55 protein-coding genes and 1 pseudogene (2 of these 56 running past the window's edge) are annotated in these 57,671 nt (G+C 38.6%); 54 read left to right on the forward strand and 2 right to left on the reverse strand.

All coding sequences use genetic code 11. The annotated features are described in order from the left end of the window. From NQ508_RS04690 to NQ508_RS04830, 29 genes and pseudogenes are all read left to right on the forward strand, one after another. Positions 1–285, forward strand: the end of a protein-coding gene (locus NQ508_RS04690; RefSeq protein WP_006428601.1) for a LicD family protein. It extends 597 nt beyond the left edge of the window; the window shows 285 of its 882 coding nt (coding positions 598–882); the start codon falls outside the window, past its left edge; it ends in the stop codon at positions 283–285. Beyond that, positions 278–1,351: a pyridoxal-phosphate-dependent aminotransferase family protein gene (locus tag NQ508_RS04695; RefSeq protein WP_006428600.1), complete on the forward strand. Its 1,074-nt coding sequence runs from the start codon at positions 278–280 to the stop codon at positions 1,349–1,351. Before NQ508_RS04690 ends, NQ508_RS04695 begins: the two co-directional genes overlap by 8 nt. A 23-nt stretch (positions 1,352–1,374) precedes the next feature. Next, complete coding sequence (locus tag NQ508_RS04700) at positions 1,375–2,715, forward strand: adenylyltransferase/cytidyltransferase family protein (protein WP_006428599.1); 1,341 nt, start codon at positions 1,375–1,377, stop codon at positions 2,713–2,715. Between the two features lie 20 nt (positions 2,716–2,735). Then, positions 2,736–3,752, forward strand: coding sequence for an acyltransferase family protein (locus NQ508_RS04705; protein ID WP_006428598.1), 1,017 nt, complete (start codon positions 2,736–2,738; stop codon positions 3,750–3,752). A 28-nt stretch (positions 3,753–3,780) separates the two neighbouring features. Beyond that, positions 3,781–4,584: a glycosyltransferase family 2 protein gene (locus NQ508_RS04710; RefSeq protein ID WP_006428597.1), complete on the forward strand. Its 804-nt coding sequence runs from the start codon at positions 3,781–3,783 to the stop codon at positions 4,582–4,584. Between the two features lie 5 nt (positions 4,585–4,589). Further along, positions 4,590–5,282, forward strand: a complete 693-nt coding sequence (locus NQ508_RS04715) for a glycosyltransferase family 2 protein (protein WP_006428596.1) — start codon at positions 4,590–4,592, stop codon at positions 5,280–5,282. 2 nt (positions 5,283–5,284) lie between these two features. After that, complete coding sequence (locus NQ508_RS04720; RefSeq protein ID WP_006428595.1) at positions 5,285–5,653, forward strand: DUF2304 domain-containing protein; 369 nt, start codon at positions 5,285–5,287, stop codon at positions 5,651–5,653. Positions 5,654–5,655: 2 nt separating this feature from the next. Next, the gene (locus NQ508_RS04725; protein WP_044920508.1) at positions 5,656–7,641 is read left to right on the forward strand and encodes a DUF2142 domain-containing protein; all 1,986 of its coding nucleotides are present in this window, start codon (positions 5,656–5,658) and stop codon (positions 7,639–7,641) included. An 81-nt stretch (positions 7,642–7,722) separates the two neighbouring features. After that, positions 7,723–8,499: an ABC transporter permease gene (locus NQ508_RS04730; RefSeq protein WP_006428593.1), complete on the forward strand. Its 777-nt coding sequence runs from the start codon at positions 7,723–7,725 to the stop codon at positions 8,497–8,499. An 18-nt stretch (positions 8,500–8,517) separates the two neighbouring features. Beyond that, positions 8,518–9,276 (forward strand): ABC transporter ATP-binding protein, encoded by a 759-nt coding sequence (locus NQ508_RS04735; RefSeq protein ID WP_006428592.1) that lies wholly within the window; start codon positions 8,518–8,520, stop codon positions 9,274–9,276. Between the two features lie 17 nt (positions 9,277–9,293). Beyond that, the gene (locus tag NQ508_RS04740; RefSeq protein ID WP_006428591.1) at positions 9,294–9,929 is read left to right on the forward strand and encodes a hypothetical protein; all 636 of its coding nucleotides are present in this window, start codon (positions 9,294–9,296) and stop codon (positions 9,927–9,929) included. A gap of 18 nt (positions 9,930–9,947) precedes the next feature. Next, a complete protein-coding gene (locus NQ508_RS04745) occupies positions 9,948–10,925 on the forward strand; it encodes a glycosyltransferase family 2 protein (RefSeq protein ID WP_044920505.1) in 978 nt (325 codons plus the stop codon). A gap of 2 nt (positions 10,926–10,927) precedes the next feature. After that, complete coding sequence (locus NQ508_RS04750; RefSeq protein WP_006428589.1) at positions 10,928–12,157, forward strand: rhamnosyltransferase WsaF family glycosyltransferase; 1,230 nt, start codon at positions 10,928–10,930, stop codon at positions 12,155–12,157. Continuing rightward, positions 12,147–13,076 (forward strand): NAD-dependent epimerase/dehydratase family protein, encoded by a 930-nt coding sequence (locus tag NQ508_RS04755; RefSeq protein ID WP_006428588.1) that lies wholly within the window; start codon positions 12,147–12,149, stop codon positions 13,074–13,076. The genes NQ508_RS04750 and NQ508_RS04755 overlap by 11 nt, the downstream gene beginning before the upstream one ends. Before the next feature lie 59 nt (positions 13,077–13,135). Continuing rightward, complete coding sequence (locus NQ508_RS04760) at positions 13,136–14,368, forward strand: glycosyltransferase family 2 protein (RefSeq protein ID WP_006428587.1); 1,233 nt, start codon at positions 13,136–13,138, stop codon at positions 14,366–14,368. 52 nt (positions 14,369–14,420) lie between these two features. Beyond that, complete coding sequence (locus tag NQ508_RS04765; protein ID WP_044920502.1) at positions 14,421–15,605, forward strand: MerR family transcriptional regulator; 1,185 nt, start codon at positions 14,421–14,423, stop codon at positions 15,603–15,605. A gap of 287 nt (positions 15,606–15,892) precedes the next feature. After that, complete coding sequence (locus tag NQ508_RS04770) at positions 15,893–16,693, forward strand: acyltransferase family protein (RefSeq protein WP_330371075.1); 801 nt, start codon at positions 15,893–15,895, stop codon at positions 16,691–16,693. A 15-nt stretch (positions 16,694–16,708) separates the two neighbouring features. Continuing rightward, positions 16,709–17,442: pseudogene (locus NQ508_RS04775) on the forward strand (MerR family transcriptional regulator). 234 nt (positions 17,443–17,676) lie between these two features. Continuing rightward, positions 17,677–18,573: a glucose-1-phosphate thymidylyltransferase RfbA gene (gene rfbA / locus NQ508_RS04780; RefSeq protein ID WP_006428579.1), complete on the forward strand. Its 897-nt coding sequence runs from the start codon at positions 17,677–17,679 to the stop codon at positions 18,571–18,573. An 89-nt stretch (positions 18,574–18,662) separates the two neighbouring features. Next, the gene (rfbB, locus tag NQ508_RS04785; protein ID WP_006428578.1) at positions 18,663–19,691 is read left to right on the forward strand and encodes a dTDP-glucose 4,6-dehydratase; all 1,029 of its coding nucleotides are present in this window, start codon (positions 18,663–18,665) and stop codon (positions 19,689–19,691) included. Positions 19,692–19,693: 2 nt separating this feature from the next. Then, positions 19,694–20,635 (forward strand): dTDP-4-dehydrorhamnose reductase, encoded by a 942-nt coding sequence (rfbD, locus tag NQ508_RS04790; protein ID WP_006428577.1) that lies wholly within the window; start codon positions 19,694–19,696, stop codon positions 20,633–20,635. A gap of 12 nt (positions 20,636–20,647) precedes the next feature. Continuing rightward, positions 20,648–21,256, forward strand: a complete 609-nt coding sequence (gene rfbC / locus NQ508_RS04795) for a dTDP-4-dehydrorhamnose 3,5-epimerase (RefSeq protein ID WP_006428576.1) — start codon at positions 20,648–20,650, stop codon at positions 21,254–21,256. Between the two features lie 214 nt (positions 21,257–21,470). Then, positions 21,471–23,288, forward strand: a complete 1,818-nt coding sequence (locus NQ508_RS04800) for a glycosyltransferase family 2 protein (protein WP_006428575.1) — start codon at positions 21,471–21,473, stop codon at positions 23,286–23,288. 10 nt (positions 23,289–23,298) lie between these two features. After that, positions 23,299–24,252 carry a glycosyltransferase family 2 protein gene (locus NQ508_RS04805; RefSeq protein ID WP_006428574.1) on the forward strand — a complete coding sequence of 318 codons (954 nt, stop codon included), beginning with the start codon at positions 23,299–23,301 and terminating at the stop codon, positions 24,250–24,252. A gap of 35 nt (positions 24,253–24,287) precedes the next feature. After that, entirely contained in the window at positions 24,288–25,691 is a 1,404-nt protein-coding gene (locus tag NQ508_RS04810) for an undecaprenyl-phosphate glucose phosphotransferase (RefSeq protein WP_022415799.1), read from the forward strand. 15 nt (positions 25,692–25,706) lie between these two features. Then, complete coding sequence (locus NQ508_RS04815; protein ID WP_006428572.1) at positions 25,707–26,816, forward strand: LCP family protein; 1,110 nt, start codon at positions 25,707–25,709, stop codon at positions 26,814–26,816. Further along, entirely contained in the window at positions 26,809–27,726 is a 918-nt protein-coding gene (locus NQ508_RS04820; protein ID WP_049940541.1) for a glycosyltransferase family 2 protein, read from the forward strand. Before NQ508_RS04815 ends, NQ508_RS04820 begins: the two co-directional genes overlap by 8 nt. A gap of 101 nt (positions 27,727–27,827) precedes the next feature. Beyond that, positions 27,828–29,240, forward strand: coding sequence for an LCP family protein (locus NQ508_RS04825; RefSeq protein ID WP_006428570.1), 1,413 nt, complete (start codon positions 27,828–27,830; stop codon positions 29,238–29,240). A 30-nt stretch (positions 29,241–29,270) separates the two neighbouring features. Continuing rightward, positions 29,271–30,971, forward strand: a complete 1,701-nt coding sequence (locus tag NQ508_RS04830) for a cohesin domain-containing protein (protein ID WP_006428569.1) — start codon at positions 29,271–29,273, stop codon at positions 30,969–30,971. Between the two features lie 106 nt (positions 30,972–31,077). Here NQ508_RS04830 and NQ508_RS04835 read toward each other — a convergent pair whose 3' ends face one another. Beyond that, positions 31,078–31,974, reverse strand: coding sequence for a polysaccharide deacetylase family protein (locus tag NQ508_RS04835; RefSeq protein ID WP_006428568.1), 897 nt, complete (start codon positions 31,972–31,974; stop codon positions 31,078–31,080). A gap of 143 nt (positions 31,975–32,117) precedes the next feature. On the opposite strand from NQ508_RS04835, the gene NQ508_RS04840 reads away from it, so the two are divergent. The 7 genes from NQ508_RS04840 to thiI all read left to right on the forward strand — a co-directional run bounded on the left by NQ508_RS04840 (position 32,118) and on the right by thiI (position 40,513). Then, entirely contained in the window at positions 32,118–33,047 is a 930-nt protein-coding gene (locus tag NQ508_RS04840; protein WP_006428567.1) for a leucine-rich repeat protein, read from the forward strand. 32 nt (positions 33,048–33,079) lie between these two features. Continuing rightward, entirely contained in the window at positions 33,080–34,402 is a 1,323-nt protein-coding gene (locus NQ508_RS04845; RefSeq protein WP_006428566.1) for a vWA domain-containing protein, read from the forward strand. Positions 34,403–34,439: 37 nt separating this feature from the next. Next, on the forward strand, positions 34,440–35,942 hold the full coding sequence (locus NQ508_RS04850; protein WP_006428565.1) for an ATP-binding protein: 1,503 nt from the start codon (positions 34,440–34,442) through the stop codon (positions 35,940–35,942). A 430-nt stretch (positions 35,943–36,372) separates the two neighbouring features. Then, positions 36,373–37,326, forward strand: coding sequence for a 50S ribosomal protein L11 methyltransferase (gene prmA, locus NQ508_RS04855; protein ID WP_006428563.1), 954 nt, complete (start codon positions 36,373–36,375; stop codon positions 37,324–37,326). Positions 37,327–37,336: 10 nt separating this feature from the next. Continuing rightward, the gene (locus NQ508_RS04860) at positions 37,337–38,074 is read left to right on the forward strand and encodes a 16S rRNA (uracil(1498)-N(3))-methyltransferase (protein WP_006428562.1); all 738 of its coding nucleotides are present in this window, start codon (positions 37,337–37,339) and stop codon (positions 38,072–38,074) included. A 45-nt stretch (positions 38,075–38,119) separates the two neighbouring features. After that, a complete protein-coding gene (locus NQ508_RS04865; RefSeq protein ID WP_044920534.1) occupies positions 38,120–39,280 on the forward strand; it encodes a cysteine desulfurase family protein in 1,161 nt (386 codons plus the stop codon). A 45-nt stretch (positions 39,281–39,325) separates the two neighbouring features. After that, a complete protein-coding gene (thiI, locus tag NQ508_RS04870) occupies positions 39,326–40,513 on the forward strand; it encodes a tRNA uracil 4-sulfurtransferase ThiI (protein ID WP_006428560.1) in 1,188 nt (395 codons plus the stop codon). Positions 40,514–40,589: 76 nt separating this feature from the next. Here the strand turns inward: thiI and NQ508_RS04875 are convergent, their stop codons facing one another. Next, positions 40,590–40,823, reverse strand: coding sequence for an HPr family phosphocarrier protein (locus tag NQ508_RS04875; protein ID WP_006428559.1), 234 nt, complete (start codon positions 40,821–40,823; stop codon positions 40,590–40,592). Between the two features lie 156 nt (positions 40,824–40,979). Here NQ508_RS04875 and mtaB point away from each other — a divergent pair, with 156 nt between their 5' ends. The 18 genes from mtaB to NQ508_RS04965 all read left to right on the forward strand — a co-directional run. Further along, complete coding sequence (gene mtaB / locus NQ508_RS04880) at positions 40,980–42,308, forward strand: tRNA (N(6)-L-threonylcarbamoyladenosine(37)-C(2))-methylthiotransferase MtaB (protein ID WP_006428558.1); 1,329 nt, start codon at positions 40,980–40,982, stop codon at positions 42,306–42,308. 57 nt (positions 42,309–42,365) lie between these two features. Further along, positions 42,366–42,629, forward strand: coding sequence for an IreB family regulatory phosphoprotein (locus NQ508_RS04885; protein ID WP_006428557.1), 264 nt, complete (start codon positions 42,366–42,368; stop codon positions 42,627–42,629). 5 nt (positions 42,630–42,634) lie between these two features. Beyond that, on the forward strand, positions 42,635–43,069 hold the full coding sequence (gene ruvX, locus NQ508_RS04890) for a Holliday junction resolvase RuvX (protein ID WP_028086993.1): 435 nt from the start codon (positions 42,635–42,637) through the stop codon (positions 43,067–43,069). 14 nt (positions 43,070–43,083) lie between these two features. Then, positions 43,084–43,344 carry a DUF1292 domain-containing protein gene (locus tag NQ508_RS04895; protein WP_006428555.1) on the forward strand — a complete coding sequence of 87 codons (261 nt, stop codon included), beginning with the start codon at positions 43,084–43,086 and terminating at the stop codon, positions 43,342–43,344. Between the two features lie 6 nt (positions 43,345–43,350). Then, complete coding sequence (locus tag NQ508_RS04900) at positions 43,351–43,818, forward strand: Fur family transcriptional regulator (protein ID WP_006428554.1); 468 nt, start codon at positions 43,351–43,353, stop codon at positions 43,816–43,818. 18 nt (positions 43,819–43,836) lie between these two features. Then, positions 43,837–45,504: a ribonuclease J gene (locus NQ508_RS04905; protein ID WP_022415138.1), complete on the forward strand. Its 1,668-nt coding sequence runs from the start codon at positions 43,837–43,839 to the stop codon at positions 45,502–45,504. Between the two features lie 177 nt (positions 45,505–45,681). Further along, positions 45,682–46,347: an O-methyltransferase gene (locus tag NQ508_RS04910; RefSeq protein WP_006428552.1), complete on the forward strand. Its 666-nt coding sequence runs from the start codon at positions 45,682–45,684 to the stop codon at positions 46,345–46,347. Position 46,348: 1 nt separating this feature from the next. Beyond that, a complete protein-coding gene (locus NQ508_RS04915; protein WP_006428551.1) occupies positions 46,349–47,587 on the forward strand; it encodes a peptidase U32 family protein in 1,239 nt (412 codons plus the stop codon). A 104-nt stretch (positions 47,588–47,691) separates the two neighbouring features. Next, complete coding sequence (sigK, locus tag NQ508_RS04920) at positions 47,692–48,315, forward strand: RNA polymerase sporulation sigma factor SigK (protein WP_055194621.1); 624 nt, start codon at positions 47,692–47,694, stop codon at positions 48,313–48,315. Positions 48,316–48,430: 115 nt separating this feature from the next. After that, entirely contained in the window at positions 48,431–49,522 is a 1,092-nt protein-coding gene (locus NQ508_RS04925) for an MGDG synthase family glycosyltransferase (protein ID WP_006428549.1), read from the forward strand. Continuing rightward, on the forward strand, positions 49,522–50,244 hold the full coding sequence (locus NQ508_RS04930; RefSeq protein ID WP_006428548.1) for a polysaccharide deacetylase family protein: 723 nt from the start codon (positions 49,522–49,524) through the stop codon (positions 50,242–50,244). Before NQ508_RS04925 ends, NQ508_RS04930 begins: the two co-directional genes overlap by 1 nt. After that, positions 50,213–51,307 carry a lysylphosphatidylglycerol synthase transmembrane domain-containing protein gene (locus tag NQ508_RS04935; RefSeq protein WP_006428547.1) on the forward strand — a complete coding sequence of 365 codons (1,095 nt, stop codon included), beginning with the start codon at positions 50,213–50,215 and terminating at the stop codon, positions 51,305–51,307. Before NQ508_RS04930 ends, NQ508_RS04935 begins: the two co-directional genes overlap by 32 nt. A gap of 231 nt (positions 51,308–51,538) precedes the next feature. After that, a complete protein-coding gene (locus NQ508_RS04940) occupies positions 51,539–53,092 on the forward strand; it encodes a YifB family Mg chelatase-like AAA ATPase (protein WP_173733086.1) in 1,554 nt (517 codons plus the stop codon). Between the two features lie 16 nt (positions 53,093–53,108). Continuing rightward, complete coding sequence (dprA, locus tag NQ508_RS04945) at positions 53,109–54,203, forward strand: DNA-processing protein DprA (protein ID WP_173733085.1); 1,095 nt, start codon at positions 53,109–53,111, stop codon at positions 54,201–54,203. A gap of 28 nt (positions 54,204–54,231) precedes the next feature. Beyond that, complete coding sequence (gene topA / locus NQ508_RS04950) at positions 54,232–56,316, forward strand: type I DNA topoisomerase (RefSeq protein ID WP_055213645.1); 2,085 nt, start codon at positions 54,232–54,234, stop codon at positions 56,314–56,316. A gap of 64 nt (positions 56,317–56,380) precedes the next feature. Beyond that, positions 56,381–57,163 carry a GTP-sensing pleiotropic transcriptional regulator CodY gene (gene codY / locus NQ508_RS04955; protein WP_006428541.1) on the forward strand — a complete coding sequence of 261 codons (783 nt, stop codon included), beginning with the start codon at positions 56,381–56,383 and terminating at the stop codon, positions 57,161–57,163. A gap of 65 nt (positions 57,164–57,228) precedes the next feature. Then, the gene (locus NQ508_RS04960; protein ID WP_022415148.1) at positions 57,229–57,537 is read left to right on the forward strand and encodes a hypothetical protein; all 309 of its coding nucleotides are present in this window, start codon (positions 57,229–57,231) and stop codon (positions 57,535–57,537) included. A 114-nt stretch (positions 57,538–57,651) separates the two neighbouring features. Continuing rightward, positions 57,652–57,671: the 5' portion of a co-chaperone GroES gene (locus tag NQ508_RS04965; RefSeq protein ID WP_006428539.1), read on the forward strand. 265 nt of this gene lie beyond the right edge of the window; only the first 20 of its 285 coding nucleotides appear in the window; its start codon is at positions 57,652–57,654; its stop codon lies off the right edge, out of view.

Below are 57,671 nucleotides of genomic sequence, written 5' to 3' on the forward strand. Positions count from 1 at the left end.
AAAAAGGCGTATGAAGCGGAAACAAGAAGCAATCATTATACAAAAACAAAAAATCTGGATTTCTTTTGTGACACGACTCCATACATGAATTTGTATGCGGTGAAGGATATTTATCCATTAAGAAAATTACCGTTTGAAGATGTTGAATTAAACTTTCCATATAATCTTCATAACAATTTAACAGGAATGTATGGAGATTATATGCAACTACCGCCAGAAGAAAAACGGAAAAATCATTATCCATATGAATTAGAGTTTTTTAAGGAGATGAAAGAGAATGATTAATTTTACAGTTGGCCCGGTTCAATCGAGTGAAGAAGTAAGAAAAATCGGATATGAGCAAGTACCATATTTTAGAACATCAGAGTTTTCAGATATTATGTTTGAAAATGAACGATTGATGTTAAAATTTGCTAAAGCGGATGACGATGCACGAACAGTGTTTATTACAGGATCGGGAACTGCATCAATGGAAGCAGTGATCATGAATACATTGACGGTTGAAGATAAAGTGCTAATTGTTAATGGTGGAAGTTTCGGGCAGAGATTTGTTGATTTATGTGAAATGTATGAAATTCCATATTCGCAGATTAAATTAGAAACAGGAAAAGCGTTACAAAAAGATACTCTGGAATTGTATAATGGAAAAGGATATTCTGCATTTGTTGTGAATGTTCATGAAACATCTACAGGTGTTCATTATGATATGAAAATGATTAGTGATTTTTGCAGGAAAAACAAAATGTTTTTGATCGTTGATGCAATCAGTTCATTTTTAGCAGATGAGTTTAATATGCAATCGTGGAATGTGGATGTGATGATTACAGGTTCACAAAAGGCTTTAGCATGCCCGCCGGGGGTTTCGATTATTGTATTGTCTAAAAATGCTATTTCAAGAGTGGAGAAGAATCATCCGAAATGTATGTATTTGAATTTGAAATCAGCATTGAAAAATGGAGAAAGAGGACAGACTCCTTTTACACCGGCAGTTGGAATCTTAAGACAAATTAATGCTCGATTAAAGAAAATAGAATCAAATGGAGGGGTAGAAAAAGAAACAGAAAAGATAGCGGCATTGGCGGAAGATTTTAGAAAGAAAATAAAAGATTTGCCGTTTGAAATTGTTTCGGATAGTATGTCTAATGCGGTCACGCCTTTACACCCTTTGACGGCGTCGGCTAATGATATCTTTCTAACTCTTAAAGATGAATATGGCATATGGGTATGTCCAAATGGAGGAGAGTTAAAAGATAAAATTTTCAGAGTCGGACATATTGGAGAGTTATCAATTGAAGATAATGATAAACTTATAGCTGCGTTAAAAGATATGCAAGAGAGAAAAATGATATAAAATCATTTGTGGAGGGGTTTTGAATGAAAAAAGTAATTACATATGGAACATATGATTTGTTACATTATGGACATATTAGATTGCTGGAACGTGCAAAGGCGTTGGGGGATTACTTGATAGTTGGAGTAACAGCAGATGATTTTGATAAAAATCGCGGTAAAATAAATGTACAGCAGTCATTAATGGAGCGAGTAGAGGCTGTACGAAATACAGGATTAGCTGATGAAATTATTATTGAAGAGTATGAAGGACAGAAAATTGATGATATTCAAAAATATAATGTTGACATATTTACCGTTGGAGATGATTGGGTAGGTAAATTTGACTATTTGGGAGAATATTGTAAAGTTGTATATCTGGAACGTACTAAAGGTGTATCAAGCAGCGAATTACGTCAGGAAAAAAGAAGCTTAAGATTAGGATTGGTTGGTGAATCGACGATTCTAAAAAAAATAGCAAAAGAAAGTACATTTGTAAATGGACTTGTGATTTCAGGGGCCTTTTCGGAAGAAAAAGATGCATTAAAAAATATTCTGGAAGGAATACCTGTCTTTGAAAAATATGAAGACTTATTACAAAAATCAGATGCAATATACCTTATTACAAGTCCAGCTCATCATTATGAAGATATAAAGCTGGCTCTGAAGATGAAAAAGCATGTTTTATGTGAATCACCAATCGCATTATCAGAAGTACAGTGTCAGGAATTGTTTGACTTAGCCAAGTCTAATAAATGCATTTTGATGGATGCTATAAAGACGGCATATTCTACGGCTTATCATAGAATGCTTCTGTTAGTAAAAACAGGAGTGATAGGGAAACCGAAGTGTATTGATGCAACATGTACAAGTATAAAAGAGTTTGATCAAAAGGATCCTCGAAAAGCAAAATATGCATGGAATAGTATTTCAGCTTGGGGACCTACAGCAATGTTACCAGTTTTCCAGGTGTTTGGAACAGAATATGAAAGTAAACAAATTTTAACTTGTATAGAGTCAGAGGAATATCATTATGATTCTTTTTCGAAAATAGATTTTAGATATAAAGGAGCAGTTGCATCGATAAAAGTAGGACAAGGTGTGAAATCGGAGGGAGAACTTGTGATTTCTGGAACTAAGGGATATATTTATGTTCCGGCACCTTGGTGGAAAACGGAATATTTTGAAGTCAGATTTGAACAACCAGAAAATAATAGAAGGTATTTCTTCCAACTTGATGGAGAAGGAATCAGATATGAACTGGTTGCTTTTGTGCGTGCTATAGAATTAGGAACTTCATTGACAAATGTTGAAAAAACAATTTCATGTGCAATAGGTAAGATTATGGAGAAATTTATGGATGGAGAAGTATTTAGAATAAAGTAAGAGAAGAAAGCAGGATATATATGGAAGAAAAAAAGGTGACTGTTTCTGTTAGAGACAGTCAGATGGACAATATAAAAGCAATACTTTTGTTTTTAGTAGCGTTAGGGCATACTTTAGATGTATATAAAGATGTATGGAATGTTAATATGTATTTGATGAAATATATTTATTTGTTTCATATGCCTTTATTTGCTTTTATTACAGGCTATTTTACTAAAAATACGGAAAAGGCAAGGAACTTTGCAATTGAAAAATGTTTGATTCCGTATATATTATTGCAATCGTTATATGTAATAATGGGGAAATTGATGATCCATATGGGATTAGCTAACTTTAATAGTGGTGTGTTTAATGGATCGTTACTGGTTCCTTCCTCAGCTTTTTATTATTTGTTAGCTGTTTTTGTGTGGAAATTAACGGCAAAAGAATTTATGAACTTACGTCATCCTTTTATTATATCTGTTGCATTAGGCTTGTTGGTAAGTGTTACTAAGATGCAAGAATTTCACATGGGATATGGTGCAGTTTTTGCATTATTACCATTTTTTGTTGCAGGAGTACTCTGTGATGAAAAATTGTTATTACGTATAAGAAATAGTAAAAAGATATTTTCAATTTTAATATTAGGGTTATGTATTATACCGGCGGTAAAATTGCCGTATAGCATACATAGCGTGAGATCATCATATCAGACAGCAGGTTTCAGTGATATTTTTGGAATTGGTTATAGAATAATATTTTATATAATAGCACTATTAATGGGGTATGCAGTTATATCTATAACAAGTAGAAAAAGGAATGTGTTTACGCATATTGGGGAAGCATCTATTTTAGTGTATGCGGGATCTACTTTTTTAGCGCCACATGGTTACCTGATATTAAATAAGATATTTGGATTTTCAAAAAACAATTGGATAAATTTGATAACAATGATGATTTATTGTATAATACTTATTTGGGTATGTGCAATTCCAACTTTTTTGAAATTGTATAATTGGATATTATCTAAGATAAATTATATTTTGTTCAAAAAATGATATTAGGAAAAACAAAAGGAAAAATATTATGGGAAATAAACACTTTAAAAATCATACGTTTGTAATTTGTGCATATAAAGAAAGTCCGTACTTAGAAGAGTGTATACAGTCATTAATGAATCAGCGAATAAAAAGTAATGTTATAATTACAACTTCGACTCCAAATGTATATATAGAACGGCTAGCGGAAAAATATCAAATACCAGTTAAGATTAATAATGGAGAAAAAGGAATTGTTCAAGATTGGAACTTTGCGTATGAACAAGTAAACACCGATTTTCTTACAATTGCACACCAAGATGATATTTATTTACCGAATTATCTTGAAGACTTTTTGAAGATGGTTAAAAATGTGCAAAAGCCACTTATTTATTTCTGCAATTATGGAGAAATTCGTAATTCTGTAGAAGTAGATGAAAATAAATTATTAAGAGTTAAGAGAATAATGCTAAAGCCTCTGGAATGGAAAAAGTTGTGGAATAATATTTGGATTAGAAGAAGAATATTATCATTTGGGTGTGCTATTTGTTGTCCATCCGTAACTTTTAATAAGAGAAGTATAAAGCATTCACCATTTGAGGTGAAATATCGTTCAGATGAAGATTGGCAGGCTTGGGAGAAGATATCTAAACGAAAAGGTGCATTTGTATACAATCGAAAAATAGGAATGAGACACCGTGTTCATGAAGAATCTGAAACCAGTATTATATTAAATGACGGTGCTAGAAAAAAAGAAGATTATGAAATGTTTTGCAAGTTTTGGCCATCTTCTGTTGCAAAATTACTCGTGAAATTCTATTCTAACAGCGAAAAATCTAATCAGATGGAGTAATACGTATGAAGAAATTAATAATTATACCTGCATATAATGAGGCTGAAAATATAGTGAAAACAGTTACACAAATAGTTGAAAAGGCACCAGATTTTGATTATGTGATTATTAATGATTGTTCTGTTGACAATACGTTGCAGATATGTAAAGAAAATAATTTTAATGTTATAAACTTGCCGATTAATCTAGGAATTGGCGGGGCAGTGCAGACTGGATACTTATATGCCTGTGAAAAAGAATATGACTTGGCGGTACAAGTTGATGGAGATGGACAGCATGATCCAGAGTTTTTAGAAGAAATGTCAAGTTATTTTGAAAATTCAGATGTAGATATGGTTATAGGATCCCGTTTTATAGAGAAAAGTGGATTTCAGTCATCGGCAATAAGGCGTGTTGGAATTAAATTCTTTTCAGCGTTAATTAAATTCTTGACTGGGGAAAAAATAACTGATCCAACTTCTGGATTGAGAATGGTAGGAAGAAAAGGAATACAATTATTTGCCAGAGAATATCCTAAAGATTATCCTGAACCGGAAACTATTGTTGCGATGTTAAAAAGAAAATATAGAATAATAGAAATTCCGGTAATAATGAGAGAGAGAGAAGGGGGTGTCTCTTCAATCTCTATGAAAAAATCGATATATTATATGGTGAAGGTTACAATGGCAATTTTAATAGAAAAGATTAGGAAGTATTAGTGATGAGTGTGAAAATTCAAATAATAATTGCAGTGCTTATTATATGTGCGTTAATTGTAATTATAGATATGATTAGGAAGAAAAGATTAGAATTAAGTTATGCATTATCATGGCTCCTTGTAGGAATAGGTGTGTTGATTTTAGACATTTTTCCTCAACTCATAAAAACTATTTCAGAAAAAATAGGTATAGTAAGTCCTGTTAATATGTTATTCTTTTTTGGCTTTTGTTTTTCTTTGATTATAATATTTGTATTGACAATTGCGGTATCTAAATTATCGATAAAGATAAAACAGTTAGCTCAACAAATAGCAATATATGAAAAAAAAGAAAAGGAAAGAAGACAGCAAAATGAGGTGGAAGGAAAATAAAGGTGAATAATTGGAAAAGAAATAAATATATAATAACTTCAATAGTGATTTTTTTTGCATTTTTAACAGCAATGCTTATTTCGTATAATAAAATATGGAAAGATAAAGTACAATCGCCATGGGCTGTTATGAAGGTAGAGGATTCACCGAATTATTTGGGGAGTAAAGACATTATTGAATTGCAAAATGGAAAAGATGTTTCTCAAAAAATACAAATGGTTAGTGAAAACTTAACTGGTGTAGCAATAAAATTCGCAAATGTGGATAAAAAAGCAACAGGTATTATTGAGATTGAATTATTGGATCCGAATAGTAAATTAGTTGAAAGATGGAAGTTGGATTGTGCGATCCTTCAAACAGACGGATATTGTAATGTACAATTGAAAAAAGATATAAAGGTCAAAGTCGGCGAAAAATATGAGTTAATTATTAGACCTAGATTACAAGATGGAAAAGGATTAGCACTTGAATTATCAAGACCATCAGTGATAACAGGTCATGCCAATGTAAAAGGTGAAAAAAATATATCGTTGTCTTTGGCGTATAAGTTGTACGATGGCGACGGAAGTGCATTAAAATATTTAATTGTCGCAATTATTATTACAGCACTTGTAGCAATGCTTGGAAGCTTTTTGATGATGAAAAAGGGAAAAATCGCAAGTACATTTGTCGTAATGACATTTTTTATTGGATGCATTTATATTTTTGTATTACCACCGTTTGCTGTACCGGATGAAAGTGCCCATTTTGTTACGGTATATTCTAAAAGTAATAAATTGCTAGGAAAAGAAGTTGCTGATAAAGAGGGAAAAGTAATTGCTGATTCTAATATGGGATTATATTTTATTAGAGAAGAGTATCCTACAAAAGAGTCTTATATTAGATTTGTAAAAGGAGCATTAGGAAAAAATTCAGATACTATTACTACTAAAGAAGGATTGGCGAATCCTTTAAATGTAAAAGCGATAGGTTATATTCCTCAGATTATAGGAGTGAGTATTGCAAGAATACTGGGAGGATCTGGAGAACAAATTTTATTGATAGGAAGATTATTTGCTCTTTTGTGGTATTGTTTTGTTATGTATTTTGCAATACGAATATTTCCGTTTAATAAAATGATTATTTTTGCAGTAGGATTATTGCCAATGACAATACAACAAGTGTGTTCGTTTAGTTATGATTCGATTTTATTAGGTTTATGCTTTTTCTTAATATCATACATTTTATGGTTAATTTATACTAAGGAGAGTGTGGAGATAAAGGATGTTCTAATATTAGTTTGTGCTATTAGTGGAATTGTAATGATTAAATATATATATATACCAATAATAGGGCTGCTTTTATTTGTCCCAAAACAAAAGTTTAATTTTAGAGTTAACAGAAAAAAAATAGCATTGTATATGTTTGGAATGCTTTCAATAGTTGAAATAGTTTCAAAAGTGACATTGATTACAGAAGCAGCAGAAAAAAATATGCAAATTAGATCGGATGGATTATACAAATATTCAATAGGATATATAATGAGTAATTTGGGTGATACATTGGTAGTAGTTGTTCGAACAATTTTTGAAAAGCTCTCTTTTTTTGTTGAGTCGATGATTGCCAATCCATTAGGTTGGGTAGATATACAGGTCCCGAACATTATTGTTATGGGGTTCGCTATTGTTTTGATTTTTAGTGCAATTCCAAATCATATATCAAAAAAAACGACTAAAAAGCTAATGATAATGTCAGGGGTTATAGTTATATTAGTTAGTGGATTGGTCTTGGCTGCGATGTTAATTAGTTATACCTATGTTGGATCAGATATTATTCTTGGGGTACAAGGAAGATATTTCCTTCCCGTTTTACCGTTGATATTGTTAATTATTCAAGGAAGTAAGAATATTGTTGTAAAAGATAGTATAGAGACAGAATTGATACTTGCTATTACGGGATTGCAGTTATATACAATTTGGTCAATAGTATCAGTTGTGATTACAAGATAGCAATTAAGATGTAAACTTGCTATAAAAAAGAAAAAATGCTATAATATACAAACATTTTGAAAGGTATCATAAGGAGATACGATGAAACGTTATATAGAAAATTTTAAAAAATTCCAACCACTGTTATATGAATTGGTTGCAAGAGATGTGAAAATAAAATATCGAAAATCCGTTCTGGGAGTTTTGTGGACACTTTTGAATCCATTAATGATGATGATTATTTTATCAATCGTATTTTCAAATTTAATGAAATTTGATGTGCAAAATTATTCGTTATATTTACTTTGTGGACAGATATTATTTAACTTTTATAATGAAGCTACTTCTGGTGCGATGACATCTATATTGGGGAATGCACCGTTAATAAAAAAGGTATATATTCCTAAATATTTATTTGTGGTGTCAAGAATAGCGTCAAGTTCGATTAATATTCTGTCATCATTTTGTGCATTGATTCTTGTAATGTTATTTACAAGACAAGAATTACACTTTACAATGTTTTTAGTGGTAATACCGTTGGTGTATCTGATAGTTTTTTCAATGGGTGTGGGATTGATATTAGCCGCACTTACTGTAAAGTTTAGAGATATCATGCATTTGTATACGGTATTTTTAACTGGACTTATGTATTTAACACCGGTAATTTATCCTATGAGTATGTTACCTGGATGGGTATATAAGATAGTCTCTATAAATCCATTGACTATGATAATGGTAATTTTTAGAAACGTAGTGATTTATAATACAATTCCATCCGTTGGTGAATTTATAGTTCCGCTTATTATAGTGATAGTAACGTTTTTCTTAGGATTATGGGTGTTCTATAAACAGCAGGATAAGTTTATTTTGAATTTGTAAAATAATAGGAGTTTTATTATGGATCAGGATACGATCATAAAAGTAGATCATGTTTCGATGAAGTTTAATTTATCGAGCGAAAAAGTAGATAATTTTAAGGAATATTTGATTAAAAGAATAAAAAACAATTTGAAATACGATGAGTTTTGGGCACTGACAGATGTTAACTTCGAAGTAAAAAGGGGAGAGTCAGTTGCACTGATCGGATTAAATGGTTGTGGGAAAAGTACAATGTTAAAGGTAATTGCCGGTGTATTGAAGCCGACGAAAGGATCTGTCTCAGTTGGCGGGACAATTGCTCCTATGATTGAATTAGGTGCGGGATTCGATATGGATTTAACTGCAAGAGAAAATGTATATTTAAATGGGGCAATTCTGGGATATAACAGAGCTCAGATGAATGAATATTATGATGATCTTGTGGAATTTTCCGAATTGGAAGAGTTTATGGATGTTCCTATTAAGAATTTTTCGTCGGGAATGTTAGCAAGACTTGCTTTTTCGATTGCGACAATAGGAAAACCGGATATTTTAATTGTAGATGAGGTTTTGTCTGTTGGAGATTTCAGATTTCAGGAAAAATGTGAAAAACGAATCCAGGGAATGATGAAAGAAGATACAACAATTTTATTTGTATCACATAGCATTGATCAGGTGAAAAAGATTTGCAAAAGAGCAATTTGGATCGAAAAGGGACATATTCGTGATGATGGCCCTAGTGACATTGTGGGAACAGAGTTTGAACGAGCTTATTATGCAGGAGAACTATCTGAATAAATAGAAGGTTGAATAGAATGAAAACGATTAAAAAAATAGGGATAGCAATTATTATAATTATAATAGGTGGGGCTTATGCGTATGGAACGTGGCCTAGGCCGATATATAATACAGATATAGGAAGTTTATCTTATGAAAAAACGGATTTTCTCACTACAGATTCTACAATGGAACAAAAATTTGTCTGTGGGAATAACGGATTTTCCGGGTTTACAATAAAAATGTTAAAGCAGGACGGACAGAACATCGGTAATTACAGATGGACTGTAGAAGAAGTTAAAACTGGAAAAACAATTGGAAAAGGAACTATTTCCGAGGCGGATACAGAAACAAGATTATTTGAAAGCAGTAATCCGCAGAAACAGGGAATGGTAAATGTAAATTTTCCTAAGCAGCAAAATAGTAAGGGCAAGGAATATAGACTGACTTTACAGGCAGAAGAAATGGAGGATACAGAATCCGTTGCGGTTTATATTACGGAAAAAAATTCGACAGAAAGTGAATTAAAGGTAAATGAAAATGCAATGACTGATAAGGCAAGCGTTGTTAAGCTGAATTATAAGCGCTTTAATGTGGAAACATTTATTGTTTTCTTGGGAATTGCAGTATATTTATGGGCATTTATCAAATTTATGTATAAATTGTTCCGATAAGTGAGAGGAGTATATATCGTGGATGTTACAATTGTAATTCCAACAAAAAATGCGGGCAGATTATTTGAAAAAGTACTGAAAAAGGTATTTGCACAGGAAACTACGTATGAATATGAAGTGATTTGTGTTGATTCCGGTTCCAGTGATAATACAATTGAAATAATCAAGAAGTTCCCGTGCAAATTGTACGAGATTCCGGCTTCGGAATTTGGTCATGGGAAGACCAGAAATTATGGGGCTTCCAAGGGAACAGGAGAATATATTGTTTTTATTACACAGGATGCAATGCCGGCATCATCAAAATGGCTTCAGAATTTTATTGATGCAATGAAATCGGATCCGGAAATTGTCGGTGGCTTCGGAATTCATTATCCATATCCGGATTGCAATGTAATTGATAAAAGGGATTTATATTATCATTTTAAGAATTTCGGCGATGATAATACAATTTTTCAAATAACTGATGAAAACAGGCAACGCTATAAGGAAGAAGAAGGATATAGACATTTACTGTCGTTCTTTTCGGATAATAATTCGTGTATACGAAGAGACATATTTGAAAAGTATCCTTATAAAGATGTTTCTTTTGCCGAAGACCAGATTTGGGCTAAACAAATGATTGAGTTGGGATATAAAAAATTGTATTCTCCATTCGCTCCGGTTTATCATTCACACAATTATAAGCTGTCTACATATTTTATGAGATACTATGATGAATATAAAGGACTTTATTATCTCCAGAATTATCAGATCGCAAAATCATGGACAAGACTTCCATTGATGATTGCGAAGCATACGATATCAGATGCGAGATATATCCGGCATCTGGAAATGAGTAAAAAAGAAAAGATACATTGGATGTTGTATTCAATGTCAAGAAATTTTAGTCGTTATTGTGGCGGCTATTTGGGAGGAAAATACGACAGTTATTCATCAAAGAAAAAGAAGTGGCTCGATCATAAAATTTCTCAACAATATAAACAAAGGAAGGCGTAGTAATGACTGTACAGGAATTTTGTAAAAAAATCATACCTTTTTTAAGGAAAAAAGGTGTAAAAGGAGTATATAGAAAGCTTTTGGAAAAAACAAATGTTGTACCTGCTAAAAATCAATTTTTATATGATTTTGATTTCTTGGTTGATGATGTGAAAATTCCATTTGAGGAAAATGAATATAAAATTCATAAAAATGATGAAGTGAAAATATTGAACTGGGTTATACCTGAAATGGGAAAAGGATCGGGGGGACATTTAAATATTTTCAGATTTGTTTCTTTCTTAGAAAAAATGGGATTTCACAGCAGAATATATTTATTTAAGGCCCCATCTTTACATGATAATAAATCGGTAAGAGATTTTTTGAAAGAAAATTTCCCGATTTTAGATGAAAGAGTAGAAGCTTACTGGGATGTGAAGTATGCAAAATTTGCACATGCAACGATTGCTACTTCATGGGAAACTGCATATTTTGTGAGAAATTTTGATAATACAGTTTCAAAATTTTATTTTGTACAAGATTATGAACCGTTTTTCTTCCCACATGGTTCGTATTATGAATTAGCAAAAAATACGTATAAATTTGGGTTTAGAGGAATTACAGCAGGAGATTGGATAAAAGATAAACTGATTTCTGATTTTGGAATGAAAGCTGATAGTTTCGGCTTTTCGTATGATAAAGATATGTATGTGCCATTGAAGAAAAAAGGAACTACGAAGAGAGTATTCTTTTATGCAAGACCTGTTACACCGAGACGAGACTTCGAAATCGGATTATTTGCGCTTGATTTGTTATGTAAGAAAATGCCAGAAGTCGAAGTTGTTTTTGCAGGATGGGATATAAGTACTTTTGAAATTCCGTTCAAACATAAAGATATGGGAATTATGAGTATAGATAAGTTATCGAAGGTATATTCGCAATGTGATTTATGTTTGATTATTTCGAATACAAACTTATCCTTACTCCCATTGGAAGTTATGGCATCAAATTCTGTGGCAGTTTGCTCAAAGGGAGAAAATAGTACTTGGCTTGTGAATGAAGAAAATTCTGTTTTAGTTGAATATGAACCTAGAAATATTGCGGAAACTATGGAGTATTATTTGAAAAATACCGATAAACTTGCGGAAATTAGAAAAAAAGGTCTGGATTTTGCGCAGTCGACTTCTTGGGAAAAAGAGGCTGAAAAAGTACGTGATGCGTTACTGAAAGGAATAAAGGAAGATGAAAAATAAGAAAATTCTTATTGTGGGTGGAAATGGATTTATAGGCAGAAATCTTGCGAGAATGTTATCGAAAAGAGAAGATTTAGAGGTCTATTCATTTGACTTGGCATTGCCCAAAGAAGAAATGACGGGCGTCCAATATATAGAAGGTGATTTCTTTGATGATCTTGTTCTTGAAAATGCTGTTAAAGGAATGGATTTAATTATTCATTCCCTGAGTACGGTGAATCCTGGAAATTCTAATGAAAAATATATGCAGGGATATGGAAGAGACTTTTTACAGACTATCAAACTGTGCAAGATGTTAATAGATCAGGGGTCAAATATGATTTTCTTGTCTTCAGGAGGAACTGTTTACGGAGTACAGGAAGAACAGCCAATCAAAGAAGATGCATTGCCTGTTCCGATAAATCATTATGGAAGCGTTAAATTATGTATTGAAAATGTTATTCGTACGTTTAACTCTCAGAGACATACAAAAATGCGTATCGCCAGAATTTCAAATCCGTTCGGTCCAGGACAGGATTATCATAAAGGTGTTGGCTTTGTAGATGCTGCAATTAAGAAGTCTATCTGTAAGGAAACTCTGGAAATATGGGGGGATGGCGAAAACATCAGAGACTATATCTATATTGAAGATGTGTGTAAGATGTTAGAGGCTCTTGTTGATTATGAAGGTGAAGAAGAAGTCTTCAATTTGAGTTCTAATGAAGGAATCAGTCAAAATATGGTAATAGATATTTTGAAAAAGATAGATGGTGAATTTGAAGTTGCATATAAACCAGCCAGAAGTGTAGATGTAAGAAAAATCGTATTGGATAATTCGAAAATAAAACAAATCTATAAAGGTGAGATTAGAACATTTGAAACAGGTGTAAAAGAATATTATAGTTATTTGACGAATAAAATAAATAGTGGCAGGAAGTAGTAATTATCCGCAAGTTATAATAACTTGCGGATAATTTGTATAGATATGGAAGGCGTATAATGAATCCCAAAATAAGTATAATTTTACCAAATTACAATAATGAAAAATATTTGAAAGAAGCAATTGAAAGTGTTTTAAACCAAACATATACAAATTTTGAGCTAATTATAGTCGATGATGCATCAACGGATGGATCGTTGAAAATTATAAGGGCATTTGACGATAAAAGAATAAAGGTTATAACATCGGAAGTGAATCGTCACGTGGCATATGCCTCAAACCTTGGAATAAAATATGCAAGTGGAGAGTATATTGCTAAAATTGACAGTGATGATATATGGGAAAATCAAAAATTAGAAAAGCAAATAGAATTTATGGAAAATCATAAAGAATATGGGGGATGTTTTACAAAAGTAAATATTATAGATGAAAAATCGGAAGATGCCAATATAAAATATAAGGTGATTTTTGATTTGTTTGAGAAAGCAAAAAATCAATCTCAAAAAGAGTGGCTAAGATTTTTTCTGTCAGAAGGGAATTGTTTATGTAATTCTTCGTCGTTAATAAGAAAATGTATATTTGAAAAAATAGACGGATTTTTTAATCTTGCATATGTAGGAGCTGAAGATTATGAACTTTGGGTTAGAACGGTAATTCGATATCCGATTTATGTTTTGGATGAGAGATTAGTAAGATACAGATGGGAAGAAGATTCAGAAAACAAAATAAGCGGTTTGACTAAAGAAAAAGTCTATGCTGCAATTAATCTTCAGATGATGTTGAAAAGCTATATTTTTGATTATATGACAGATGAAGAATTTGTGAAATATTTTAAGGAAGATTTCATAAATGAAAATTCAAAGACTACTCAGGAAATAGAGTGCGAAAAAGCGCAGTGTTTATTAAAATGTACCGGAGAAGAAGTGAATTTTTTGGGATTGCAAAGGTTTGATCAGATATTGAGAAATCCTGAAATGTTAGATATATTAGAAAAGAACATGAACTTCGCATTGCCAGACTTTTATAAAAATTTAAGAGTCCGAAATTTTGGAATACCTAAAGAAGTTGAAGAAAAAGAGGCGTATATAAAAAGATTAGAGGAAGAAATTATGAATAGTAGAAATACTATACATAATTTAGAAATGCAAATAGAAATGAAAAATAATGAGATGACAGAGTCTGAAAATAAATGGGAAACGCTGATTGATTCGTACGAATTATCAAATTCTTGGAAGATTACAAAACCATTGAGAGTTGCAGGTTCGTTTATAAAGAAAAAATCAAAGAAATAGTGATTAAATTATATGATAAAACATAGCCGATAAAATTATGAGGGTGAAGAAGATGAAAAAGCCAGGCTACTATTCATCCGGTGAATTTGCCCGCATGGCCCATGTGACCCTACGGACAATTCGCTATTATGACAAACAGAATATATTAAAACCATCCTACGTCACAGAAGCGGGTGCAAGATTCTACACAGACGAAGACTTCGCCAGACTGCAGCAGATATTACTTTTGAAATATCTGGGCTTTTCTCTGGATGATATCCGTGATATGACGATTGACGATGCAGACTACCACTTTATGCTCAATTCTCTTAATATCCAGTTGAAATTAGTCCGTGACCGTATTGAGCAGATGCAGCTGGTGGAACAGGCAATTCAGGACACATCAGATCTGATAAAGAAAGAACATTCCATCGATTGGAGCCAGATGCTGAATCTGATTCATTTGACCGGTATGGAGAAGAGTATGAAGAATCAGTATCAGGATGCGTCGAATATTTCTGCAAGAATCAATCTTCACAGCCTGTATTCACAGAACAAACAGGGGTGGTTTCCGTGGATTTTTGAACAACTGGAATTGACGCCGGGGATGAAGATTTTAGAGTTGGGATGCGGAGACGGTACACTCTGGAATGTGGACAGGAATAAAATCCCGGAACAGACAGAGATTGTAGTATCGGATGTATCGGACGGAATGTTAAGAGATGCAAGGCGTACGATTGGAGCAGATGATGTCAGATTCAAGTTCTGTGTATTTGACGCGGAAAGAATACCATATGATGCAGATTCATTTGATCTTGTGATAGCGAATCATGTACTGTTCTATTGTGAGGATATTCCGAAAGTCTGCCAGGAAGTAAGAAGGGTATTGAAGCCGCATGGCAGGTTTATCTGTAGTACATATGGCAATAATCATATGAGAGAAGTGAGTGAGTTGGTTCAGAAGTTCGATGACCGGATCGTACTGGCGGCAGAGAATCTGTATGAGCGTTTTGGAAAAGAGAATGGAAAAGAGATCCTTCGGGCGGATTTTGATAAGATAGAGTGGAGACAGTATGAAGATTCGCTCATCGTGCCAGAGCCGGAGCCGCTGATTTCTTATATCCTGTCCTGTCATGGCAATCAGGGGCAGTATATTCTGGATCATTACAAGGAGTTCCAGTCTTATGTGCGGAAGAAGACGGAAGGTGGATTTCATATTACGAAAGATGCAGGGATTTTTGTTGGGTATAATGGTTGAGAATAACAGAAATATCGTGCATAATAAAAGAAGGTATAAAAGAACAGAGCGTTAGTGAAGATCGGCAGGTGACAGAGTTGAAAAAGTTTTTTAATGTAAATGGGAGTTGTAATCCGCAAATACACTATATGATAGAAATGTTAGAAAGAATCTAAAAATTTAATAGGGGTTAAGAAAAAGAAAAAAGTTATTTTAGATTAATTTGATTTTATCCGTGCAATAGCATGTTTGGGAATTGTATTGTTTCATTTTGCAGTAGAATATGGCTGGCCGGATATATTTAATAATTGTGTTGGTGGTGTTACCTATGGAGATATTTACGTTACAGTATTTTTCTTCATTTCAGGTGCATTACTATTTTATTTTATAATCATAGTGAAATAGATGATTTAAAATTATTTTATAAAAAAAGAGCATTATCTATCTTCCCGGCATTTTATATTGCATGGGGATTAATGTATATAAGGGATGTGCTGAGATATAAAAGTTTGTTTTACAGAGGAAACCCGGCCAGCATTATTTTGTCTTTGATTGGAATGGATGGATACCTTGCATTTAAGATAAATGATTATTATATTCTAGGAGAATGGTTTATAGGTGCGATTATCCTCCTCTATATTTTATATCCATTACTTACGTGGATGAAGAGAGAATATAAGTGGGTTACATTTGGTTTAGTGATTCTTCTTTACATACTTTCCCTGAAAATTAATTTAACGGGGATGGTATCTTTTCGGATGTTACCATCCTGTCTGATTAGTTTTTATGCAGGTATGCTTTTTGTTGAACACAGAAAAAGTGCTGAAAAATACTGGTGGATCGCAGGAATTTTATTAGTGATTTTGAAATGCATTGAACCGGGCAATATGAATATAAAAGGACATATCGCAGGTTTCCTTATGGCATATATGTTATATGGTATTGGTACTTATTTAATGAAAATAAATATTATAAACAAGGTGATGAAATTTATTGGCGGTGACCGGTATTTCGGCTGTTGTTTTAAAACAGGTATGCAAAACAATCATGTCTTTAGGAAGAGCACGAAAGAAAAATATTGCTTAATAAAAATGTATGACAAAATTTAAAGAAGGTGAAAAGTACTGAAAAAACCAGGCTACTATTCATCCGGTGAATTTGCCCGCATGGCCCACGTGACCCTGCGAACAATTCGCTATTACGACAAACAGAATATATTAAAACCATCTTACGTCACAGAAGCGGGCGCAAGATTCTACACAGATGAAGACTTCGCCAGACTGCAGCAGATATTACTTTTGAAATATCTGGGATTTTCGAACAACTGGAATTAAAGCCGGGAATGAAGGTTCGCAGGTTCAGGTTTCGTGTATTTGATGCGGGAAGAATACCTTATGATGAAGATTCATTTGATCTTGTAATTGCCAATCATGTGTTGTTCTATTGCGAGGATATTCCGAAAGTCTGTAAAGAAGTAAAACGTGTATTGAAGCCGGGAGGAAGATTTGTCTGCAGTACATATGGCAATGATCATATGAGAGAAGTGAGTGAACTGGTCCAGAAGTTCGATGACCGGATTGTACTGGCAGCAAAGAATCTGTACGAGCGTTTTGGAAAAGAGAACGGAGAAGAGATTCTTCAGAAGGATTTTGAAAAGATAGAGTGGAGGCGGTATGAGGATTCGCTTATCGTACCAGAACCGGAGCCAGTGATTTCTTATATCTTGTCGTGCCATGGAAATCAGGGACAGTATATCCTGGATCATTACAAGGAGTTCCAGTCTTATGTGCGTAAGAAGACGGAAGGCGGGTTCCACATTACGAAAGATGCCGGGATTTTTGTTGGGTATATTGGTTGAGAATAATAGAAATGTTATGTATAATGAAATAAATGTCTGAATTAATAATCTTGTTTTTGAAATGCAGTGTAATTCCTAAAACGCCTTAAATATTACAAGAAAGTTACAAAAAAATAAAAAAAGTACTTGAAGGTGACCTAAGGTCACCTTTTATAATACAATTAACACGAAAAACAGAGACTAGAAAACCTTAGAACTTGATAACCTAATATACAAAAAGAGGAGGTTCCTGAAATGAAAGGAATTATTTTAGCAGGTGGTTCAGGCACACGTCTGTATCCATTAACAATGGTAACATCAAAGCAGTTACTGCCAATCTATGACAAACCGATGATCTATTATCCAATGTCAGTGCTGATGAACGCAGGCATTCGTGATATCCTGATCATCTCAACACCACAGGATACACCAAGATTCCAAGAACTGTTAGGAGACGGACATCAGTTTGGTGTGAATCTGTCTTATGCAGTACAGCCAAGCCCGGACGGACTTGCTCAGGCATTTATCATCGGAGAAGAATTCATCGGTGATGATACAGTAGCAATGGTTCTCGGAGATAACATTTTTGCAGGTCATGGACTGAATAAACGTCTGAAAGCTGCTGTTGAGAATGCAGAGACCGGAAAGGGAGCTACTGTATTTGGATATTATGTAGATGATCCGGAACGTTTCGGTATCGTAGAATTTGATCACGAAGGAAAAGCTATTTCCATCGAAGAAAAACCGGCACAGCCAAAGAGTAACTACTGTGTAACAGGACTGTATTTCTATGACAACAACGTTGTAAAATATGCAAAAGAGTTAAAACCAAGTGCACGTGGAGAACTGGAGATTACAGATCTGAACCGTGTATATCTGGAACAGGGAAATCTGAATGTAGAACTTCTCGGACAGGGATTTACATGGCTGGATACAGGTACACACGAAAGTCTCGTTGATGCAACGAACTTCGTTAAGACTGTTGAGACACATCAGCATCGTAAAATCGCATGCCTGGAAGAGATCGCATACCTGAACGGATGGATCAGCAAGGACGAGATCATGGAAGTATATGAAGTCCTGAAAAAGAACCAGTACGGACAGTACCTAAAAGATGTACTGGACGGAAAATACAGAGAAAACCTGTACTAGGATTTTGAAACAACAGATAAACTTAAAAGCAGGATTTTCTCAACGGAAATCCTGCATACAATAAAAATTAGAAAAGAGGAAATCATAAAATGACAATTATCGTAACCGGAGGAGCCGGATTTATCGGAAGTAACTTTGTATTTCACATGTTAAACAAATACCCAGACTATCGTATCGTTTGTCTGGACTGCCTGACATATGCAGGTAACTTATCTACACTGGAGCCTGTAATGGACAATCCGAATTTCCGCTTTGTAAAAGAAAGTATTACAGATCGTGAAGCAGTTTACAAATTATTTGAAGAAGAGAAACCAGATATGGTTGTAAACTTTGCAGCAGAAAGTCATGTAGACCGTTCTATCGAAAATCCGGAAGTATTCCTGGATACAAACATTAAAGGTACTGCAGTTCTGATGGATGCCTGCAGAAAATATGGTATCAAACGTTACCATCAGGTATCTACAGATGAAGTATATGGAGATCTGCCGCTTGACAGACCAGACCTGTTCTTCACAGAGGAGACACCAATCCACACAAGCAGCCCATACAGCTCATCTAAGGCAGCAGCAGACCTGTTAGTTCTTGCTTATCACAGAACATACGGACTGCCTGTAACGATCAGCAGATGCTCTAATAACTATGGACCATATCACTTCCCGGAGAAGCTGATCCCTCTGATGATCGCCAATGCACTGAATGACAAACCACTTCCGGTATATGGAGAAGGATTGAATGTACGTGACTGGTTATATGTAGAAGATCACTGCAAAGCAATCGACCTGATCATCCATAATGGAAGAGTCGGAGAAGTGTACAACGTAGGTGGACACAACGAAAAGACAAACATCGAGATCGTTAAGATCATCTGCAAAGAACTTGGAAAACCGGAAAGTCTGATTACACATGTTGCAGACCGTAAGGGACATGACATGCGTTATGCAATTGATCCGACTAAGATCCACAATGAACTTGGATGGCTTCCAGAGACTAAATTCGAAGATGGTATTAAGAAGACAATCAAATGGTATCTTGAGAACAAGGAATGGTGGGAGACAATCATTTCCGGAGAATACCAGAACTATTATGAGAAAATGTATGCTCACCGAGAGGAGATTTAAGAATGAAAGTATTAGTGACGGGTGTTGGCGGACAGCTTGGTCATGATGTGATGAACGAACTGGCATCCCGCGGATATGAGGGAATCGGTTCGGACATCAAAGAAACATACAGCGGAATTCAGGATGGTACAGCGGTGACAACAATGCCGTATGTACCGATGGATATCACAGATGCAGCTTCGGTAGAAAAAGTCCTGACAGAGGCTGCTCCGGATGTAGTGGTACATTGTGCGGCATGGACAGCCGTTGATCTTGCGGAAGATGAAGATAAGAAAGACATCGTAAAAGCTGTCAATGCAACAGGAACAAAGAATATTGCAGATGTATGCAAGAAACTGGACTGTAAGATGGTTTACATCAGCACAGACTATGTATTCGACGGACAGGGAACGAAAGCATGGGAACCGGATTGCAAAGATTACAAACCTCTGAACGTATACGGAGAAAGTAAACTGGCGGGAGAACTTGCAGTGTCTGAGACTCTGGATAAGTATTTTATCGTACGTATCGCATGGGTATTTGGAAAGAATGGAAAGAACTTTATCAAGACAATGTTAAATGTGGCAAAGACACATGATACATTAAAGGTTGTAAATGACCAGATCGGAACACCGACCTATACATTTGACCTTGCAAGACTTCTTGTTGACATGATAGAGACAGATAAATATGGTTACTACCATGCAACCAACGAAGGCGGATATATCAGCTGGTATGACTTTACGAAAGAAATCTTCCGTCAGGCAACAGCACTTGGACATGAAGAATATAGTGAAGAGAAAGTAACCGTTCTTCCTGTAACAACAGAAGAATATGGAGTGTCAAAAGCTGCGAGACCTTTTAACAGCAGACTGGATAAGAGTAAGCTTGCAGAAAATGGATTTACCCCACTTCCGACATGGCAGGATGCGCTTGGAAGATATCTGAAAGAAATCGAATTCTAAGGAGATAATAAAATGGGACAGATTAAAGTAGAAAAAAATGCAGGCGGTATCCAGGGACTTTGTGTGATCGAACCAACGGTACACGGTGACGCAAGAGGATACTTTATGGAGACATACAACCAGAAAGACATGGAGGAAGCCGGACTTACAATGCAGTTCGTTCAGGACAATCAATCATGCTCAACAAAAGGAGTTTTAAGAGGATTACATTTCCAGAAAGAATTTCCACAGGGCAAACTGGTACGAGTCGTAAAAGGTTCTGTATTTGATGTTGCTGTAGACTTGAGAAGTGACAGTGAGACATACGGAAAATGGTTCGGTGTGGAGCTGACAGAAGAAAATAAGAAACAGTTCTATATTCCGGAAGGATTCGCACATGGATTCCTGGTATTGAGTGATATTGCTGAGTTCTGCTACAAATGTACAGACTTCTATCACCCGGGAGATGAAGGCGGTCTTGCATGGAACGATCCTGAGATCGGTATCGAGTGGCCGACACTGACAGGAGAGTACAAAGGAACAGCTTCCGGTGAAGGATATGCACTGGAAGATGGAACTGCGCTGAACTTAAGCGAAAAAGATCAGCTCTGGGTTGGATTAAAGGATACATTCCATTTTTAAATCGCCATGCGTTCGAAAGAAGCTGCCAGTGGCAGGTTCTGTAGATTTAAGATAATAAAAGCTTCGGATCATACGAATCCGGAGCTTTTTTGTTATCTTAAACTGTTATTCATATAATATTAAGAATATAAATATTGCTCAATTATTAACTATATGTTACAATAAATCGGATAAAAAGGGAAAATATGTAATAATATGTACGAGGAATATCTTAATGAGTGGTAAATTAGATTATATAAATATGATAAAAAAAGTATCTCCCTATAATTTGAAAAAGGGGATACTTTATTTGCGCCATTATGGACCGAAAGGATTCTGGATAAAATTAACAGAACGTTTCCAGAAAAGCGATATTGATTATAAAGAATGGTATGAAAATCACAGACCATCTGAACAGGAATTAGAAAGAGAACGGAAGCAGGTATTTGAATACAGTCCTAAGATCAGCATCCTGGTACCGGTATACAATACACCGGAGGTGTTTTTAAAGCAGATGATCCAGTCAGTGAGAAAGCAGACTTATACGAACTGGGAATTGTGTATTGCCAATGCTAATCCTTCTAATCAGGAAGTAAGTAGTATTCTGAATGTTGCAGGCAAGAAGGACAACAGGATCAAAGTAGTGGATGTTCCGGAAAATGAAGGAATTGCACAGAATACGAACAGAGCATTGGAGATCGCAACGGGAGAATTTGTAGGATTGCTGGATCATGATGATCTTCTGGAAGAAAATGCACTGTATGAAATTGTAAGCTGCCTGAACAAAGATCGCAAGACAGATGTGCTATATACAGACGAAGATAAAGTGACGACAGATTTGGATGAATATTTTTCTCCGAATTTTAAGCCGGACTTTAATCTGGATATGTTGAGAGCAAATAATTACATCTGTCATTTTTTTGTTGCAAAAAAAGCATTAATTGAATCGGTAGGAAAGTTCAGAGCGGAATATAACGGGGCGCAGGATTATGATCTGATCTTACGATGTACGGAACAGGCGGAAAGAATCTCTCATGTTGCAAAGATATTATATCACTGGCGGGTGCATAAGGAATCAACAGCAGATAATCCTTTAAGTAAAATGTATGCATATGAAGCTGGAAAGAAGGCAATCGAAGATCATCTCAGACGATGCCATACAAAAGGAGAAGTCCTTCAGACGGAAAATCTTGGATTTTACAGAGTAAAATATCCTGTGACAGGAAATCCGCTGGTGTCTATTCTGATCCCGAATAAAGATCAGGCAGAGACATTAGATAAATGCCTGAAGTCAATAGAAAAACTGACGGATTATGAGAATTATGAAATTATCATTATTGAGAATAATAGTACGGAAGAGAAGACTTTTGAATACTATGAACAGATTTGCAATGATAAGATCCGTGTCGTATACTGGAAAAAAGAATTTAATTATTCGGCAATTAATAATTTTGGTGCAAAACAGGCAAAGGGAGATTATTTACTGCTGTTAAATAATGACATGGAAGTGATAAGTCGTGACTGGCTTACAGAGTTGCTTTCAACATGTCAGCGAAAAGAAGTCGGTGCAGTAGGTGCTAGACTATATTATCCGGATGATACGGTGCAGCATGCGGGAATTATCATTGGAATCGGAGGAGTTGCCGGCAGTGTCTTTGTCGGTATGAAACGCGGTTATACAGGATATATGCACAGAGCGGCTATCCAGCAGGATTTAAGTGCCGTGACAGCGGCCTGTATGATGATGAAACGTTCGGTATTTGAAGAAGTCGGCGGACTGGAAGAAGAGCTGAAAGTAGCGTTTAATGATGTGGATCTGTGTCTTAGAATACGGGAAAAAGGACATCTGATCGTGTATGATCCATATGTAGAGTTATATCATTATGAATCTAAGACCAGAGGAGCTGAAGATACGAAAGAAAAAGTGCGCAGATTTCAGGGAGAGATAGAATATATGCGCAGCCATTGGATTGACATATTGAAAAATGGAGATCCAGCGTATAATCCGAATCTTTCCTTAAAAAAATGGGACTATTCCCTGAAAGTGAACTAACGGAGAAATTATGTGTGAAGTAACAATCGTAATACCTAATTACAAAGGAAAAGAGTATCTGTTTTCCTGTGTGAAAAGTTTGTATGAAAAGGATCAGACAGAAAAGAAAATCCTGATCATAGATAATGCCTCGAATGATGGAAGTATAGAGGAAGTTGTAAAAGAATATCCGGAAGTTGAATGTGTGATGCTGGATAAGAACTATGGCTTTTGCAGAGCAGTTAATATCGGTATTGAAAAGACAGATACACCATATGTGATCTTGTTAAATAATGATACGGTGATAAAAGATAACTATGTAAAGTATCTGCTGGATTCGATCAAGAAAGATCCGAACATATTTTCTGTGGAGCCTAAGATGATCCAGTATCATGATCCGTCCAAAATTGACAGCGCAGGAACCTATTATAATGCACTTGGATGGGCATACGCATATGGAAAAGACAAAAGTGTGAAGAAATACAATAATATAAGAAAGATTTTTGCAGCATGCGGAGGGGCTTCAATCTATCGGAAAAAAGTATTTGAAGAGATTGGAATGTTTGATGAGAAGCATTTTGCATATCTGGAAGACATAGATGTGGGATATCGTGCCAGGATAGCGGGATACGATAATTTATATGAACCCAAATCAGAAGTGATCCATGTGGGAAGTGCGGCAAGCGGAGCAAGATATAATGAATTTAAAGTCAAGATGTCTTCACGCAATAATGTATATCTGATATATAAAAATATGCCGGTTGTACAGAAGATACTGAACAGTCCGTTCCTTTTTGTGGGATTTTTGGTGAAGTACCTGTTTTTCCTTCGCAAGGGATACGGAAAGCTATATGTCAATGGTATTAAAGAAGGGCTGCATATGGGGGAAAAATCAGATAAAGTAAAATATGAATCCGGCCATCTTAAGAATTATATAAAGATTCAGATAGAACTATGGATAAATATTTTCCGGCGTCTGGCATAGGAAAACGAAATAATAGATAAAGTTGGTGAGTAAAATTGATCAAGGAAAATCAAGGGTTATTAAATAAAATACATGTGGTACTGGATGCGGTAGTGATTGTAATTTCGTATGTGCTTTCATGGTATCTGAGATTCAGGAGCGGCATTTTTGAGATGGATCCGTGGTATCTTTCTCTGCAAGTATATATGAGTGTACTGATATTCATTATACCGGGATATCTGTTGCTATATTATATTTTTCAGTTATATACTCCGAAAAGAGTCAGAGGAAGAAGACTGGAAGCATGGAATATCCTTCAGGCGAACACGATAGGCTTTCTGGTATTTATTTTAGTACTTTATTTCAGACATCAGACAGATTTTTCCAGAACGATGATCTTTGTTTTTTACTGTATTAATATTTTTCTGGAAATAGTAGAGCGTAATGTGATCAGAATGGGACTTCGGAAGATCAGAAGTCAGGGATTTAATCAGAAACATATCTTACTGATCGGATACAGCCGTGCGGCAGAACAGTACATTGACAGAATCCTGGCAAATCCGGACTGGGGATATAATATCCGGGGTATCCTTGCCGATAATGTTCCTAGAGGAACAGAATATAAGAAGGTCAGGGTACTGGGAAGAATTGATAATCTGGAAATTGTGCTGCCGGAAAATAAACTGGATGAAATCGTAATTACACTGGGTCTGGCTGAATATCATAAGCTGGAAAGAATTGTTAAAATGTGTGAAAAATCAGGTGTGCATACGAAATTTATTCCGGATTATAATAACGTTATACCGACCAAGCCGTACACCGAAGATCTGCAGGGACTTCCGGTGATCAATATCCGAAGAGTTCCGTTAAGTGATCCGCTGAATAAATGGATGAAACGCGGAGTGGATATATTTGGAGCAATTGTAGCAATTATTCTCTTTTCTCCGGTTATGATCGTAACGGCAATTATGATCAAGAAGACTTCGCCGGGGCCTTTGATCTTTTCGCAGGAAAGAGTAGGGCTGCAGAATCGTCCGTTTAAAATGTATAAATTCCGTTCAATGATCGTACAGGATGAGAAAAAAGAAAAGAAAGGCTGGACGACCAAAGATGATCCGCGTGTTACGACGGTCGGAAGGTTTATAAGAAAAACAAGTATAGATGAACTGCCTCAGCTTTTTAATGTCCTTCGAGGGGACATGAGTCTTGTAGGGCCGAGACCGGAAAGACCGCAGTTTGTAGAAAAGTTTAAAGAAGAAATACCTCGGTATATGATCAAACATCAGGTAAGACCGGGACTTACGGGATGGGCTCAGGTAAATGGATACAGAGGAGATACGTCTATTAAGAAGAGAATAGAGCATGATCTGTATTATATTGAAAACTGGACACTTGGATTTGACTTTAAGATTATATTTTTAACATTTTTCAAAGGATTTATTAATAAAAATGCCTATTAGCTTTAAGGAGAAGTCATGAGTAAACGTAATAAAAAAAGATTAACCAGAAGACAGCAGGAAATACGAAGAAAAAGACTGAAAAAACGCAGAAGACGCAGAAGACTTGTAATTATTTTGGAATTGATCATTCTGTGTATTCTGGGAACAACAGCGTTTGGCTTATTTAAGCTGGGAAAAATGGAACGCACCAATCTTTCGAATATAAAGAACAACGGACTGAAACAGACCGGATATACCAATGTTGCATTATTTGGTCTGGATTCAAGAGGAAAGGATCTTGGAAAAGGAAACCGGACAGATACGATTATGATCGCAAGCATCAATAATGAAACCAAAAAAGTAAAGCTTGTGTCTGTGTACAGGGATACGATGTTAAAACAGAACGGAGAGCATTATGATAAAGCCAATGCGGCTTATTCAGTAGGCGGACCTGAGACGGCAGTCAATATGCTCAATGAGAATCTGGATCTTGATATTCAGGATTATGTCAGTGTCAATTTCCTTGCATTAGCCGATGTGATAGATATGGTTGATGGTATTACGGTAAAATTAACGGATGAAGAAGTTGTGCATATGAACAACTATTGTGTAGAGACTTCTAAAGTAACAGGTAAGAAATATAAGAAGATCGAACCGGCAGTAGCCGGAACGTATAAATTAAACGGCGTGCAGGCGGTATCTTATGCGAGAATAAGATATACAGCAGGCGGTGATTATAAGAGAACAGAAAGACAAAGACTGGTCCTTAAGAAAACAGCAGATAAATTGAAACAGCAGGATCTGGCAACGCTTAATAAGATTATAGATAAGGTAATGCCGGAGGTATCAACAAGCTTCACTACAAAGGAGATATTAAGTCTTGCCACAGGTGCCTTTGATTATGAGCTGGGCGAAACTACAGGTTTCCCGTTTGATCTGGAAACTCCGGAACAGATACCGGGATACAGTGGTTCATATGTCATCCCGAAAGGACTGGAAGAAAATGTAATAAAGCTGCATCAATTCTTATATCCGAATAAGGATTATACACCGACGGCAACGGTTACAGATATAAGTAATACTTTGAATGATATGACCAATGTATATCCAAATACAACAGAAAGCGGAACATCACAAAATGAATAAGAAGAAAGTAGATGTCGTAATTCCGGTATATCATCCGGGATCAGAATTTGAAAAGCTGATGGAGCGTCTGGAAAGACAGACCTATGAAGTAAACCGTATCTTTTTGATGCATACAACAGACGGACAGAGTCTGGAAAGCATGAAGGAACGTTATAAAAATGTGACAGTTGAAGAGATTACTCCGGATGAATTTGATCATGCCGCAACGAGAGACAAAGGAATCCGGCAATCGGATGCAGATATTGTGATCTGTATGACACAGGATGCCTGCCCGGATAACGAGTATCTGGTAAGTGAACTGGTACAGGCTTTGGAAGAAGCAAATGTTGCAGTTGCGTATGCGAGACAGCTTCCTAGAAAAGAAAGTACATTATTAGAAAGATATACGAGACAATTTAATTATCCGCAGGAAAGCAAAGTGAAATCTTCGAAAGATCTGGAAAAAATGGGAATCAAAACATTCTTCTGTTCGGATGTATGTGCAGCCTATAACCGGGATATGTATTTGAAAAACGGTGGATTCGAGAAAAAAGCAATATTTAATGAAGATATGATATACGCAGCGAAGGTTATAGAGAATGAACAGAAAGTATATTATAATGCAAAAGCAAGGGTAATCCATTCGCATAATTACAATTTTGCACAACAGTTTCACCGAAACTTTGATATGGCCGTTTCCCAGGCACAGCATCCTGAGATATTCCGGAAGGTAAGCTCAGAAAAAGAAGGAATGAAACTGATAAAGAATACAGTCGCTTTTTTGATAAAACAGAGAAGGCCATGGCTTGTTTTTAAACTTTTCACAGATTGTGTAGCGAAATATGCAGGATATCTTCTTGGACGAAAATATCAAAAACTGCCGAAAAAGATTGTATTAAAATGCACAATGAATCCGAGATATTGGACATAAACAGGAAAACAGGACTGAAAATATTGAAATTTAGAAAAAAATAGGGTAATATGTAAAAAGGTTTGTGTTAATTTAGGATAAATGCGGAAAGGATATGAAGTATGGCAAGAAATACAGGGAAAAAGGTCAGACGAAGAGGGCGTCGCAGAAAAAGAGGCTTTGCGACCTGGTCTATAGGGAAGAAAATAGGTGCTGTATTAGGCGGAACTCTTCTGGGCGTAGTAGTTATAGGATCAGTCATTCTGGCAAGTAAGATGAATAAACTGAGTTCGGTGAAACTCGATACAGATAAATTAAACATTTCTGATGAAGTAAAACATGAAAAAGGATACACGAATGTAGCGTTATTTGGTCTGGATTCAAGAGAAAATGATCTGGGCAAAGGAAATCGAAGTGATACGATCATAATAGCAAGTCTGAATAATGATACGAAAGAAGTTAAATTGGTATCTATTTATCGTGATACATTATTAGAATTAGATGACGGAAGTTATAATAAAGCGAATTCTGCATATTCTTTTGGAGGACCGGAAGGCGCAGTATCGCTGATTAACCGTAATCTGGATATGAATATTGAAAAATATGTAACCGTAAACTTTAATGCACTGGTAGATGTTATCGATGCGGTAGGAGGACTGGATCTGGAACTGACGCATGATGAAGTTGTGCATATGAACAACTATTGTGTCGAAACTTCAAAAGTAACAGGAAAAAGTTATGAGAAGATCGAGCCGGAAGTAGAGGGTACATATCATTTGAATGGTGTGCAGGCAGTGTCTTATTCCCGAATCCGTTATACGGAAGGAGGAGACTTTAAGCGTGCAGAACGTCAGCGCCTGGTATTACAGAAAATTGCAGATAAAGCGCAGAACATGAGTGTCGGCACTGTTAATAAGATCATAGACAGTGTATTTCCGCAGATATCAACAAACTTTACACTGGCTGAAATGATCGGATATGCAAAGAATCTTACAAAGTATAAATTAGGAGATTCGATTGGTTTTCCGGCTGAAAATACAACGGATATGTTAAATGAAGTAGGAAGCGTCGTAATCCCGAAGACCTTGTCTTCGAATGTACTTGAGGTGCATAAATTTCTGTTTGGAAGTGATGGGTATTCTGTATCCAGCACGATTGAAGGCATTGAAAGTGGTATTACTGCAAAAGCGTCAGATAAGGCCAAAAGCGGTACAACGATCGAGGATGATGAGACACCGGGAAGTAAGGGGTATTCGGAAAATTATTCCAATAATTCATCCGGAACCGGTACAACAAGAAGTACCTACGGAACAACGGGTGGAAGCACTTACGGAACCGGATCTTACGGTACGTCAAACGGATATTCCGGAGGAACATCGACGGGAAGCGGAACGACCGGAAGTACAGGCAGCACTTCCTCAGGAACTACGGGAACAACCGGAGGAACAGAAGGGACAACAACAGGAGGTGGAACGACCGGAGATAATGCAGGCAGCACTTCGGGAACCACTGGATCGACAGAAGGAACGGAATAAATAGTAATAAAAGATAAAGGGGTAGGTTACATGAGAAGAATTAAAAAGATATTTGTAACATTCTTGGCGATATGTATGATATGTCCATGTCTGTCGGTGATAACAGAAGCAGCGACAGCAGAACTGCGTTTTGCGGATCCGTCCACTACAGTAGGAGCGGAAGTTGATGTAAAGACCAAGCTGACTTCTGCTTCATCAATGCAGTCTATGGAAGCGACTTTAACGTATGACAAAAGTGAATTGAGATTTATCAGCGGTGATAATGCGACGGGAAAGGATGGAACCATTAAGATTTCCTGGACCGGAAGTGGAACAACTGCAGAATTTAATCTGAAGTTTCAGGCATTAAAAGAAGGTACTTCGAATATCGAAGTGTCAAGTGCTACGGGTACTGCGGAAGACGGAACGAACCTGGAAGTAACACAGGGAAGTTCTGCAGTTACGATCGGAGCTGGCGATCCGTCTCTGATTAAGGAAGAGACCAGTACCGAAGATACAACAACATCGACAGCAGATGGTGCCGTTGTGAAAGTGAACGGCAAGAAGTATGTTGTGACCAGCGATTTTTCGGAAGAGATCATTCCGGAAGGTTTTAAAAAAGGAGAGCTGACATTTGAAGGTTCAAAGTATTCTGTGATCACACAGGAGGCAAGTGGAATCAATGCAATGTATCTGACTGAAAAAGACAGCGATGATGCAGATTTCTATATGTATAACAGTGATGATGGATCTTTCGCACCGTTTGAAGAAGTTGAGATTGCAAAAGACAGATATATTATCCCATTGATGAATGATGGAAAGGTGAATCTGCCAAGCCAGTATCAGAAGACAACTCTGACATTAAATGGTAAAGAATTTGACACTTGGCAGGATACAAAAGACGCAGAATATTATATTATTTATGCTTTGAATTCTGACGGTGAAAAGACAACATATCGTTATGATACGACAGATGGAACCTATCAGAAATACACACCGGAATCAACCGGCAGTTCTTCTTCAGAAAGTAAGTTAAGTAACGGAAAAGGAATATGGGGAAAAATCCTTAATTTTGTAGAGAATTTCCTGGATATTGTAGTTATTATAGCAATTGCATTAATCTTACTGCTTGTTCTGGTACTTATTGTCACAGCAGTCAAGCTTAGACACAGAGATCTGGAATTAGATGATCTGTATGATGAATATGGAATTGATCTGGATGAAGAAGAGGAAGCATTAAAAGCTAAGAAAAAAGAAGAGAAACAGGAAAAGAAAGCACAGAAAGCTTCAAAACAGGTTTCGAAAAAAGCATCTAAGAAATATGATGATGAAGATGAATTTGAAGGATACGATGAGGATGATCTTTGGGTTACAGAAAACATAGCCAAAGCCATGGAAAAACCAAAGAAGCAGAAGAGCGTCAAACACGCAACGGCAAAAAAAGCAGCTGCAAAGGGTGTACGTTCTTTAGATGAGACAGGTCCTGCTATCCGCAAACCTGTAAAGAACATTAATCTTCAGGATACAGATGATTTTGAAAAATTTACTCCTTTAGATGAAGAAGAGTTCGATAATTTTGAAGGATATTATTCGGATGATGATTACGATATGTTTGGTTCAAATGACTATGATTATGACGATGATGAGTTATTTGATGCTACGGCAGATCTCTTAAGTAATCACCCGGAAAAGAAGAGAAGTCATGCGGAGATGGATGACACATTTAAGATGGATGTTATTGATCTGGATTAATTACTGAATTAAAATTTTATAAGAAATAAAACCGGCCGCCTGATATCGGAAAATCTGATATCAGGCGGCCGGTTTTGCTGATACTTGAGCGTGTAAGACATGAAGATTACTCTTCAGTTTTGAGAAGATCTTTCAAAGAAGAAAACTGATATCCCATGGATTCCCATTTGTTAAGAAGTTCATCGAGGATTTCTCCGTTGGTTTTCGAAGTGTTGTGAAGTAGTACAATGGCACCGGGATGAATACGGCCGAGTAATTTGTCAAAAGCCTCTTCTTTGGATGGCTGGGCATCGGTAAGCCAGTCAACATAGGCGAGACTCCAGAAGAAGGTATGATATCCCATATCTTTGGCCATCTGTAGATTTTCGGTATTGTATTTTCCCTGAGGCGGCCGGTAAAATCGTGTCATCGACTTTCCGGTGATCTTTTTGAAAAGATCTTCGACATCTGAAAGCTCTTTTGAGAAGGTTTCCTGTGTCGCAATCTGTGACATATCGGGATGATGATACGTATGATTGCCGACGGTGTGACCTTCTTTTTGCATTTGTTTGATCAGATCTGGATTATCCTGCAGAAAATTGCCGACGACAAAAAAGGTAGCAGGAACATGATGCTTTTTCAGAGCCGCCAGGATAGAAGGGGTATTGCCATTTTCGTAACCACAGTCAAAAGTCAGATAAATCACTTTCTGATCAGTGTTTCTGGCATAGTAGGCATGATATTTTTTTAATTCATCGAATGAGGCATTTCCGACGGGAGCTTTTCCTTCCTCCTGAAAACTCAATCCCCAGTTTTCGGTGGTTGGGAGAACAAAGGAATGAGAAGAAGATACAAAAGTGCGGCTGGCCGGAGTCAAAGTTGTTTCACTGGCGGGGAAAATTCGGGCAATCAATCCTCCGGCAAAAAAACAGCAGGAAAAGAAGAAAAGGAGGATTAATGGTTTATATCTGGAATAAAGGGTGGAAAAAGAAAGATGAGTTTTTGGTATATGGAATCTGAACATAGAAACTCCGGAAAACTTTTTATACAGTTATATGATGCCCTAAGGAAAAAGATGTGCGGAAAAGGACACAAACTTGCAAAGAATAGGGAATGATAGTAGTATAGGAACGTAGAATTATTAAGAACAGATATAAGAAAGAATAAATGAAACGGGATGAAAACATGGCCAGAGAATATGTGAAAAAAGATAATATGCTGAGTAAAGAAATCCGTTATAAAAAAACAGAGAAGGGTATGATGATCACTGAATATTATGGAAATGATAGTTATGTGGTGCTGCCGGATGAGATAGAAGGTGAGCCGGTCACGATACTGGGAGATTATGCATTTTCCAGAAATCTTTCAGTTGAGGAAATATGGATGCCGTTGGAACTTAAAGAAGTTGGAAGATATGCATTTTACAGGTGCCGGAATCTGAGAAAATTAGTACTTGGCAACAGACTTCTGGATATGGGAGGTGGTGCACTTACAGGCTGCCATCTGGAAGAAGTAGAGATATATCTTCAGGACGGAAAAAAGAGCTGTCTGAAGTCGATTGTAGAAGAGATGCGGTACCAGATGAGGATATATCTACATGCGCCTGAAGGAGGACAGGAAGCAAAACTACTCTTTCCGGAGCATTATGAAGAGGCGGTGGAGAACACCCCTGCAAGAATACTGGAAACGCATCATCACGGGGCAGGCGGATATTATCGTCAGTGTTTTTATGACCGTGAACTGGACTATCGAAAATATGATGAGATGTTTTATCATACGGTTGCGGAAGACACAGAGGAGACGGCAGTGGAACTGGCACTGAACCGCCTGCGGTTCCCGGCAGAACTTTCAGATAAGAACAGACAAGGTTATGAAGAATACTTAAAAAAGCACATGACTGCGGTGGCAAAATGGACGGTGAAGCAGGAAGAGGTGGAAGGAATCCGGTTCCTGCAAAGAAGAAAATTATGGACAGAACAATCTTTACAGGCGGGAATGGATTTCGCGGCAGAAGGCAGCAAAACAGAAATTCTGAGTATTTTTATGGATATCAGAAAGGATCAGTTTCCAAAGAAGAAAAAGACATTTGAGCTATAGAGTATTTATAAAACAAGTAGAGAAGAAAAGCAATGGACAGAGAAAAGATAGAAAATAACAGAGAAACCATAGAAAAGGACCGCCTGGAAAATATAAGCCGTAAGATTCTTGTTATGGCAAGGAATGAACTGTATATGAAGATGCGGTTCCTGGATGTAGCATTATCCAGTCTTCCGTTTGTACTTGATACGGGGGCGGAAGGTATGGGAACAGACGGACTGTATCTGTATTATGATCCACAATATCTCGGGGGATTGTTCAGGGAAGACCGAGTGATGGTGAACAGGATCTACCTGCATCTGGTGCTGCATGGGATTTTTCGCCATATGATCCGCAGAAAAGGAAGAGAGGAACGGCTTTATCATCTGTCATGTGATATTGCTGTGGAATCGATCATCGATGAATTACAGTATCGGTGTGTTATGAAGGCCAGGTCGTTCCCAAGAAGAGAAATGTACCGTGAACTGAAAAAAGAAATGAAAACGCTTACGGCAGAACGAATATATGAAGTGCTGAGGAAAAAAGCACTGACACAAAAGCAGCTTGAACAACTGGAGGTGGATTTCCGGGTAGACGATCACAGTTACTGGCCAAAAGCTGAGGAGAAAAAAAGACAGAATCAGATTGAAAACCGCTGGCAGGATATCAGTGAGCGTATGGAGACAGAGATGGAGACATTTTCCAAAGAAGCATCACAGACATCCGGAAATCTGATCGATCAGGTGAAAGTAGAAAATCGGGAGCGAATGGATTACCGGGAATTTTTAAGAAAATTTTCGGTGTTAAAAGAAGAGATGACGGTGGATCCGGATTCTTTTGATTATACTTTCTACAGTTATGGATTAACTATGTATGGGAATATGCCGTTGATCGAGCCACAGGAATGGAAAGAAGTTCAGAAGGTAGAAGAATTTGTTATTGTGATCGATACATCGATGTCCTGTTCGGGAGAATTGGTGAAAAAATTTCTGGAGGAGACTTACGGCGTATTAAGTGAAAACGACAGCTTTTTCCGAAAAGTGAACATTCATATCATTCAATGTGATGATCAGGTTCAGACGGATCAGAAGATCACGTGCGAAGAAGAGCTGAAAGAATACATGGACAAACTGGAATTAAAAGGCGAAGGCGGAACGGATTTCAGGCCGGCATTCTCGTATGTGGATGAACTGGTCCGCCAGCATACATTTGAACATTTACGGGGAATGATCTATTTTACGGATGGCCGGGGAATCTATCCGGCGAAAAGGCCTGTATATGAGACGGCATTTGTGTTCATGGAGGAAGACTATGAAGATGTAGATGTTCCGCCCTGGGCAATAAAGATCATCCTGGAAGAAGATCTGGATTTCTGATCAGATGAAATAAATAACAGCAAAAGAAGGGAATACAATGGATATAAAAAGAGCCAAAAAAGAAATCAAAGATTCGATAGAGGCATATCTTGCCAAAGATGAATATGGAGATTATATGATCCCATCAATAAGACAAAGACCAATTCTCCTGATGGGGCCTCCGGGAATCGGTAAGACACAGGTTATGGAACAGGTGGCAAAGGAGTGTAAAGTCGCACTGGTATCTTATACGATCACACATCATACCAGACAAAGTGCGGTCGGACTTCCGTTTATTGAAAAGAAGACGTACGATGGGAAAGAGTACTCGGTTACAGAATATACGATGAGTGAGATCATCGCTTCGGTATATGATAAGATGGAAGAGACAGGACTTAGAGAAGGAATTCTGTTCATTGATGAGATCAACTGCGTGTCTGAGACTCTGGCTCCGACAATGTTACAGTTTTTGCAGTGTAAGACATTTGGTAATCAGAAGATTCCGACAGGATGGATCATTGTAGCGGCAGGTAATCCGCCGGAGTACAATAAGTCGGTACGGGATTTTGATGTGGTAACATTGGATCGAATCAAGAAGATCGATGTAGATGTGAATTATGATGTATGGAAAGAATATGCATACCGGGCAGATATTCATCCGGCGATTCTGGCATATCTTGAGATCAGGAGAGACTATTTTTACCGGATGGAGACGACGGTAGATGGAAAGGTCTTTGCAACAGCCAGAGGCTGGGAAGATCTGTCACAGCTTCTGAAGACTTATGAAAAGCTTGGAAAGAAAGCGGACAGAGAGGTTGTACATCAGTATATCCAGCACTGGAAGATCGCAAAAGATTTTGCCAATTATCTGGAACTGTATCATAAGTATAAAAAAGATTATGGTCTTGAGAAGATTATTGAAGGTGTCTATACCAGGGATACGCTGGAGAGACTTCGATATGCAGCATTTGATGAGAGGTTCAGTGTTGTAAATATGTTGATCGGCCGTCTGGGAAGCTGCTTCAAAGAATATTTCCTAAAAGACAGACTGGTTACAATGATATATGAATATCTGAAGTTATATAAATCCAATCTGCAAATGGATCTTGTCGTCTGTGAAGCCAGAGAGCAATATGAAAAATTACGGAAAGAAGAACAGATGACAAAGCAGGACGAGCATGTAAGAAAACAGGTGCTGGATAAACTGGAATCTTACGAACAGCTTGCAAAAGAAGAACATCTGGAAGGAGAGGCAGCATTTGAACGTATAAAAGAGGTGTTTGGAAATGAAGTGGCAGAGAGAGAAGAACTGACAGAACGTACGCTTTCCGCATTGGAACATGCATTTGAATTTATGGAAGATGCATTTGGGGACAGTCAGGAGATGGTTTCTTTTGTTACAGAACTTAACACGAACTATTATAGTATTCAGTTCTTAAAGGAAAATGACTGTGATAAGTATTATCAGTATAATAAGAAACTGTTATTTGACAAACAGCAGGAGGAGATCCTGTCAGAACTAAATGAAGTAGAACAGGATCTGAACACTGCCATAAAATAGATGATTAGTATGTAAGTTTATATCCATGACGGATTTTGCGATAAATTTTCCAGATAATCATGGCCGGAAAGCTGAACGCAATATATAGTGATGATAGAATTCCGACACCCCCACCGACGATCATAAGAATTAAAATGCCAATATTCATAAGTCAAAGTCCTCCTTGTCAATGTTTTTATATATTGATGTTATATATGATGTGGAATTTTGCTTCCGGGTACATTGTATGGACTTTTGGTAAGAAGATAAAGAGAAACGGATGGATCTTAACACGGTATGAACAAGAATCGTTATTTTCTTAACATTGTTTTAGCGAAAGAAGTACATTTACTTTAAAGACAACAGGTGTTAAAATAAGCAATGAATGTAAACGAAGATGATATAAGACCCGGGGAGGTCTTAAACAAGATGAGATAAAGGAGAAATATATATGAAATGGAATCAGTTTCGTCTGAAGACAACAACAGAGGCAGAAGATATCGTCAGCAGCATGCTTGCTGATCTTGGAATCGAAGGAGTGCAGATCGAAGATAAGATCCCGCTTACACAGTCTGACAAAGAGCAGATGTTCGTAGACATCCTGCCGGATATGCCGGAAGATGACGGATGTGCATACCTGACATTCTATCTGGATGAAGAAGTAGACAAGCATGAGATGTTACTGAAGGTCAGACAGGAATTAGAAGAGATGAGAAGTTATCTGAATGTGGGAGACTGTACGATCGAGGAGTCCCAGACAGAAGATGTAGACTGGGTAAATAACTGGAAGCAGTATTTCCATCAGTTCTATATTGATGACATTCTTGTCATTCCTTCATGGGAGAATGTAGAGGCCAAAGACAGCGACAAGATGGTGATCCATATCGATCCGGGCACAGCATTCGGAACCGGTATGCATGAGACCACACAGCTCTGCATCCGCCAGCTTAAGAAATATGTGACAGAAGATACAGAGATCTTAGACGTTGGATGTGGAAGCGGAATCCTTGGAATGTTGGCGTTAAAGTTCGGCGCAAAGCATTCGGTAGGAACAGACCTGGATCCGTGTGCGATCGATGCAACCTACGAGAATATGGACAACAACGGAATCAGCAGAGACCAGTATGAAGTCATGATCGGTAATATCATTGATGATAAAGAAGTACAGGATAAGGTCGGTTATGAGAAATACGATATCGTAGCAGCAAATATCCTGGCAGATGTACTGGTACCGCTGACACCTGTGATCATCCACCAGTTGAAAAAGGGCGGTATCTATATCACAAGCGGAATCATCGAAGATAAAGAAGAAGTGGTCGTAGAAGCTGTGAAGAAAGCAGGCCTCGAAGTTCTGGAAGTGAACCACCAGGGTGAATGGGTATCTGTAACGGCAAGAAAGAATTAGAGGATTCGATATGCAACATTTTTTTGTGTCACCGGAGCAGGTGAAGGAAGGAAAGATCTACGTAGAGGGCGGCGACGTCAATCATATGAAGAATGTACTCCGCATGAAGACCGGTGAAGAACTTACGGTAAATGACGGAGAAGGCAGTCAGTACCTGTGTGCAGTGGAATCCTATGAAGCTGATATGGCAGTGCTTAAGATACTGGGGAAAAAGCAGGACGAGAGCGAGCTTGCATCAAAGATCTATCTGTTCCAGGGACTTCCAAAGCAGGACAAGATGGAACTGATCGTGCAGAAGTCGGTAGAACTCGGCGCATATCAGGTAATCCCGGTGGCGACAAAGCGAGCCGTGGTCAAGCTGGATGCGAAGAAGGCGAAGAAGAAGGTCGAACGCTGGCAGCAGATTGCGGTCAGTGCGGCGAAGCAGGCAGGACGAGGTATTATTCCTGAGGTGGGAGAAGTATGCACTTATGCGCAGGCATTGAAGCAGGCAGAAGAACTGGACGTTGTCCTGATCCCATACGAACTGGAAAAAGGGATGGAAGAGACGAAGCAGATCATCGCAGGAATCAGACCGGGGCAGTCGGTCGGCATCTTTATCGGACCGGAAGGCGGCTTTGAGGAAGAAGAAGTAGCACTTGCCATGAAAACCGGGGCAAATCCGGTGACACTTGGCAAGAGAATCCTTCGGACAGAGACTGCAGGACTTACGATGCTTTCGGTTCTGATGTTCCATCTGGAAGGGTAGAAACATAATCTAATACTAAGAATGAAGAGTACAGGAAGTGAAGAAATGAAGGAAGTATATCTGGATAATTCGGCGACTACCATGGCATACCGAAGCGTCGGGGAACTGGTGCAGAAGGTCATGTGTGAAGACTATGGCAATCCGTCTTCTATGCATAACAAAGGTGTGGAAGCAGAAAAATATATAAAAGAAGCAAAAGAAACATTTGCCAGACTCTGGAAGGTACAGGAAAAGGAAGTGTATTTTACTTCCGGCGGTACGGAGAGTGACAATATGGCACTGATCGGCGCGGCAAGAGCGAATAAGCGTGCAGGCAACCACCTGATCACATCATCCATCGAGCACCCGGCAATCATCAACACCATGCGTTTTCTTGAGGAAGAAGAAGGATTCCGTGTGACCTATCTTCCGGTAGACCAGTACGGAAGAATCCGTCTGGATGCGTTGAAAGAAGCGCTGTGTGAAGATACGATCCTGGTATCGATCATGTATGTGAACAACGAAGTGGGTTCCGTACAGCCGATTCAGGAAGCGGCAAGTATCGTAAAGGCATATAATAAAGACATTTTATTCCATGTCGATGCGGTACAGGGATTTGGAAAATACAAGATCTACCCGAAGAAACTGAAGGTAGATATGTGCTCCATCAGCGGTCACAAGATCCACGGACCGAAGGGCGTGGGTGCATTATACATCGGTGAAAATGTAAAGATCCGCCCGATCGTTTACGGCGGCGGTCAGCAGCATGACATGCGTTCCGGAACGGAAAATGTACCGGGAATCGCAGGACTTTCCCTGGCGGCAAAGACGATTTACGATAACCTCGATGAAAAAGTGGAGAAGATGCGGGCGTTAAAACAGCATTTCATCGAAGGCGTGGAAAAGATCGAGAATACAACGATCCATGGTTTATACGATGAGACGTCGGCACCGCATATTATCAGTGTAGGAATCGCAGGGATCAGAAGTGAAGTGCTATTACATGCGCTGGAAGATAAAGGAATCTATGTGTCATCCGGATCGGCATGTGCGTCCAACCATCCGCAGATCAGCGGTGTGTTAAAAGGAATCGGGGCAAAACAGGAGTTTCTGGATGCGACGCTTCGGTTTAGTATGTCAGAATTTACTACACTGGAAGAGATTGACTATACGCTCGATGCACTATATAATATAGTACCGATGCTTAGAAGATATACCAGACATTAGAAAGTTACAGATAAAAGAGAAAGAGATCAGGAAAGGAATCAGAAGATGAGATTTCATACATTTTTATTAAAATATGGAGAGATTGGAATTAAGGGAAAGAACCGTCATCTGTTCGAAGACGCACTGGTGCGCCAGGTGCGTTATGCATTAAAAGATGTAGACGGACAGTTCGATGTACACAAATCACAGGCAAGAATCTATGTAGACTGTGAAGGAGATTATGATTACGATGAGACTGTGGAACATCTGAAGAAAGTATTCGGTCTGGTCGGAATCTGTCCGGTTGTCCGTATGGAGGACAAAGGATTCGAGGAACTGAAAAAAGATGTTGTCGCATATATGGATGAGATGTATCCAGATAAGAACTTTACATTTAAAGTAGAGTCCAGACGTGCCAAAAAGTCTTATCCGCTGAACTCTATGGAGATCAGCCGTGACCTTGGAGAAGCAATCCTGTACGCATTCCCGGAAAGCGGAATCAAAGTAGATGTACATCATCCGGATGTTATGGTGAACGTAGAAGTCAGGAATGAGATCTACGTATATTCACAGATCATTCCGGGAGCAGGCGGAATGCCGGTCGGAACCAATGGTTCGGCGATGCTTCTGTTATCCGGCGGTATCGACAGCCCGGTTGCAGGATACATGGTATCCAAACGTGGAGTAAGCCTTGAGGCTACTTACTTCCATGCGCCGCCGTATACAAGCGAACGTGCAAAACAAAAAGTTGTGGATCTTGCAAAGAAAGTGGCAAAATATTCTGGACCGATCAAGCTGCATGTCGTCAACTTTACGGATATCCAGCTTTATATCTACGATCAATGCCCGCATGATGAGCTGACGATCATTATGAGAAGATACATGATGCGTATCGCAGAACATTTTGCAAAAGAGGATGGCTGCTTAGGTATGATCACAGGGGAAAGTATCGGACAGGTGGCAAGCCAGACCATGCAGAGTCTTGCAGCAACAAACGATGTATGTACGATGCCTGTATACCGTCCACTGATCGGATTCGACAAGCAGGAGATCGTGGATGTATCAGAAAAAATCGATACTTATGAGACCTCGATCCAGCCGTTCGAAGACTGCTGTACGATCTTCGTGGCAAAACATCCGGTAACCAAGCCGAATATTGATGTGATCCGCCGTTCGGAAGAGAATCTGAATGAGAAGATCGATGAGCTGATGAAACAGGCGATTGAGACCGTTGAGATCATTGAAGTAAAATAAATGAAGTAAAAAAGAGGGCTGAACCCTTAAACAGGTCAGCCCTTTTTCTAAGTAAATCATTTACTTTTATTACTGATTAGTCACAAAGATATGGTTTTAACATTTCCATGATCTCTTCTACGTTGTCATCAGCGTGGATGTTCAGATCGATCGGTTTAGAAAGATCTAAGCTGAAGATTCCCATGATTGATTTTGCATCAATGACATATCTTCCAGATACAAGATCAAAGTCATAATCAAATTTTGTGATGTCATTTACGAATGATTTTACTTTGTCGATTGAATTTAAAGAAATCTTTACTGTTTTCATTGGAATACCCTCCTTGATTCATTTCTTGTTCTATAGATATATTAAGAGTCAGACGAAGAAAAGTCAAGGAACAAATTGCCAAAGAATTCAGAAGATTTTCGTTAGATGTTACAACAATGTGTTAAAATAATGTTTTAAAAAGAAAGGAACAGATATATGAAGAAAGTAGCATTGCATAATCTCGGATGCAAAGTAAATGCATATGAGACGGAAGCCATGCAGGAACTGCTGGAAAAGCATGGATATGAGATCGTGCCGTTCCAGGAAGGTGCGGATGTCTATATCATTAATACCTGTACCGTAACGAATATGGCGGACCGGAAGTCCAGACAGATGCTTCATAAAGCAAGAAAGATGAACCCGGATTCTATTGTTGTTGCCTGCGGCTGCTATGTACAGGCTAAGAAAGATGATATCCCGGAAGGTATTGATATTGTCGTTGGTAATAATAAGAAGCAGAATATTGTTGAAATCCTGGAAAATTATGAAAAAGAAAAGAATCAGGATGGTCAGCGGGAAACATCAGACGAACAGGAAAAGGAAACAGAGACCTATCAGGAGATTCTGGATATCAATCATGAAAAAGTGTATGAAGACCTGCATTTAAGTACGGCGGCGGAACACACAAGAGCTTATATCAAGGTGCAGGACGGATGCAACCAGTTCTGCTCTTACTGCATCATTCCGTTCGCAAGAGGAAGGGTAAGAAGCAGAAGCCGTGACAGTGTGCTGGATGAAGTGAAGACACTGTCGGCCAATGGATATAAAGAAGTGGTACTGACTGGAATCCATCTGAGTTCGTACGGAATCGACTGTGACGACAACCTGTTGTCACTGATTCTGGCGATCCATGAAGTGGAAGGAATCGAAAGAATCCGTCTTGGATCACTGGAGCCGAGAATTATTACGGAAGAATTTGCACAGACAATCGCAAAACTTCCGAAGATGTGTCCGCATTTCCATCTGTCATTGCAGAGCGGATGCAACGCAACATTGAAGCGCATGAACCGCAGATACACAGCAGAAGAGTATTATGAGAAATGTCAGCTGCTCCGCAAATATTTCGACAACCCGGCACTTACAACGGACGTGATCGTCGGTTTTCCGGGAGAGACGGAAGAAGAGTTTGCAGAGTCGAAGGCATTTGTAGATAAAGTAGATTTTTATGAAACACATATTTTTAAATATTCCAGAAGAGAAGGAACAAAGGCAGCGGCTATGAAAGACCAGGTGCCGGATCAGATCAAGGCCGCAAGAAGCGCCGAACTTCTGGAACTGAACCGTAAGAAGCAGGCGGTTTATGAAGAAAGACTGCTTGGAACCACACAGGAGGTCCTGATCGAGGAGAAAATCGTGCGTGATGGAGAGGAACTTCAGATCGGGCACACAAAGGAATATGTGAAAATTGGTGTAAAAAATCCGAATAATCTTATTAATCAGCTTGTAAATGTAGAAATTGAAAACCAATTACAAATATTGCATTGAAATTTGAGATTTAATCATGTAGAATAAAATTGAAATATTTTTGGAGGACGTGATTATATGAAAAATATGACAAATACCCAGTTTTTCCAGGTAGAAAGTGGACCACAGATCAGCGCAAAGGACATTCTGGAGATTGTATATAAGGCATTAAGTGAAAAGGGATATAACCCGGTAAACCAGATCGTAGGTTATATTATGTCCGGAGATCCGACCTACATCACAAGCCATAACGGAGCCAGAAGTCTGATCATGAAGATGGAAAGAGATGAACTGGTAGAAGAGATGCTCAAGACGTATATCGAGCATAATGAGTGGGAATAATGACTATGAGAATCATGGGACTGGACTATGGATCTAAGACGGTAGGCGTTGCGGTCAGTGATCCTTTGGGAATTACTGCTCAGGGAGTAGAGACAATATGCAGAAAGGACGAGAACAAGCTCAGAAAGACCTGTGCGCGTATCGAAGCACTGATTGAAGAGTATCAGGTTACGAAGATTGTTCTCGGACTTCCGAAGCATATGAATAATGATATTGGAGATCGTGCGGAAAAATCAATGGCATTTGGTGAGATGTTAAAAAGACGGACCGGCCTTGAGGTCGTTATGTGGGACGAGCGTCTGACCACGGTAGAAGCTGAGCGGACTTTGATAGAGAATAAGGTGAGGCGTGAAGACCGCAAGAAGTATATTGATAAGATTGCGGCTGTTTTTATATTGCAGGGATATCTGGATTCACTTGCGCATACGCCCCTGGATTAAGAGGTGGATTATAGATGGAAAAGATTAAATTCATGTCCGAAGAGATGAATGAAGAAGTAGATTTTTATGTACTTGAACAGACAAAAGTTGGTGGGGTGTCTTATATTCTGGTGACAGATTCGGAAGATGATGATGCAGAATGTCTGATTTTGAAAGACACATCAGGAGAGAACCAGTCAGAGAGTGTATACGAGATCGTAGAAGATGATGTAGAGCTTTCTGCTGTTCTGAAAGTATTTGAAGAACTACTTGAAGATGTAGAGATTGAAAGGTAGTTTGGAATGTCTATCAGTAAAGAGAAGTTTAAAGAAATGCTGAGAGAAAAGGGGTTGAAAGTTACCAACCAGCGTATACTGGTACTGGAGGTCCTTGCAGATCATCGTGATAAGCATCTGACTGCAGAAGATATTTATGAATTAGTAAGAGAAGATTATCCGGAAATTGGGCTGGCAACAATTTACCGGACAGTGCAGCTGTTACTGGAAATGCAATTGGTGGATCGTATCAATCTTGATGATGGATGTGCACGTTATGAGATCGGAGAATTCTTCGATGGAGAAGAAAGACATCATCATCATCACCTGATATGCAGAACATGTGGAAAGATCATTCCGTTCAAGGATGATCTTCTGGAAGATCTGGAAGATAAGATCGAAGAGACAACGGGATTTCATGTGTTAGACCACGAATTAAAGTTCTACGGACAGTGCAAGGAGTGCCAAAAAAGAGGCAGAAAAATAGTACGGTAAGCACGTGGAGGTGTAATTTTGAAGAGAGAAAACAATGGAAAAATGCGTATCATTCCACTCGGAGGTCTGGAAAAGATCGGAATGAACATCACAGCTTTTGAGTATGAGGACAGTATTATTGTTGTAGACTGTGGATTATCTTTCCCGGAGGAGGATATGCTCGGAATCGACCTGGTCATTCCGGATGTTACTTATCTGAAGGATAATATCCAGAAAGTCAAAGGATTTGTGATCACCCATGGTCATGAAGACCATATCGGTGCACTCCCTTATATATTAAGAGAACTGAATCTTCCAATCTATGCGACCAAGCTTACGATGGGAATCATCGAGAAGAAGCTGACGGAGCACAATCTGCTTCGCAGTACAAGAAGAAAAGTTGTAAGACACGGACAGTCGATCAATCTGGGTCAGTTCCGTATCGAATTTATCAAGACAAACCACAGTATCCAGGATGCTGCGGCACTGGCGATCTATTCACCGGCCGGTATCGTTGTGCATACAGGAGACTTTAAAGTAGATTATACACCGGTATATGGTGATGCGATCGATCTGCAGAGATTTGCAGAGATCGGAAAGAAAGGTGTACTGGCACTGATGTCGGACAGTACCAATGCGGAGAGACCGGGATTTACCCAGTCTGAGCGTACGGTAGGTATTACATTTGACCACATTTTTGCAGAGCATAAAGATACACGTATTATCATTGCAACATTTGCATCAAATGTAGACCGTGTACAGCAGATCATCAATACGGCATGTAAATATGACCGTAAGGTAGTCGTAGAAGGACGAAGCATGGTGAATATCATTCAGGTTGCACAGGAGCTGGGATACTTAAATGTTCCGGATAAGACACTGATCGAGATCGATCAGCTGAAGAATTATCCACCGGAGAAGACAGTTCTGATCACAACTGGAAGTCAGGGAGAATCAATGGCAGCACTGTCACGTATGGCAGCAGATGTGCATAAGAAAGTAACAATCATGCCTGGCGATACGATCATCTTCAGTTCAAACCCGATCCCTGGAAATGAAAAATCCGTATCCAAGGTCATCAATGAACTGACTGCGAAAGGTGCCAATGTTATCTTCCAGGATGCCCATGTATCCGGTCATGCTTGTCAGGAAGAATTGAAACTGATCTATTCTCTGGTAAAACCGAAATATGCAATTCCGGTCCATGGAGAGTACAGACATCTGAAAGCAAATGCAGGAATCGCCAAGATGCTTGGTATTCCGAAAGAAAATATCTTTATTCTGAAATCGGGTAATGTACTGGAACTCAGCGATAAGGAAGCAAAAGTTGTAGACAACGTGCATACAGGAGAGATCCTGGTAGACGGCCTCGGTGTCGGAGATGTCGGTAATATCGTACTCCGTGACAGACAGCATCTGGCAGAAGACGGTATCATGATCGTTGTACTGACACTGGAGAAGGGAAGCAACCAGCTTCTTGCAGGTCCGGATATTGTATCGCGTGGATTCGTGTATGTAAGAGAGTCTGAAAGTCTGATGGAAGAGGCGAGAAAAGTCCTTACAGAAGCGGTAGAAGACTGTCTGACACACCAGCGTAATGCGGACTGGAGCAAGATCAAGCTTGTGATTCGTGATACGATGAATGATTTCATCTGGAAGCGGACCAAGAGAAGACCAATGATTCTTCCGATTATTATGGACGTATAGAAAGTATAATTATAATTAAACGGGAAATGAGCCGCACATTGTATAAAACAGGCGCCTTCGAACGCAGTGGGCGAAGCCTGTTTTGTGCAGTGTACGGCTCATTCCCTTGTAGAAACTCAAGATGAAAAAATGTGTAACAGATAAAACCGTAACAAATAGAACAGAGGTAGGAATACTATGATCGTAGATGAACGTATGGTCACATACATCCGGTCGCTGGAACGTCCGGAGAATCCTGTCATAGAAGCAATCGAACAGGAAGCGTTAGATAGTTTCGTGCCGATCATCCGGAAGGAAACCCAGAGTTTCCTGAAAGTCATGATGTTGATGAACCGCCCGGCGAGAGTCCTTGAAGTCGGTACAGCAGTCGGATTTTCGGCGATTTTAATGAGCGAATATCTTCCGGAAGGAAGCCATATCACAACGATAGAAAATTATGAAAAAAGAATTCCGATCGCAAGAAATAATTTCAAACGGGCAGGGAAAGAAGAACAGATCACCCTGATCGAAGGGGATGCCCTGGAAGTGATGAAGACACTGGAAGGACCGTATGATTTTATTTTTATGGATGCGGCTAAGGGACAGTATATCCACTATATGCCGGAGGCAGTGAGACTGCTTTCGGATGGTGGCATATTAATGTCGGATAATGTATTACAGGATGGAGATATCATTGAATCCCGGTTCGCGGTTGAACGGAGAAACCGTACGATCCACAGCCGGATGAGGGATTATCTCTATGAATTAAAACACAGTGATGTGCTGGAGACATCGATCATCCCACTGGGAGACGGTGTGGCACTCAGCATTAAGAAGAAAAAAGAAGAGAAGGAGAATCGATAAGATGAGAAACAGACATCCAGAATTACTGATTCCTGCAAGCAGTCTGGAAGTGTTGAAGACTGCGGTTATGTTTGGTGCAGATGCAGTATATATCGGAGGAGAAGCGTTCGGACTTCGTGCAAAGGCAAAAAATTTCTCCATGGAAGACATGAAAGAAGGAGTGCGGTTTGCACATGACCATGGCGCAAGAGTCCATGTCACCGTGAATATTCTTGCACACAATGATGACCTGGAGGGAGCAGCAGAGTATTTAAAAGAACTGAAAGAAATCGGTCCGGACGCTCTGATCATTGCAGACCCGGCAATCTTTATGCTTGCCAAAGAGATCTGCCCGGAGATTGAAAGACACGTCAGCACGCAGGCAAATAATACCAACTACGGTACATTTAACTTCTGGTGGAACCTGGGAGCAAAACGTGTGGTAACAGCCAGAGAGCTTTCGTTAAAAGAGATCAAAGAGATCCGTGCACATATCCCGGAAGAGATGGAGATTGAAAGCTTTATCCACGGGGCAATGTGTATCTCTTATTCCGGAAGATGCCTCTTGAGTAATTTCTTCACAGGAAGAGATGCCAATCAGGGAGCCTGTACACATCCGTGCCGCTGGAAATATTCCGTGGTAGAAGAGACGAGACCGGGCGAATATATGCCGGTATATGAGAATGAAAGAGGTACCTACATTTTCAACTCTAAGGATCTGTGTATGATCGAGCACATTCCGGAGATGATCGATGCCGGAATCGACAGCTTTAAGATCGAAGGACGTATGAAGACGGCCCTGTATGTGGCAACAGTTGCGAGAACGTACCGTAAGGCAATTGATGATTATCTGGAAGATCCGAAGAAATATGAGGCAAATATGCCGTGGTATAAGGATCAGATTTCAAATTGTACCTATCGTCAGTTCACGACAGGATTTTATTTTGGAAAACCAAGTGAAGAAAGCCAGATTTATGACAGTAATACGTATATCAGAGAGTACACATATCTTGGTATCATAGGAGAGATTAAAGACGGACTGTACAGGATTGAACAGCGAAATAAATTCTCGGTAGGCGAAGTGATTGAGATCATGAAACCGGACGGACAGAATGTAGAAGCAACTGTAGAAAAAATCATAGATGAGGATGGAAATGAACAGGAAAGTGCACCACATCCGAAACAGGTGCTTTATGTGGCACTCAGTGCAGATGCATCGGTATATGATATTTTAAGAAGAGCAGAAAAAGAAACAGAATAATCTTATGGAAAAGAAGACAGTGATTCAGTGCAAAAATGGAAAAGCACAGAATCACTGTTTTTTGCATAGAATATAATAAAACTGCCGGGGAGGGAGCCGCTGTATTGAAATCATTTCCCCAACCCCTCACAGCAGCAGAAGAAAAGTATTATGTGCAAAAATATACAGAGGGTGATCTGGAAGCAAAGCATATTTTGATAGAAAGAAATCTGAGGCTGGTTGCCCATATTGTAAAAAAATATCAGCCTCCGCCGGAGGAAATGGAAGATCTTCTGTCTATTGGGACAATAGGACTTATGAAAGCTGTTGTTACGTTTGATCCGGAAAAAAGTGCAAGACTTGCAACATATGCAGCTCGTTGTATAGAAAATGAATTATTGATGCATTTCCGCGGAAAGAAAAAATCGTCAAAAGAAGTCTCTTTGTATGAACCGATCGGAACAGACAGGGAGGGAAATGAGATACAGCTATTTGATGTGATCGAGATGGGAGAAGAAGATGTTCATCACAGGCTCGAAAAAAAAGAAGATGTCATACGATTATATCAGAAAGTTGAGTCAGAACTGTCTGCAAGAGAACGCATAGTATTGAAATTGCGGTATGGATTATATAATGAAGAAGAATATACACAGCGCGAAATCGCCAAAATGTTGGGAATTTCAAGATCATATGTTTCAAGGATTGAGAAGAGTGCAATTGAAAAACTGAGAGCCTTTTTTCCTTCTTAGAAAAGTCTTTAAGAAATCTTTAGAATTATATGGCAATTATTTTAAGAATCAAAGTCTATACTTAACACCATAAGAAAGAGACATATCAGAAGGTATGTGAGAAAGGGTGGCAGTTATGAAAGTACTGGTGTTAAGTGGAAGATTTGGAATGGGACATGAAATGGCAGCCAATGCAATCTGTGAACAGTTCCGTAAGCTTGATAAAGATACAGAAATTGTAAAAAAAGATCTCCTGGAAGAATTATATCCACATATCAGCAAACTTATTTTTGGGGGATTTCGTCTGATGGTGGAGCATTGCCACGGAATATATAACTTTATTTATAAAATGTCTGGAAAAATGAAAGTAGAAATGCAGCCGAGAGGAGCTGCGATTTATAAAAAGTTAAAGAAAATCCTGGAAAAGGAACAGCCGGATGTTATTGTCTGTACACATCCGATGTGTGTAAAGGCAATTGCATCATATAAAGAAAAGACTGGACTTTCGACACCGCTGGTTACATGTATTACAGATATCAGCATGCATCCGGAATGGAAAGCAGATCAGACAGATCTGTATCTGGCACCTACCAGGGAGATTAAGGAGCATCTGATCTGTGAAGGTACAAAAGCAGAGAATATTCTTGTAACAGGAATTCCTGTACGTCAGCAGTTCTTGAATATGGACAGGAAACATCTGGAAAATGAAAAAGAAGTTCGCAGAGTTCTTGTAATGGGAGGCGGACTTGGCCTCATGCCAGATTTGAGAAGATTACTGGGGAAATTGCATAGTATGCAATCGGTTCAGACCATTGTTATTACGGGAAAGAATCATAAAATGTACGAAGAATGGGTGAACCGGTATGAGGATGTCAAAGTACTGGGATATACAGAAAATATCAGTAAATATATGCGGTGGGCAGATCTTGTGATCACAAAAGCCGGAGGGATCACGTTGTTTGAAATTCTTCACAGTCAGGTACCGTTATTTGTGATTCATCCATTTCTGGAGCAGGAAATGAACAATGCAAGGTATGCGGCAGAAAAAGGATTTGCAAAAGTGGTATGGGGAAAACACGAGGATTATATTCCAGAACTGGAAAAACTTCTGAATGACAGAAAACTTCTGAAACAGATGGATGAGAATGTAAGACATGCCCGGAAGGAAATGATAGATGTTTCTCTGGATAAGGCGGTAGAGATCATGGAAGAGAGGATGACGGCATAATGAAGAAAGCAGTAAAGGCAGGAATTATAGGTGCAGGAGCACTTGTATATAGTATCATTCCAACATATCTGATGAAGTACCACTGGATTATCAGAGACAAAAAGATGGCGAAAAAAGAAGAAAAGGTTTTATATCTGACATTTGACGACGGACCTGATACCGTATATACGAACAAATTACTGGATCTTCTGGATCAGGAACAGGTTCCGGCAACCTTTTTCATGGTAGCGGAAGCTGCACAGGGACATCCGGATATTGTGAAACGGATGAAAAAAAGTGGATATTCGATAGGAATACATTCTTTGAGTCATCAAAGTGCAATGCTGTTCGGACCTGGAAGGATGAAAAGGGATCTGAAAGAATCCAGGAAGATTATGGGAAAAATGGGAATTGACGTAAAAGAATACAGACCACCATGGGGACATTTGAACCTGATGAGTTTATACTGCATCAGGAAAATGCATTTGCAACTGATTTTTTGGGATGTAATGGCGCAGGACTGGTCTGCAAAGGAGACGGCAGACAGTATCTGCAATAAAATTCTTAGACGTGTATTTCCGGGAGCAGTGATATGCCTGCATGATGGAAGAGGAGAAAATGGTGCACCGGGAAGAACAATTGAAGCATTGAAAAAAGCAATTCCGATGTTAAAGGCACAAGGATATGAATTTAGAAGGATTGAAGAAAAGTATGAAACAGCGGGAAGGTCAGAGATCAGTTAAAAAATATATTGTGTTATTTATATTGCTGGTGCTCGTAGTCATATTTATTGTATTGAAGGGTGCGGATATAGAATCTGTATGGAATGCAATGAAAAATGCGGATCCGAAATGGCTGACGGCAGGCCTTGGTCTGGCAGCAGTGTTTAATATTGCAGAAGGTATTAATCTGAGAAAAGTTTTAGTATCTTTTGGATATCGGGTAAGCTTTAAAGAGGCTATGAAATATGCATATATTGGCTATTTCTTCAGTTCGGTAACACCATCGGCGACCGGAGGACAGCCATTGCAGCTATATGCGATGAGCAAAGATAAGATCCACGTGGCACATGGAACGATGGCACTTTTAACAGAGCTTACGAGTTTTCAGATTGCAGCATTTCTGATGGAAAACATTGCAGCGCTCTGGATTCTGACAGGAAGAATACACCTGAATAAAATTATGCTGATACTGGCATTGGTTGGTTATATTATGAATCTGGTTTTTATTGCCGCACTGATGATCGTGATCGTATCTGACAGACTGAAAAGAAAAATCGTAAAAGGGATTCGCTTTTTGGTTATGAAACTTCCATTTAGACATAAAGAGAAAATGGAAAGTAAAATCAATGATATATTACACGATTTTGAAAATTGCAAAGATTTTTTTAAAAAAGATCCAAACCTTACATTACAGGTAATTGGGGTGAGCCTGGTACAGATTATCTGCTGGTTCAGCGTTCCGTGGGCAGTATATCATGCAATGGGAGAAGCAGGCAGTACATTTGGAAGTCTTTTTTTACATCAGATTATATTATATATGACAACAGCGCTTCTTCCGTTTCCGGGAGCGGAAGGAATCAGTGAATTTTCTTTTGTAAAATTATTTGCCGGTATGTTTTCTTCGGTACCGGTTGCTGCTGTAGTATTGGTGAATCGTGGGATCAGTTTTTACTTCCTGTTGATCTTAAGTGGAATACTTGGTGTGGTGTTAGGACGTTTTAATGGAAGAAGTGCAGATCAAAGTGGAACGAAATACAAACTGCAACAGGAAACAGAAAATGGAACTGGAAAAATATTGACATAACAGAAAGAATAGGATATGATGATTGCACATTTAACGAAGATGAGGAATCATATATTCTGTTCTTTTTTCGTTTTATCCTATGCAGCAATGCGATGAGCAGCTGCTTCTTTAACGGCTATTTCGGCCGGAATATCAATTGTAAATTTAATTTAATAAGCTTGTACCGAAAAAAGCCGGGTGCAGGAATCACGATCGAACCTGGTGGATACGGATACAGAAAGGAGTATGTAGATGTCGTTTTGTACAGTTTTATCTGCAGCTGTTCAGGGACTGAGTGTAGAGATGATCAGAGTGGAGGCTGATGTCAGTAACGGACTTCCGATGTTTCACATGGTAGGATATCTGTCTTCGGAAGTAAAAGAAGCATCAGAGAGAGTGCGTACAGCAATTCGCAATTCGGGAATGAAATTACCGGCTAAGAAGATTATTGTGAATCTGGCTCCGGCAACAGTTAGAAAAAGAGGAGCGTCGTTTGATCTGCCGATTGCACTGGCGGTTCTGGCGGCAATGAATTATGTACCGGAAGAGGCACTAAAAGGTGTGGCAGTGATTGGTGAGGTGAGTCTGGAGGGGAAAATAAGAGGTGTGTCAGGTGTGCTGCCAATCGTTATGGAAGCTAAGAATCAGGGCTGTACTGCCTGTATTTTGCCGAAAGAAAATGAAATAGAAGGTAGGCTTGTGAGCGGGATAAAGATTCTTCCCGCTGATAATCTGGAAAAACTCTGCGCATATCTGAACGGAGATGAAAAAGAGATACATAGAAAAAAACAGGGAAGGTCCTCCGCACAAAGAAATATTTTCGAAAATAAAAAAGAGGATTTTTCAGACATATGTGGTCAAAATGCGGTGAAGAGGGCAGCGGAGATTGCCGTGGCGGGAGGACATAATTTATTGATGGCAGGACCGCCGGGGTCCGGCAAGTCGATGATTGCAAGAAGGATTGCGACGATTTTACCGGAATTGTCATTGGAGGAGAGCCTGGAGATTACCAGAATATACAGTGTACTTGGAATGATAGATAAAGAGCAGCCTTTGATCACCAGGCGTCCGTTTCGAAGTGTTCATCATACCATAACGAAGACTGCATTAGTTGGAGGTGGAATGACACCAAGACCGGGAGAAATCAGTATGGCTCACGGAGGTGTGTTATTTTTGGATGAACTGGCAGAGTTTCCGAGAAATGTACTGGAAGTGTTGAGACAGCCTTTGGAGGAACATCAGATACATATTGCCAGAAATTATGGAAATTTTACATTTCCGGCAGAATTTATGCTGGTAGCAGCCATGAATCCGTGCCCATGCGGTAATTATCCGGATATGCAGAAATGTTCATGTACGCCGTCACAGATTCAGAAATATCTTGGAAAGATAAGTCAGCCATTTCTGGATCGTATGGATCTGTGTATTGAGACACCGAAAGTGGAGTACCGGGAACTGGATATAGAAAGGATAGGAAAAAAAGAGGAGGAATCATCGGAGGTAATACGAAGCAGAGTAGTAGAAGCAAGAAAATTACAGAAAAAAAGATACGAGGGAACGCAAATTCGTACAAACTCTATGCTTGGACCGGGAGAAATCAGGACCTATATTCCATTAGGCAGTGCGGAAAGAAAGTTGATGGAGAAGGCATTTGAAAGGATGGGGCTGACAGCGAGAACATATCATAAGATTTTACGAGTTGCAAGAACGATCGCTGATTTGGATTACAGTGAAAAAGTGACGGAGAAGCATTTAAAAGAGGCAATCGCTTATCGGTCGTTGGATAAAAAATATTGGGGACGTTAAGAAAGGAGAAAAGCAGATGATCTACGAATACTGGCTGGCAGGAATAAAAGAGATTACAGATCTGAAGAAGCAAAAACTAAGAGAGGTATATGGATCTGGAAAAGCCATATATTATATAGAAGAAACTAAGTTAGATAAACTGCGCTTTCTAAACGAGAAGGATGTGGCGATATTAAAGAATGCAAAAAAAGATACAAAACTTGAAGAAAAATGGAGAAAGACAGAAGAAAAAAGAATACAGTTTATACCGTACTTTTTAAAAACGTATCCGGAAAAACTGAAATATATTACCGATCCTCCGTATGCATTATATGTACTCGGACAACTTCCGGATGAAAAAAGAAAAAGTGCGGCGATTGTAGGGGCGAGAAACTGTACGGCGTATGGTGAACAGATGGCATTACAATATGGAAAAAGCCTTGCAGAAGCAGGAATACAGATAATAAGTGGTATGGCAAGAGGAATTGACGGTGCAGGACAAAGAGGAGCGTTAAATAGCAGTTGGGCTAAAGAAAGTGGTGTGACATATGCGGTACTTGGATGCGGAGTGGATGTCTGTTATCCAAGAGAGAATATAGGATTGTATATGGATATACAGGAAAAAGGAGGAATAGTATCCGAATTTTCACCAGGAACCCAGCCGTATGCGTGGAATTTTCCAAGAAGAAATCGAATCATCAGTGCGCTGGCGGACTGGATACTTATTATGGAAGCAAAAGAAAGGAGCGGATCATTGATTACTGCGGATCTTGCACTGGAGCAGGGAAAGGATGTATATGCTCTTCCGGGACCGGTAAACAGTGTGTTAAGTCAGGGGTGTCACAGACTGATCAGGCAGGGAGCGGGGATACTGATTACCCCGGAAGAATTGATGGATGAATGGAACATTAATCCGGTGGAAATCGGGCAAAAAGGAAACAAAAGTGAAAAAATGCTTGAAAGTCCTGAGTTTATGGTGTATAGTTGTCTCGATTTGTTTCCGAAAGGGACAAATCAGCTGATGAAAGAAACAGGACTTTCGGTTACAGAGTTAATGGAAAGACTGATCACGTTAGAATTAAATGGATATGTAAAGGAAGTATCCAGAAATTATTATATAAGGCTGCAGTAAAGATACAGCCGCTATTATGGAGGAAATTATGGCACGCTATCTGGTAATCGTGGAGTCACCTGCGAAGGTGAAAACAATTAAAAAGTTTTTAGGAAGTAATTATGTAGTGACCGCATCGAATGGTCACGTAAGAGATATGCCCAAGAGCCAGATGGGTATCGATATTGAAAATGATTATGAACCAAAATATATAACGATCAGAGGAAAGGGAGAAATCCTTGCAAAGCTTCGCAAGGAAGTGAAGAAAGCTGACAAGATTTATCTGGCAACTGACCCGGACCGTGAAGGAGAAGCAATATCCTGGCATCTGAGTAAAGCGTTAAAATTAGAGGATAAAAAATTTTATCGAATCAGTTTTAATGAGATTACCAAGAATGCAGTAAAAGCGTCGCTTAAGAATCCAAGAGAGATAGACATGGATCTGGTAGATGCACAGCAGGCACGTCGTGTCCTGGACAGAATTGTAGGCTACAAGATCAGTCCGCTTTTGTGGGCAAAGGTTAAGAGGGGATTAAGTGCCGGCCGTGTACAGTCTGTTGCACTTCGAATTATTGCAGACAGAGAAGAGGAGATAGATGCATTTATACCGGAAGAGTATTGGACACTTGATGCGAATCTGAAAGTGAAAGGCGAAAGAAAACTTCTTACGGCTAAATTCTATGGAACAGAGAAAAATAAGATGACGATTTCATCAAAGGAAGAACTGGATGCAATTGTCAAAGAAGTAGAGAATGCAGATTATTCTGTTGCAGACATAAAAAAAGGAGAAAGAACAAAGAAAGCACCGGTACCTTTTACAACCAGTACACTTCAGCAGGAAGCGTCTAAAGCGCTGAATTTTGCGACGGCTAAGACAATGCGTATTGCGCAGCAGTTATATGAAGGTGTTGACATCAAGGGCAGTGGAACGGTAGGTCTGATCACATATCTGCGTACTGATTCTACCCGTATTTCAGAGGAAGCAGATGCAGCAGTAAGAGAATATATCAAAGAAGGATTCGGAGAAGAATATGTAGCGGAGGGTGATGCAAAGAAGACTTCTGATAAGAAAATCATTCAGGATGCGCATGAGGCGATTCGTCCGACTGATGTAACCAGAACTCCAGCAGCAGTGAAAGAATTCCTGAGCAGGGATCAGTTCCGTCTGTATCAGCTTGTGTGGAAACGCTTTATCGCCAGCAGAATGCAGCCGGCGAGATATGAGACCACTTCTGTTAAGATTGCAGCAGGACAGTACCGTTTTACTGTTGCCGCATCCAAAGTTTCATTTGAAGGTTTCAAAAGTGTGTACACAGAAGCGGGAGAGGCAAAAGAAGAGAACAATGTATTATTAAAAGGTCTCGATATGGATTCGGTTCTTACGAAGGAAAGCCTTGATACGAAGCAGCACTTTACGCAGCCGCCGGCTCATTATACAGAAGCAACACTGGTTAAGACACTGGAAGAACTCGGAATCGGCCGTCCAAGTACTTATGCGCCGACAATTTCCACAATTATTGCAAGACGTTATGTGGCCAAAGAAAATAAAAATCTCTATCTGACTGAGATTGGAGAAGTTGTAAATCATATTATGAAGCAGTCATTCCCAAGTATTGTAGATGTGAACTTTACAGCTAATATGGAAAGTCTTCTTGATGGAGTCGCAGAAGGCAAAGTCAGATGGAAAACAATTATTGAAAACTTCTATCCAGATCTGGAAGCAGCAGTAGAAAAAGCTGAAAAAGAACTGGAACAGGTGAAAATAGAAGATGAAGTTACAGATGTAATCTGTGAACAATGTGGACGTAATATGGTAGTGAAGTATGGTCCGCATGGAAAATTCCTGGCTTGTCCAGGATTCCCGGATTGCCGTAACACCAAACCATATCTGGAAAAAATAGGAGTACCATGCCCAATCTGCGGAAAAGACGTTGTAATCCGTAAAACGAAAAAAGGAAGAAGATATTACGGATGTGAAGATAATCCGGAATGTGAATTTATGTCATGGCAGAAGCCATCAACAAAAAAATGCCCGAGATGTGGCGCATATATGCTTGAAAAGGGAAATAAACTGGTCTGCAGTGATGAACAGTGTGGATATGTAGAAAATATTGAAAATACTAAGGAAAATTAGGAAAATTCGTTGAATGTTTCAGAATTGTATGATAATATACATTCATAAGGATGGAGGAATGTAAATGGGCGTACAATTGTTGGATAAAACCAGAAAAATCAACAAATTACTGCATAACAACAGTTCGAGCAAAGTCGTATTTAACGATATCTGTGAAGTCCTTACAGAGATTCTGGATTCGAACGTATTGGTGATCAGTAAAAAAGGAAAAGTGCTTGGCGGAAGCAAATGTGAAGGTGTGCCTTACATTACCGAATTGATCGAGAGAGAGATCGGAAAGCATGTAGATGATATGCTGAATGAGCGCCTGCTTAGTATCTTATCAACAAAAGAAAATGTAAATCTTCAGACACTTGGATTTTCCGAAGAAACTGTCAAAGGTTACCAGGCGATCATTACACCTATTGACATTGCCGGAGAACGACTTGGAACACTTTTTATTTATAAAAAAGATAAGGTGTATGAAATTGACGACATTATTCTGAGCGAATATGGAACGACGGTCGTTGGCCTTGAGATGTTAAGATCCGTGAATGAAGAAAGTGCAGAAGAGACCAGAAAAGAGCATATTGTACAGTCTGCGATCAGCACATTGTCTTATTCGGAACTGGAGGCGATCATTCATATATTTGATGAACTGGATGGAGCCGAAGGAATCCTTGTTGCAAGTAAGATTGCAGATCGAGTAGGAATTACAAGATCCGTTATTGTAAATGCTCTTAGAAAATTCGAAAGTGCAGGGGTAATAGAATCCCGCTCTTCGGGAATGAAAGGAACGTATATTAAAGTAATCAATGATTACGTATTTACTGAACTGGACCGCATTAAAGCAGAACGTACAAAATAATAAGAATTATAAAGGGTATCGGGCGACTGATACCCTTTTCATACTATAAAAGGAGGATACAGGCAGTGGGATATGAAGGATGTACAGCAAAACTCCGAATGGAACGTGTGATTCTGGAGGACAGTTTTTTTGATGAAACGGAATATTTATGTAAGATCATAGCATATGATGAGGAAGAAGAAACGTTGTATCTGGTATCTGAAGAAGCGGAACTTACATCATATTCATTGGATGGTATTTATGAATGCAGCATTGAGAATTTAGAAGATCCGGTGATATGTAAAGGAATTATAAAAGAACGTTACTGGAATAAGGCTGGAAAAGTGATGAAATTCAAAATACAAAACGGATTTTATAAAAAACTTCTAAACTAAATAGAAAGTGTGTTGACAAACCAAAAAGAGAGTGCTATTTTATATCTAGAATCTTTCAGCACTCTCTTTTGTTGAGTGCTAATAATACAGAAAATGATTTAAGGAGGAATAGATATGAAGTTAGTACCATTAGG

Origin of the sequence: Dorea longicatena (assembly GCF_025150085.1) — a bacterium.
Taxonomy (GTDB): domain Bacteria; phylum Bacillota; class Clostridia; order Lachnospirales; family Lachnospiraceae; genus Dorea_A; species Dorea_A longicatena.

Coding starts and splice junctions, on each gene's coding strand:
- rfbB (WP_006428578.1), top strand. CDS start 18,663: ATGACAATTATCGTAACCGGAGGAGCCGGATTTATCGGAAGTAACTTT.
- dprA (WP_173733085.1), top strand. CDS start 53,109: ATGATCTACGAATACTGGCTGGCAGGAATAAAAGAGATTACAGATCTG.
- NQ508_RS04800 (WP_006428575.1), top strand. CDS start 21,471: ATGAGTGGTAAATTAGATTATATAAATATGATAAAAAAAGTATCTCCC.
- NQ508_RS04865 (WP_044920534.1), top strand. CDS start 38,120: ATGAAGGAAGTATATCTGGATAATTCGGCGACTACCATGGCATACCGA.
- NQ508_RS04895 (WP_006428555.1), top strand. CDS start 43,084: ATGGAAAAGATTAAATTCATGTCCGAAGAGATGAATGAAGAAGTAGAT.
- prmA (WP_006428563.1), top strand. CDS start 36,373: ATGAAATGGAATCAGTTTCGTCTGAAGACAACAACAGAGGCAGAAGAT.
- NQ508_RS04935 (WP_006428547.1), top strand. CDS start 50,213: ATGAAACAGCGGGAAGGTCAGAGATCAGTTAAAAAATATATTGTGTTA.
- NQ508_RS04835 (WP_006428568.1), bottom strand. CDS start 31,974: ATGTTCAGATTCCATATACCAAAAACTCATCTTTCTTTTTCCACCCTT.
- NQ508_RS04750 (WP_006428589.1), top strand. CDS start 10,928: ATGACTGTACAGGAATTTTGTAAAAAAATCATACCTTTTTTAAGGAAA.
- NQ508_RS04715 (WP_006428596.1), top strand. CDS start 4,590: ATGAAGAAATTAATAATTATACCTGCATATAATGAGGCTGAAAATATA.
- codY (WP_006428541.1), top strand. CDS start 56,381: ATGGGCGTACAATTGTTGGATAAAACCAGAAAAATCAACAAATTACTG.
- NQ508_RS04695 (WP_006428600.1), top strand. CDS start 278: ATGATTAATTTTACAGTTGGCCCGGTTCAATCGAGTGAAGAAGTAAGA.
- NQ508_RS04720 (WP_006428595.1), top strand. CDS start 5,285: ATGAGTGTGAAAATTCAAATAATAATTGCAGTGCTTATTATATGTGCG.
- NQ508_RS04730 (WP_006428593.1), top strand. CDS start 7,723: ATGAAACGTTATATAGAAAATTTTAAAAAATTCCAACCACTGTTATAT.
- NQ508_RS04925 (WP_006428549.1), top strand. CDS start 48,431: ATGAAAGTACTGGTGTTAAGTGGAAGATTTGGAATGGGACATGAAATG.
- NQ508_RS04755 (WP_006428588.1), top strand. CDS start 12,147: ATGAAAAATAAGAAAATTCTTATTGTGGGTGGAAATGGATTTATAGGC.
- NQ508_RS04765 (WP_044920502.1), top strand. CDS start 14,421: ATGAAAAAGCCAGGCTACTATTCATCCGGTGAATTTGCCCGCATGGCC.
- NQ508_RS04830 (WP_006428569.1), top strand. CDS start 29,271: ATGAGAAGAATTAAAAAGATATTTGTAACATTCTTGGCGATATGTATG.
- NQ508_RS04910 (WP_006428552.1), top strand. CDS start 45,682: ATGATCGTAGATGAACGTATGGTCACATACATCCGGTCGCTGGAACGT.
- ruvX (WP_028086993.1), top strand. CDS start 42,635: ATGAGAATCATGGGACTGGACTATGGATCTAAGACGGTAGGCGTTGCG.
- NQ508_RS04840 (WP_006428567.1), top strand. CDS start 32,118: ATGAAACGGGATGAAAACATGGCCAGAGAATATGTGAAAAAAGATAAT.
- NQ508_RS04845 (WP_006428566.1), top strand. CDS start 33,080: ATGGACAGAGAAAAGATAGAAAATAACAGAGAAACCATAGAAAAGGAC.
- NQ508_RS04820 (WP_049940541.1), top strand. CDS start 26,809: ATGAATAAGAAGAAAGTAGATGTCGTAATTCCGGTATATCATCCGGGA.
- rfbA (WP_006428579.1), top strand. CDS start 17,677: ATGAAAGGAATTATTTTAGCAGGTGGTTCAGGCACACGTCTGTATCCA.
- NQ508_RS04940 (WP_173733086.1), top strand. CDS start 51,539: ATGTCGTTTTGTACAGTTTTATCTGCAGCTGTTCAGGGACTGAGTGTA.
- NQ508_RS04915 (WP_006428551.1), top strand. CDS start 46,349: ATGAGAAACAGACATCCAGAATTACTGATTCCTGCAAGCAGTCTGGAA.
- NQ508_RS04815 (WP_006428572.1), top strand. CDS start 25,707: ATGAGTAAACGTAATAAAAAAAGATTAACCAGAAGACAGCAGGAAATA.
- NQ508_RS04900 (WP_006428554.1), top strand. CDS start 43,351: ATGTCTATCAGTAAAGAGAAGTTTAAAGAAATGCTGAGAGAAAAGGGG.
- NQ508_RS04740 (WP_006428591.1), top strand. CDS start 9,294: ATGAAAACGATTAAAAAAATAGGGATAGCAATTATTATAATTATAATA.
- rfbC (WP_006428576.1), top strand. CDS start 20,648: ATGGGACAGATTAAAGTAGAAAAAAATGCAGGCGGTATCCAGGGACTT.
- NQ508_RS04825 (WP_006428570.1), top strand. CDS start 27,828: ATGGCAAGAAATACAGGGAAAAAGGTCAGACGAAGAGGGCGTCGCAGA.
- topA (WP_055213645.1), top strand. CDS start 54,232: ATGGCACGCTATCTGGTAATCGTGGAGTCACCTGCGAAGGTGAAAACA.
- rfbD (WP_006428577.1), top strand. CDS start 19,694: ATGAAAGTATTAGTGACGGGTGTTGGCGGACAGCTTGGTCATGATGTG.
- NQ508_RS04850 (WP_006428565.1), top strand. CDS start 34,440: ATGGATATAAAAAGAGCCAAAAAAGAAATCAAAGATTCGATAGAGGCA.
- NQ508_RS04805 (WP_006428574.1), top strand. CDS start 23,299: ATGTGTGAAGTAACAATCGTAATACCTAATTACAAAGGAAAAGAGTAT.
- thiI (WP_006428560.1), top strand. CDS start 39,326: ATGAGATTTCATACATTTTTATTAAAATATGGAGAGATTGGAATTAAG.
- NQ508_RS04760 (WP_006428587.1), top strand. CDS start 13,136: ATGAATCCCAAAATAAGTATAATTTTACCAAATTACAATAATGAAAAA.
- NQ508_RS04710 (WP_006428597.1), top strand. CDS start 3,781: ATGGGAAATAAACACTTTAAAAATCATACGTTTGTAATTTGTGCATAT.
- NQ508_RS04885 (WP_006428557.1), top strand. CDS start 42,366: ATGAAAAATATGACAAATACCCAGTTTTTCCAGGTAGAAAGTGGACCA.
- NQ508_RS04875 (WP_006428559.1), bottom strand. CDS start 40,823: ATGAAAACAGTAAAGATTTCTTTAAATTCAATCGACAAAGTAAAATCA.
- mtaB (WP_006428558.1), top strand. CDS start 40,980: ATGAAGAAAGTAGCATTGCATAATCTCGGATGCAAAGTAAATGCATAT.
- NQ508_RS04700 (WP_006428599.1), top strand. CDS start 1,375: ATGAAAAAAGTAATTACATATGGAACATATGATTTGTTACATTATGGA.
- NQ508_RS04930 (WP_006428548.1), top strand. CDS start 49,522: ATGAAGAAAGCAGTAAAGGCAGGAATTATAGGTGCAGGAGCACTTGTA.
- NQ508_RS04705 (WP_006428598.1), top strand. CDS start 2,736: ATGGAAGAAAAAAAGGTGACTGTTTCTGTTAGAGACAGTCAGATGGAC.
- NQ508_RS04860 (WP_006428562.1), top strand. CDS start 37,337: ATGCAACATTTTTTTGTGTCACCGGAGCAGGTGAAGGAAGGAAAGATC.
- NQ508_RS04735 (WP_006428592.1), top strand. CDS start 8,518: ATGGATCAGGATACGATCATAAAAGTAGATCATGTTTCGATGAAGTTT.